General features: G+C 69.6%; 51 protein-coding genes and 1 tRNA gene (1 of these 52 running past the window's edge). 26 read left to right on the top strand and 26 right to left on the bottom strand.

Annotated elements, in window-relative coordinates:
• A protein-coding gene (locus C882_RS00410; protein WP_009538537.1) for a nuclear transport factor 2 family protein crosses the window boundary here: on the bottom strand, positions 1-155 show its 5' end (the start). 256 nt of this gene lie to the left of the window's left edge; the window shows 155 of its 411 coding nt (coding positions 1-155); its start codon is at positions 153-155; the stop codon falls past the left edge of the window.
• A 114-nt stretch (positions 156-269) separates the two neighbouring features.
• On the opposite strand from C882_RS00410, the gene C882_RS00405 reads away from it, so the two are divergent.
• On the top strand, positions 270-983 hold the full coding sequence (locus tag C882_RS00405) for an alpha/beta hydrolase (protein WP_009538536.1): 714 nt from the start codon (positions 270-272) through the stop codon (positions 981-983).
• Positions 984-1,135: 152 nt separating this feature from the next.
• Here C882_RS00405 and C882_RS00400 read toward each other — a convergent pair whose 3' ends face one another.
• Together C882_RS00400 and C882_RS00395 are read right to left on the bottom strand one after the other, a co-directional pair.
• Positions 1,136-1,804, bottom strand: coding sequence for a glutathione S-transferase family protein (locus C882_RS00400; protein ID WP_043642840.1), 669 nt, complete (start codon positions 1,802-1,804; stop codon positions 1,136-1,138).
• Positions 1,805-1,882: 78 nt separating this feature from the next.
• On the bottom strand, positions 1,883-3,433 hold the full coding sequence (locus C882_RS00395; RefSeq protein ID WP_009538534.1) for a hybrid sensor histidine kinase/response regulator: 1,551 nt from the start codon (positions 3,431-3,433) through the stop codon (positions 1,883-1,885).
• Positions 3,434-3,603: 170 nt separating this feature from the next.
• Here C882_RS00395 and C882_RS00390 point away from each other — a divergent pair, with 170 nt between their 5' ends.
• A complete protein-coding gene (locus C882_RS00390) occupies positions 3,604-4,038 on the top strand; it encodes an acyl-CoA thioesterase (RefSeq protein WP_009538533.1) in 435 nt (144 codons plus the stop codon).
• Positions 4,039-4,047: 9 nt separating this feature from the next.
• On the opposite strand, the gene C882_RS00385 is transcribed toward C882_RS00390, so the two are convergent.
• The 7 genes from C882_RS00385 to C882_RS00355 all read right to left on the bottom strand — a co-directional run bounded on the left by C882_RS00385 (position 4,048) and on the right by C882_RS00355 (position 10,528).
• Entirely contained in the window at positions 4,048-6,150 is a 2,103-nt protein-coding gene (locus tag C882_RS00385) for a 3-hydroxyacyl-CoA dehydrogenase NAD-binding domain-containing protein (protein WP_009538532.1), read from the bottom strand.
• Between the two features lie 141 nt (positions 6,151-6,291).
• On the bottom strand, positions 6,292-6,732 hold the full coding sequence (locus tag C882_RS00380) for an acyl-CoA thioesterase (RefSeq protein ID WP_009538531.1): 441 nt from the start codon (positions 6,730-6,732) through the stop codon (positions 6,292-6,294).
• 9 nt (positions 6,733-6,741) lie between these two features.
• Complete coding sequence (locus tag C882_RS00375; RefSeq protein ID WP_009538530.1) at positions 6,742-7,764, bottom strand: methyltransferase; 1,023 nt, start codon at positions 7,762-7,764, stop codon at positions 6,742-6,744.
• Positions 7,765-7,956: 192 nt separating this feature from the next.
• The gene (locus tag C882_RS00370) at positions 7,957-8,304 is read right to left on the bottom strand and encodes a hypothetical protein (protein WP_009538529.1); all 348 of its coding nucleotides are present in this window, start codon (positions 8,302-8,304) and stop codon (positions 7,957-7,959) included.
• Positions 8,305-8,397: 93 nt separating this feature from the next.
• Entirely contained in the window at positions 8,398-9,315 is a 918-nt protein-coding gene (locus C882_RS22725; protein WP_009538528.1) for a hypothetical protein, read from the bottom strand.
• A 38-nt stretch (positions 9,316-9,353) separates the two neighbouring features.
• Positions 9,354-9,986: a zf-HC2 domain-containing protein gene (locus C882_RS22720; RefSeq protein ID WP_009538527.1), complete on the bottom strand. Its 633-nt coding sequence runs from the start codon at positions 9,984-9,986 to the stop codon at positions 9,354-9,356.
• Positions 9,983-10,528 (bottom strand): RNA polymerase sigma factor, encoded by a 546-nt coding sequence (locus C882_RS00355; RefSeq protein WP_083875621.1) that lies wholly within the window; start codon positions 10,526-10,528, stop codon positions 9,983-9,985. Before C882_RS00355 ends, C882_RS22720 begins: the two co-directional genes overlap by 4 nt.
• 170 nt (positions 10,529-10,698) lie before the next feature.
• Here C882_RS00355 and C882_RS25720 point away from each other — a divergent pair, with 170 nt between their 5' ends.
• Entirely contained in the window at positions 10,699-11,763 is a 1,065-nt protein-coding gene (locus tag C882_RS25720) for a hypothetical protein (RefSeq protein WP_009538525.1), read from the top strand.
• 88 nt (positions 11,764-11,851) lie between these two features.
• On the opposite strand, the gene C882_RS00345 is transcribed toward C882_RS25720, so the two are convergent.
• The 5 genes from C882_RS00345 to C882_RS00325 form a co-directional block, all read right to left on the bottom strand.
• Entirely contained in the window at positions 11,852-13,237 is a 1,386-nt protein-coding gene (locus tag C882_RS00345) for an Lcl C-terminal domain-containing protein (protein ID WP_043642730.1), read from the bottom strand.
• A gap of 110 nt (positions 13,238-13,347) precedes the next feature.
• Positions 13,348-13,439, bottom strand: a tRNA-Ser gene (locus C882_RS00340).
• Between the two features lie 68 nt (positions 13,440-13,507).
• Positions 13,508-14,026: a YbaK/EbsC family protein gene (locus tag C882_RS00335; protein ID WP_009538522.1), complete on the bottom strand. Its 519-nt coding sequence runs from the start codon at positions 14,024-14,026 to the stop codon at positions 13,508-13,510.
• Positions 14,023-14,646 carry a glutathione S-transferase family protein gene (locus C882_RS00330; RefSeq protein WP_043642728.1) on the bottom strand — a complete coding sequence of 208 codons (624 nt, stop codon included), beginning with the start codon at positions 14,644-14,646 and terminating at the stop codon, positions 14,023-14,025. Before C882_RS00330 ends, C882_RS00335 begins: the two co-directional genes overlap by 4 nt.
• A 59-nt stretch (positions 14,647-14,705) precedes the next feature.
• Positions 14,706-15,638 carry a LysR substrate-binding domain-containing protein gene (locus tag C882_RS00325; protein WP_009538520.1) on the bottom strand — a complete coding sequence of 311 codons (933 nt, stop codon included), beginning with the start codon at positions 15,636-15,638 and terminating at the stop codon, positions 14,706-14,708.
• A 145-nt stretch (positions 15,639-15,783) separates the two neighbouring features.
• On the opposite strand from C882_RS00325, the gene C882_RS00320 reads away from it, so the two are divergent.
• The 4 genes from C882_RS00320 (at position 15,784) to C882_RS00305 (ending at position 18,238) form a co-directional block, all read left to right on the top strand.
• Positions 15,784-16,257, top strand: a complete 474-nt coding sequence (locus C882_RS00320) for a Dps family protein (protein ID WP_009538519.1) — start codon at positions 15,784-15,786, stop codon at positions 16,255-16,257.
• 120 nt (positions 16,258-16,377) lie between these two features.
• A complete protein-coding gene (locus C882_RS22705) occupies positions 16,378-16,989 on the top strand; it encodes a TetR/AcrR family transcriptional regulator (RefSeq protein ID WP_009538518.1) in 612 nt (203 codons plus the stop codon).
• A complete protein-coding gene (locus C882_RS00310; RefSeq protein WP_009538517.1) occupies positions 16,986-17,474 on the top strand; it encodes a PaaI family thioesterase in 489 nt (162 codons plus the stop codon). The genes C882_RS22705 and C882_RS00310 overlap by 4 nt, the downstream gene beginning before the upstream one ends.
• On the top strand, positions 17,471-18,238 hold the full coding sequence (locus C882_RS00305; RefSeq protein ID WP_009538516.1) for an SDR family oxidoreductase: 768 nt from the start codon (positions 17,471-17,473) through the stop codon (positions 18,236-18,238). The genes C882_RS00310 and C882_RS00305 overlap by 4 nt, the downstream gene beginning before the upstream one ends.
• A 74-nt stretch (positions 18,239-18,312) precedes the next feature.
• Here the strand turns inward: C882_RS00305 and C882_RS00300 are convergent, their stop codons facing one another.
• Positions 18,313-21,324, bottom strand: a complete 3,012-nt coding sequence (locus C882_RS00300; RefSeq protein WP_009538515.1) for a cytochrome P460 family protein — start codon at positions 21,322-21,324, stop codon at positions 18,313-18,315.
• Positions 21,325-21,513: 189 nt separating this feature from the next.
• Here C882_RS00300 and C882_RS00295 point away from each other — a divergent pair, with 189 nt between their 5' ends.
• Entirely contained in the window at positions 21,514-23,172 is a 1,659-nt protein-coding gene (locus C882_RS00295; RefSeq protein WP_043642725.1) for a 3-(methylthio)propionyl-CoA ligase, read from the top strand.
• Positions 23,173-23,221: 49 nt separating this feature from the next.
• On the opposite strand, the gene C882_RS00290 is transcribed toward C882_RS00295, so the two are convergent.
• Positions 23,222-23,905, bottom strand: a complete 684-nt coding sequence (locus tag C882_RS00290) for a glutathione S-transferase N-terminal domain-containing protein (RefSeq protein ID WP_009538512.1) — start codon at positions 23,903-23,905, stop codon at positions 23,222-23,224.
• 87 nt (positions 23,906-23,992) lie between these two features.
• On the bottom strand, positions 23,993-24,649 hold the full coding sequence (locus C882_RS00285) for a hypothetical protein (protein ID WP_009538511.1): 657 nt from the start codon (positions 24,647-24,649) through the stop codon (positions 23,993-23,995).
• Positions 24,650-24,815: 166 nt separating this feature from the next.
• Here C882_RS00285 and C882_RS00280 point away from each other — a divergent pair, with 166 nt between their 5' ends.
• The 5 genes from C882_RS00280 (at position 24,816) to C882_RS00265 (ending at position 27,893) form a co-directional block, all read left to right on the top strand.
• Positions 24,816-25,871 (top strand): ion channel, encoded by a 1,056-nt coding sequence (locus tag C882_RS00280; RefSeq protein ID WP_009538510.1) that lies wholly within the window; start codon positions 24,816-24,818, stop codon positions 25,869-25,871.
• A gap of 184 nt (positions 25,872-26,055) precedes the next feature.
• Positions 26,056-26,262, top strand: coding sequence for a hypothetical protein (locus C882_RS00275; protein WP_009538509.1), 207 nt, complete (start codon positions 26,056-26,058; stop codon positions 26,260-26,262).
• A gap of 83 nt (positions 26,263-26,345) precedes the next feature.
• The gene (locus tag C882_RS24830) at positions 26,346-26,483 is read left to right on the top strand and encodes a hypothetical protein (RefSeq protein WP_009538508.1); all 138 of its coding nucleotides are present in this window, start codon (positions 26,346-26,348) and stop codon (positions 26,481-26,483) included.
• A 110-nt stretch (positions 26,484-26,593) separates the two neighbouring features.
• Positions 26,594-26,794 carry a hypothetical protein gene (locus C882_RS00270; protein ID WP_009538507.1) on the top strand — a complete coding sequence of 67 codons (201 nt, stop codon included), beginning with the start codon at positions 26,594-26,596 and terminating at the stop codon, positions 26,792-26,794.
• 163 nt (positions 26,795-26,957) lie between these two features.
• Positions 26,958-27,893 (top strand): AEC family transporter, encoded by a 936-nt coding sequence (locus C882_RS00265; RefSeq protein ID WP_009538506.1) that lies wholly within the window; start codon positions 26,958-26,960, stop codon positions 27,891-27,893.
• A gap of 492 nt (positions 27,894-28,385) precedes the next feature.
• Here the strand turns inward: C882_RS00265 and gatB are convergent, their stop codons facing one another.
• From gatB to gatC, 3 genes are read right to left on the bottom strand one after another with little or no spacing between them, the layout of a single operon-like run.
• The gene (gene gatB, locus C882_RS00260) at positions 28,386-29,840 is read right to left on the bottom strand and encodes an Asp-tRNA(Asn)/Glu-tRNA(Gln) amidotransferase subunit GatB (protein ID WP_009538505.1); all 1,455 of its coding nucleotides are present in this window, start codon (positions 29,838-29,840) and stop codon (positions 28,386-28,388) included.
• 5 nt (positions 29,841-29,845) lie between these two features.
• Complete coding sequence (gene gatA / locus C882_RS00255; RefSeq protein WP_009538504.1) at positions 29,846-31,327, bottom strand: Asp-tRNA(Asn)/Glu-tRNA(Gln) amidotransferase subunit GatA; 1,482 nt, start codon at positions 31,325-31,327, stop codon at positions 29,846-29,848.
• A 3-nt stretch (positions 31,328-31,330) separates the two neighbouring features.
• Positions 31,331-31,618, bottom strand: coding sequence for an Asp-tRNA(Asn)/Glu-tRNA(Gln) amidotransferase subunit GatC (gene gatC / locus C882_RS00250; RefSeq protein WP_009538503.1), 288 nt, complete (start codon positions 31,616-31,618; stop codon positions 31,331-31,333).
• 100 nt (positions 31,619-31,718) lie between these two features.
• Between gatC and ruvX the strand changes: the two genes are divergently transcribed.
• Positions 31,719-32,183: a Holliday junction resolvase RuvX gene (ruvX, locus tag C882_RS00245; RefSeq protein ID WP_009538502.1), complete on the top strand. Its 465-nt coding sequence runs from the start codon at positions 31,719-31,721 to the stop codon at positions 32,181-32,183.
• A 122-nt stretch (positions 32,184-32,305) separates the two neighbouring features.
• Positions 32,306-32,524 (top strand): hypothetical protein, encoded by a 219-nt coding sequence (locus tag C882_RS00240; protein WP_043642722.1) that lies wholly within the window; start codon positions 32,306-32,308, stop codon positions 32,522-32,524.
• Positions 32,525-32,582: 58 nt separating this feature from the next.
• Here C882_RS00240 and C882_RS00235 read toward each other — a convergent pair whose 3' ends face one another.
• Positions 32,583-34,634, bottom strand: a complete 2,052-nt coding sequence (locus C882_RS00235) for a methyl-accepting chemotaxis protein (protein WP_009538501.1) — start codon at positions 34,632-34,634, stop codon at positions 32,583-32,585.
• Positions 34,635-34,825: 191 nt separating this feature from the next.
• Between C882_RS00235 and C882_RS00230 the strand changes: the two genes are divergently transcribed.
• The 9 genes from C882_RS00230 to C882_RS00190 all read left to right on the top strand — a co-directional run bounded on the left by C882_RS00230 (position 34,826) and on the right by C882_RS00190 (position 47,664).
• Positions 34,826-35,785 (top strand): AEC family transporter, encoded by a 960-nt coding sequence (locus C882_RS00230; RefSeq protein WP_009538500.1) that lies wholly within the window; start codon positions 34,826-34,828, stop codon positions 35,783-35,785.
• A gap of 84 nt (positions 35,786-35,869) precedes the next feature.
• The gene (locus C882_RS00225) at positions 35,870-36,376 is read left to right on the top strand and encodes an NUDIX hydrolase (RefSeq protein WP_009538499.1); all 507 of its coding nucleotides are present in this window, start codon (positions 35,870-35,872) and stop codon (positions 36,374-36,376) included.
• 76 nt (positions 36,377-36,452) lie between these two features.
• A complete protein-coding gene (locus C882_RS00220) occupies positions 36,453-37,412 on the top strand; it encodes an aspartate carbamoyltransferase catalytic subunit (RefSeq protein WP_085952408.1) in 960 nt (319 codons plus the stop codon).
• Position 37,413: 1 nt separating this feature from the next.
• Positions 37,414-38,718: a dihydroorotase gene (gene pyrC, locus C882_RS00215; RefSeq protein ID WP_009538497.1), complete on the top strand. Its 1,305-nt coding sequence runs from the start codon at positions 37,414-37,416 to the stop codon at positions 38,716-38,718.
• On the top strand, positions 38,711-39,349 hold the full coding sequence (gene plsY / locus C882_RS00210) for a glycerol-3-phosphate 1-O-acyltransferase PlsY (RefSeq protein ID WP_043642720.1): 639 nt from the start codon (positions 38,711-38,713) through the stop codon (positions 39,347-39,349). The genes pyrC and plsY overlap by 8 nt, the downstream gene beginning before the upstream one ends.
• 60 nt (positions 39,350-39,409) lie before the next feature.
• On the top strand, positions 39,410-40,531 hold the full coding sequence (dprA, locus tag C882_RS00205) for a DNA-processing protein DprA (protein ID WP_043642717.1): 1,122 nt from the start codon (positions 39,410-39,412) through the stop codon (positions 40,529-40,531).
• Between the two features lie 48 nt (positions 40,532-40,579).
• Entirely contained in the window at positions 40,580-43,306 is a 2,727-nt protein-coding gene (gene topA / locus C882_RS00200; RefSeq protein WP_009538494.1) for a type I DNA topoisomerase, read from the top strand.
• A gap of 62 nt (positions 43,307-43,368) precedes the next feature.
• On the top strand, positions 43,369-45,708 hold the full coding sequence (gene rnr / locus C882_RS00195; protein ID WP_009538493.1) for a ribonuclease R: 2,340 nt from the start codon (positions 43,369-43,371) through the stop codon (positions 45,706-45,708).
• 195 nt (positions 45,709-45,903) lie between these two features.
• Positions 45,904-47,664: a S41 family peptidase gene (locus tag C882_RS00190; protein WP_152415148.1), complete on the top strand. Its 1,761-nt coding sequence runs from the start codon at positions 45,904-45,906 to the stop codon at positions 47,662-47,664.
• A 543-nt stretch (positions 47,665-48,207) separates the two neighbouring features.
• Here the strand turns inward: C882_RS00190 and malQ are convergent.
• The 4 genes from malQ to C882_RS00170 all read right to left on the bottom strand — a co-directional run bounded on the left by malQ (position 48,208) and on the right by C882_RS00170 (position 53,943).
• Complete coding sequence (malQ, locus tag C882_RS00185) at positions 48,208-50,415, bottom strand: 4-alpha-glucanotransferase (protein ID WP_009538491.1); 2,208 nt, start codon at positions 50,413-50,415, stop codon at positions 48,208-48,210.
• Positions 50,416-50,501: 86 nt separating this feature from the next.
• Positions 50,502-52,670: a glycogen debranching protein GlgX gene (gene glgX, locus C882_RS00180; protein ID WP_009538490.1), complete on the bottom strand. Its 2,169-nt coding sequence runs from the start codon at positions 52,668-52,670 to the stop codon at positions 50,502-50,504.
• A 144-nt stretch (positions 52,671-52,814) separates the two neighbouring features.
• Complete coding sequence (locus C882_RS22700; protein WP_009538489.1) at positions 52,815-53,243, bottom strand: DUF2934 domain-containing protein; 429 nt, start codon at positions 53,241-53,243, stop codon at positions 52,815-52,817.
• 292 nt (positions 53,244-53,535) lie between these two features.
• Positions 53,536-53,943 carry a c-type cytochrome gene (locus C882_RS00170; protein ID WP_009538488.1) on the bottom strand — a complete coding sequence of 136 codons (408 nt, stop codon included), beginning with the start codon at positions 53,941-53,943 and terminating at the stop codon, positions 53,536-53,538.
• 539 nt (positions 53,944-54,482) lie between these two features.
• Between C882_RS00170 and rpoH the strand changes: the two genes are divergently transcribed.
• Positions 54,483-55,388: an RNA polymerase sigma factor RpoH gene (rpoH, locus tag C882_RS00165; RefSeq protein ID WP_009538487.1), complete on the top strand. Its 906-nt coding sequence runs from the start codon at positions 54,483-54,485 to the stop codon at positions 55,386-55,388.
• 344 nt (positions 55,389-55,732) lie between these two features.
• Positions 55,733-56,071 (top strand): P-II family nitrogen regulator, encoded by a 339-nt coding sequence (gene glnK, locus C882_RS00160; RefSeq protein ID WP_009538486.1) that lies wholly within the window; start codon positions 55,733-55,735, stop codon positions 56,069-56,071.
• Positions 56,072-56,246 lie beyond the last annotated feature (175 nt).

Here is a 56,246-nt window from a genome sequence, read left to right as displayed (position 1 = left end):
ACCTCGTCGCGCTCCGTCAGCGGCGGTGCGCCGGGATGGATGCAGGTGAGCGGCCCCTCGCTGGCCCACATGTCGCGCATGGCGGAAAAGTCGCGGGCGGCGAAGGCGCTGTAGAAAGCCTCCACGGCAAACAGGGCGGCTGTCGTCTCGGGCATGAAGCTCTTATATGGTGCGCGGGGCCAACGCGTTATCTCACGGCCGGGGGTTCACTGTGGCCCACTCCGCCGGCCGGAACAACCTGCGAATTGGAAGAAGGAGCTAAGCCCGTCATGACCGCCGCGACCCTGTCCGGTCCCTCGCACGCGCCCGCCAACGGCGCCCCCGCCCGCCGCGTCGTCGTGTTCCTGCACGGCTACGGCGCCGACGGCAACGACCTGATCGGACTGGCGCCGTTCTTCGGGCAGGCCATGCCGGACGCCGCCTTCCACAGCCCGCACGCGCCCGAGCCCTGCGAGATGGCGCCCATGGGCCGCCAGTGGTTCTCGCTGCGGGCCTATGATCCCGACATGCTGCGCCGCGACCCCAGCACGCTGGGGCCGGCGCTGGAGCAGATGTTCCTGGGCGCGGAAAAGGCCGCTCCGACGCTGGACGCCTATCTCGACGGCCTGCTGGAGCACTACGGCCTGACGCCAGACAAACTGGTGCTGGCCGGCTTCTCGCAGGGCACCATGATGGCCCTGCACGTCGGCCTGCGCCGCGCCACCGACCGGGCGCCGGCCGCCATCCTGGGCTATTCCGGCGCGCTGCTGGGGCCCGACCGGCTGGGCGACGAGATCAAGGCGCAGCCGCCGGTGATGCTGATCCACGGCACGGCGGACGAGGTGGTTCCGCCGCAGGCCATGGACGCCGCGCAGGAGGCTCTGCGCGTGGTCGGCGTGCCGGTGGAAACCCACCGCCGCCCCAACCTGCCCCACGGCATCGACGAGGACGGCGCCGCCATGGGCCGGGCCTTCCTCGACAGCCACACGAAGGCGGCGGGGTAGGAGACCTTTCGGTCAGCGATGATGGACAAGGGCGGCGCAGGGTCGGGAGCGCGACCCTGTGCCGCACAGGCGCGTGAGCCTGCGAGGCGCTTGAACGCAGTTCTGACGCGACCCCGTCAAAGGCGCAGACTGCTCTGGATGCCGAGGCGCCGTCAGGCGCGCTCGTCGGGCAGTTCGTCCTCGTTCACCACCCAGGGCTCGGCCTCGGCGGCGGCGTACCACTCCTTCATCTCCGGCATGGAGAGGATGGCGTCCATGTACTCCGCCCCGGCCGCGTCCAGGTCCACGCCATAGGTGCGGAAGCGGCTGGCGACCGGCGCGAACATGGCGTCGGCAGCCGTGAAGCCGCCGAACAGGAACGGGCCGCCGGCACCGTGCTCGGCCCGGGTGTCGCGCCAGATGGCGGCGATGCGGTCGATGTCGGCCTTCAGCGCGTCGGTCATCTTCACACGCCCGCGCAGGTCCTTGCGACAGTTCATGGGCATCGCCCCGCGCAGGGCGGTGAAGCCGGAATGCATCTCGGCGGCGATGCAGCGTGCCTGTGCGCGGGCCGCCGTTTCCGCCGGCCAGACGCGGGCGGCGTCGTGGCGGTCGTTCAGGTATTCGATGATCGCCAGGCTGTCCCAGACCGTGATGGCCCCGTCCAGCAGCACGGGCACGCGGCCGGCCGGCGTGATCTCTGCCAGGCGGGCGCGGAATTCGGGCGTGAACAGGGGCAGCAGTTCCTCGTCGAACGCCAGGCCCTTGGCCTTGAGCACCAGCCACGGCCGCAGGGACCACGAGGAATAGTTCTTGTTGCCGATCACCAGCGTCATGCTCATGGCGCGCCCCATCATCCTTTTCCGTGTCCAGGCTCTGAGCCCACAGCGTACACGGTGCGGCGGCGAACGCCAGCGCCGTTAGCCGCCGATGATCTGGGACAGGGCGGCGTGCAGGTCGGGCACCGAGACCGGCTTGTGCAGGATGGGAACCCCCTGGCCCGCCGCACCGCGCAGGCGGGTGGGATCGGTGTCGCCGGTGACGATAAGGGCGGGAACGCTTTCGCCCAGTTCGGCGCGGACGGCGGCGACGGCCTCCATGCCGTCCATGCCGCCCGGAAGCCGCAGGTCGGCGACGATGACGTCCGGCACCCCCCGTGCCTCGGCCAGGGCGCGGAGCAGGCTGTGCCCGTCGCCGGCAGCGGCCACCACCCGGCACCGCCATTCCTCCAGAAGGGTCACCAGCGCGCGGCGCACGGCCGGATCGTTCTCCACCACCGCCACCGCGGCGTTCAGTGGCGTCAGCAGCGCCTCGCCCGCCGGCTGTCCGTCCGCACCCGCCAACAGCGCGGCGCCGGGTGCGGCGGCCCGCACCGGCACGCCGGGCGCGGTGATGGCGAACATCGACCCCCGGCCGGGACGCGAGCGCGCGTCGACCGCATGGCCCAGCGCGCGCGCCGCCCGGTCGACGATCGCAAGCCCCAGGCCCAGTCCGCCGCCCTGATCGCCGGCCGCGCCGTCGATCTGGTAGAACTCGTGAAACACCCGGTCGAGATGATCGGGATCGATGCCAAGGCCCGTGTCCCAGACCTCGACCCGGACCGATGCCCCGCGCCGGCGGGCGCACAGAAGCACACCGCCGGTCTGCGTATAGGTGATGGCGTTGCTCACCAGATTGCCGACGACCCGCTGCAGAAGCCGCGCATCGCTGCGCACCGCCAGCCCCTCGGGCGGTGGACGCAGGCGCAGGCGCAGGCCCTTGCGCTCGGCCACCGGGGCGAAGTCGCGGGCGATGCCGCGGAACAACGGCGCCAGCGGCACGGCCTCAATGGTGGTGCGGGTCATGCCGGCGTCGAACCGGCTCATGTCCAGCAGGGAGTCCAGCAGCGACGACAGCGTGCCGACGCTGTCGCGGATGTCGCCGACGATCTCGCGCGCCGCCGGCTCCATGCCCCGCCGTTCCAGCCGGCTGACGAACAGCGACAGCGCCTGCAGCGGCTGCCGCAGGTCGTGGCTGGCCGTCGCCAGGAAGCGCGAGCGCGCCGCCGCGGCCTCCTCGGCGGCGCGGCGAGCCTTCTCGCGCAGGGCCTCGGCCTCGATACGGTCTGTCACGTCGTTGAGGATGGCGATGAATCCGGTCACCGTCCCGTCCGCGGCGGTCTTGTACGTCCAGTGGACCTCCACCATGATCTCGCCGCCGTCGCGGGTGAAGCTGCGGTTGAGGTAGGGCTCCGGCTTGGGCTTCTCGCGCCGCAGGAAGTCCAGGTCGCGGCGCAGGCGTGCGGCGTCGGCCTCGGGCACGAGGTCGAGAATGCTGCGCCCGACCAGGCTGCCGGGCTCATACCCCAGCAGGCGGTGGTGGGCCGGGTTGCTGAAGAGGATGGTGCCGCGGACGTCGATCTCGTAGATTCCGTTGGGCGCCATCTCCAGGATGGAGCGTGTCAGACCGTCGTCGATTGTCACCGAGGGCACCTAATCCTCCTTCAGTCGCCGGCCCGGCGCGGCCGGTCAGTCGGCGAGCGGCGAAGCAACAAGGGTCGGGTCCTGAGTCCTTCATCAAGCCAAAGGACCCGCCACTTTTTCTTTAACGACCTTACCAGGGAACGAAGGATTATCCGATGGGGACGGAAGACATAGGCCGCATGGCGGGGTATCGGCACCACCTGACCATTCCGACGCGCTGGATGGACAACGACGTGTACGGACACGTCAACAACGTCGTCTATTACAGCTATTTCGACACCGTCGTGAACCGCTACCTGATCGAGCAGGGCGTCCTGGACATTCAAGACAGCCCGGTTATCGGTCTGGTTGTTGAAACGCAATGCCGCTACTTCCGGCCCATTGCCTTCCCCGACACCGTGATCGCCGGCCTGCGGGTCGCGCGCATCGGCCGGTCGTCGGTGCGCTACGAGATCGGCCTGTTCGTCGAGGGCGACGAGGAGGCGCGCGCCGAGGGGCACTTCATCCACGTCTACGTCGACCGCGAAAGCAACCGCCCCATCGGCCTTCCCGAGCCCCTGCACGCCGCCCTGAAGCGCATCTCCGTCGAGTCGGAGCCTTCGGGCGGGCGGTGATCCCGCGCCTCATGCCATGCCCGCCGCGTCCGCCGGCGCCATGCCCTTGTCGGCCAGCCGCACCAGCAGGGGCGCCGGGTGAAAGCGCGGGCCGTTCGCCTGCTCCAGGGCCTGAAGGCGCTCGACCAGCGTCGGCAGCCCCTGCTCCTGCGCCCAGAAGAAGGGGCCACCCCAGACTTCGGGGAAGCCGGTGGCGTCCACCGCCACCACGTCCACGTCGCCGGGGCGAAAGGCGTGGCCCTTGTCGAGCACCACGAAGGCCTGGTTGACCAGCATGAGCAACAGCCGCTCCCGGGCCTCGGCCACCGGGACCTCGCGGCGGGAAACGCCGCGGGCGCGGGCGTCGTCGGCGGCATCGTGCAGCCAGCCGTCGTCCTCGAACGCCTCGGCATCGGGGCCGATGCCGCGCCAGCGGTACCAGCCGGCACCCCGGGCCAGCCCGGCGCGGCCATGGGCGGCCATGCGCTCGGGCAGGCGCGAGGCGCGCGGCAGGCGGTCGTCGTCCGAGCCCTCCGGATGGTCGCGCAGGCGCCAGCCGCCGTCGACGCCGATGCGGTCGTTCAGGCGGAACGGCCCCTCGGCGAACCCCTCGCGCTCGAGCGCGTCGTCGACGGCGGCCGGCGACACGCCTTCCTCCGCCAGCAGCCAGGCCTCGCGCAGGTAGGCCTCCAGGATGCGCGTGCCGACGAAACCCGGCCGGTTGGCGACAGGCACCGGCACCCGGCCCACCCGCTCGACGAAAGCGGCGGCGGTGCGCACGGCGGCGGGATCCGTCTCCCGTCCGGCGGCGATCTCCACCACCTGACGCTCCAGCACGGGACTGACGACGTGCATTCCCAGCACCTGCGGCGGGCAACTGGCGGCGGCGGCGAAGCGGTCCACGTCCAGCGCGGCGGTGTTGGTCGCCAGCACGGACCGCGGCCGGCAGCGTTCGCCCAGGTCACGGAAGACCGCCTCCTTGACCGATGCGTCTTCGGTCACCGCCTCGATCACCAACGAGGCCAGGGCGATCTCCCGCAGCTTGGTGGAGTGCTGGATCAGCGCGTTGCGGTGGATGGCGTCCGCCTCGTCCATGGCGCCGGCCTCGACGCGGCGGGTGAAGTGGTCGTTGGCACGTCCCAGCCCGCGTGAGACCGCCAGCGGGTCGCGGTCGAGCATAATGACCGGCACGTCGTGCTCGGCACAAAGGATGGCGATGTCCGCCCCCATGACGCCGGCCCCGACGACGGCGACGGAGCCCAGCGGCCAGCCTTCCGCCGCTGTCAGTTCCGGCGCGGTGCGGCAGTCGCGGCGGACGCGGGCCAGATAGCGGCGGGCGCGCACCGCCGGCTCGGCGCGGGCGGCGGCGGCAAGCTCTCCCTCCACCGCCATGCCATCGTCGAAGGACCGGGTCGCGGCGGCTTCCACCGCTTCGCCCAGGCGCTCGAGCACGGCGTCGGGGAGGCCCGTTTCAGACAGGCGCTCCACGTCACGGCGCACGGCATCGGCATCGCCGCCGGCCTGACGGTCGCGGACGCGCGGCGGCAGGCTGTCGACCAGGCGCCGGGCGGCGGAAACGGCCGATCCGATCAGCGGCTCCTTCTCCACGCCGTCGATGAGGCCCAGCGTCTCGGCCACCCTGGCCTCGATGACGGCGCCGCTGGCCATGAGGTCCAGCGCCGCCCCCGTGCCCACCAGCCGCGGCAGGCGCTGCGTGCCGCCGGCACCGGGCACGAGGCCCAGCCCCGCCTCGGGTAATCCCAGGCGCGAGCGGCGGGCGGCGAGCCGCACCCGCGCCGCCAGCAAAAGCTCCAGCCCCTCGTCCAGGGCGGCACCGTCGAGGGCGGCGACGACCGGCTTGTGGGCGGTTTCAACCCGGGCGGCGAGCGCGCGGGCGTCGGGCGCGTCGGACGGTTCGCCCTCTTCGGCCGCCGGCCCGCACCCGGGCTCGGCGGCGAGTGCCCCGCCCTCGGCCAGCAGGACGACGATGCGCACGCGGCCGTCGCTCTCGGCCTCCTCCAGCCGGCGCGCCAGGTCCGCCCGCAGCCGCGCGGTCAGACCCGTGCCGGCGGGTGCTGCCAGATGCACCACGCCCACGTCGCCGTGCCGCTCAAAGGACGCCGTCCCGCTCATGGATTGTTCCTCCCGCTCCGTTCCGTCGGTCTCCGTTCCACGTAAGACGCAGGGTCCCGGTTGCAAAGCGGGGGCAGGCCCATCAACGAAAAGGGGCGCCCCGCAGCCGGGACGCCCCCTCGCAACCGCATGGGCCGCCGCTCACCCCTCCGGGGCCGTCTTTTCGAAGGCGCGGATGCGGGCGATCAGGTCCTCGGGCAGGGCCGTGGACTTGTGAGCCGTCTGGTCGGTGTTGACCCACACCACTTCGCCTGTCGCCAGCAGTTCGTCGGCGCCGGCGGCGTGCAGTTCGCAGGTGAAGGTCAGGCTGGAGCGGCCGATGCGCCCCACCCGCACGCAGGCCTCGATGTCCTGGTCGAACTCCGCCGACTTTCGGAACTCCACCAGTGCCTTGACCGTGTGCAGGTCGTTGCCCGACGACTCCACATAGGCCGACAGGTCGAAGGGCAACGCCTTGACGTATTCCCAGATCGCCACGTCGAACCAGGTCAGGTAGTGGCTGTTGTAGGCCACGTTCTGGCGGTCGACCTCGGAGTAGCGCACCCGGAAGGGGTGGCAGAAGCGGTAATCCTCGCGCGCCATGCCGCCGCCTCAGGCCTGCGGCTTGACGGCGGAAACGACGCGGGTCAGCCCGGGAATGAGGGGCTTTTCCTCCATGTCGCCGAAGCCCTGCGCCTTCAGCAACTCCATCACCCGGCCCGGCGTCAGCGAGGCGGCGCGCGGCGTGAACACCATGTGCTGCAGCGCCCACATGGCAGCCAGCGGCGGGCCGGTGCGGTCGTCGTCCACCATGAAGTCGTGGATGATGACCCGGCCGCCGGGCTTCAGGGCGGCCCAGGTGTTCTTCACCAGCGTCTCCAGCCCGTCGGCCGGCACGCCCGAGAACAGGTAGGACATGAGCACCACGTCGCGCTCGGCGGGCCACTGGCTGGTCAGCCCGTTGCCGCCGATGACGTCGATGCGGTCGGACATGTCCGCCTCGGCGATGTATTCCTCGGCCAGCGCGACCACGTTGGGGAAGTCCAGCACGGTGGCCTTCAACTCCGGGTAGCGCTTGCACATCATGATCGAGAACGCACCGGTGCCGCCGCCCACGTCGAGCAGGGTGCGGGCGTCCGACAGGTCCCAGCTCTTGGCGACCACGGCACCCGGACCAAGCGACCCGCCGTGCTGGGAGCGCGAAAAGATTTCCGCCTGCTCCTTGTCGGCCATCCAGGTTTCGTAGGTGTCGAACTCGATCTTGTCGGTGTCGCCCTTGATGGCGTGCCCCAGGTTGTCCATGAACGGGTACATCTGCTGATCGATCTGGTAGCGCAGATAGTCACCGTAGTAGTGGCGCGAGGTCGACACCAGGAAGGTGTTGGTGTCCTCGGCGTTCTTGTATGCCTTGCCGTCGCTGGTGGGCTGGACAAGCTCCAGCGACACAAGCCCGGTCAGCAGGGTCTCCAGCGCATGCTCGGTGGCGCCGGTGGCCTCTGCCAGTTCGCCGACCGTCTTCGGTCCCTCGGCAAGCTGGTCGAAGACACCGATGTGCAGCGCCGAGAACAGCGCCTTGGATGCCATGAATCCGAATGCGATGCCCGAAATGCGTTCGACATTGCCCAAAGGTTTCATCGTGATCTGCCTCCATGTTGGTTCTTGTTCCATAAGAACCGACAGGAGCGGCATTTCATACCTTGAAACTTCAGCGATTAGCGGTAAAACCTGGGAACTTTCATCGTACCCGCTCCGCCACATGCAAAAGGCGCCGGCGCGACCCTGCGGCCATGCCGGCGCCTTGCGGCTCGGTTGACGGGCCGGACGGCCTCAGTCCTCGACGATGAGGTTCCCGTCGCCGTCCTGGTCGACGTTTTCGGAGACGGAGCCGTCATAGCCGCCCTCGGGCTCGTCCTCGCCGGTGGCGATGAGGTCGCCGTCGTCGTTCTGGTCGACGTTCTTCGACAGGGCCGGGTCCGCGGGGCTGGCGCCGTTCTCGTCGGCGGCGCGGTGGGCCAGGGCGTCCTTTTCCTCGTCGGTGGCGGCGCTCTGTTCGGGCACCTTGATCTCGGCGTCGGCGGACTGCTTGTCCATGTCGCCGGTGGCCATCGCGGGTGCGGCGGCCAGCATGGCGGCGGCGGACGCGGCAAGGGCGGCGGTCTTGAAGCGGGTGCGCATGGCGTTTCCTCCGTGTCAGGGGTGGCCGGTTGCTTCAATGTTGAAGCAATTGCGCCGGCCGTTACCCCGACAACGGTTTGCGCCCCCGGGCGTTCAGGTCCCCGGCGAGGTCCAGACCCCGTCGCCCGTGCGGCAGGCCATGCCCTGCTGAGTGCTGGTGCGCCCGCGCGCGGTCAGCGTCTGCTCGTAGCGCCGGCAGAAGACGCCGGCATCGGTCTTCCACGTTGCCGTCGGCGTCACCTGGATTCGCAACGGCCCGGCTTCCATGGCCAGAGGATCCCCGCTGCGACTGGATTCCAGCGCCGCCTGCACCGCCTCCGCCAGACGGGCCCGCTGGTCGGCGGGCAGGAAGGACGGCGCCGGCCCGGCGGCTGTCAACTCCAGGGTGCGCCAGTTGGTGCCCAACCACTGCCGCACCTCGTGGCGCACCACATGGCCGACGGCCGGCGCGTAATGCCAGGTTTCCGTCTGCCAGTGGCGCTGGCGCCAGTACTGGTCGCAGACGACGCGATAGCTGTCGTAGGCGCCCTCCGGCACCTCGACCCGCGCGGTGTTCGGAACCCGGCAGGTGTAGCGGATGAGGTAGGGATCGCCGACGGTGCCCGCCGTCTCGTTGCGCGAGACGAAGCGGTAGACGTAGTCGGCGCTGTTGCCCACCCGCAGCGGCCACAGGCTGCCGGTCTGCGACACCAGCTCGGCATCGCCGCTGGTGGTCGTGTTCTTGTCTTCCTGCACCCAACGCCACGACAGCCGGGGCCGGGTGAAGTCGGGATCGGCGAGATAGTCGTAGCTGTCGCCGATGCCCCACGCCACGAGGCCGTCGCGTTGGCCGTCCACATGGTGGGTGACGCCGTTGTCGAACTGGAAGGCATCGCCCTCTGCATACGGCGGCAACTCGGCGGGCGGCAGCGGCGGACCGGGATCGGCCGGCGCGCCGCCGCCCAGAAGGCCAGTGCCCGCGCAGCCGGTCAACACTATGGCAATCACGGCCGACACAAGGCCGTGGCGCATGCGAACTCTCATTGCTCCCCCTGCTCGTCGTTCAACGCTTACGTCTCGCTGCCCATCTTCAATTCATACCGCACGCGCCAGGCACCATCCTGGCGGCACGCGAGGCCGATGGTGGTGCGCGGTCCCTGGGTGGTGGACACGGTCTCGCGGTACTCGCGGCAGTACCCGCCCTCGGCCCGGTAGGTCTTGAGCGGCGTGATCCGACCGCCGCCCCCGGCCGCCGTCCAGTGGAGCGGATCGCCGCTCAGATGGGTCTCCAGGGCCTGCTGACGCTTTTCCTCCAGCACTGCCGCCAGGGCGCCGCCGCCGGGTGCCACGGTGCCCGGACCGGCCGCGTCCGGCATCTGCCAGAGGACCGCAAGCCCCGCACCAAGGGCGACCAGCGCCGGCACGGCGGCAGCGACGGCCGCACGGCGGGCGCCGCGCCAGCCAGGCGCCGGCCCCGTGCGGGCCGCAGCGGCCACCCGCTGCGCCGTCGCCTGGTGAACCGGCTCGCGCAGGGCATCGGCGTAGGCGGCGGACAGCATTCCGTTCAACTGCGTCAGCGAGCGCACCGTCTCCCGCGCCTGCGCGTCGGAGGCAAGCAGGCGCTCGACGCGGGCGGCCTCGTCGGCGTCGAGTTCGCCGTCCACGTAAGCCATCAGCAGGGTATCGTCCAAACGGCTTGTCATCCCACCGTCTCCTTGCTTCGGCGAAGAGCCTCCGCCGTACCCGTGTCGTCACCCGGCGCCTCGCCTTCGATCAGGCGGCGCAGGGTCGCGCGGCCGCGCGAAAGGCGGCTCATGACCGTGCCGATGGGCAGGTCCAGAACCTCTGCCGCCTGCCGATAGGTCTGGCCCTCGACGCACACCAGCATGACCAGAACGCGCTGATCTTCTGGCAGGGCGGCAACGGCGCGCCGCACCGCGCCCAGGGTCAGCGCCGCCGGGGCATCCGGTGCGGCGGTAGCCATATGCTCGGCCGGCAGGCTGTCCAGGTGGGCGGCGCGGCGGCGGGCACCGCGCGCCATGTCGATCCACGTGGTCTGGACGATGCGGTAGAGCCAGCTGTCCAGCCGCGTGCCTTCCGTATACTGGTCCGAGGCACGCAACGCCCGCTCGCAGGCGGCCTGGACCAGGTCGTCCGCATCAGTGGCGCTGCCCGTCAGCCCGCGCGCGAACCGCCGCAACCGAGGAAGCAGTTCGGTCAGTCCTTGCGCTACGTGCGCGCTCACGCGATCGTCCTCTCCATCCTTCAACACCGTGCACAGCCATTCGACAACGCGGGCACCAGGAACACTATTCCGCCGGAAGGTAGAAATTTTTTCTAAAGAGACGTGGGAATATCCGTCCGGCCGCCGCCGTTGTCCCCGCGAACGATACGATAACGCATGGAGGGATGACCATGTCGATGGAGAGCAGAGCCCGCCGCCGTCCCCGCCGCCTCGCGCTTCTGGGCGCGACGGCGCTGGCGCTGGTGATGACGCCCGTGGCTCTGGACCTGAGCGACGACGGCCTGGCGGCCGGACCCAACACGGCGTCCGCCCAGGGCAACAGCGGCGGCGCCGGCGGCGGCAATGGTGGCGGTAACGGCGGTGGTCCCGGTGGCGGCGGCGGCCCCGGTGGCGGCGGCCCCGGTGGCGGTGGCCCCGGCGGCGGCGGCCCCGGCGGCGGTGGTCCCGGTGGCGGCGGCCCCGGTGGGGGAGGTCCCGGCGGGGGCGGCGGTCCCGGTGGCGGTGGTCCCGGCGGAGGCAGCCCCGGTGGCGGCGGCCCGGCCGCCGACAGCCCGGGCAACAGCGGCAATGCTCCCGGACGCGGCGGTGACGCGCCCGGTCAGGGTGGCGGGCTCGGCCGCGATAACGCGCCCGGCCAGGCGGGTGCGGCCGGTCCGGGCAATGCTCCCGGCTTCGCGGCCGGTGCCGCACAAGGCCAGGCGCCCGAAGGCACGCCCGACGACGCGACCCGCGGCGGCGGCGAGCGGGGGCGCGGCGGTCCGAATGGTCCCGCCCAGGGACCCGGCTCCCTCGACGCGGCCATCGGCAATCTGGGCCCCGCCCTGTCACCGGCCGAAGAGGAAGAGGCGCTTGAAGGCGGCTGGGCCGGCGGTCCGTCCGAGCAGGGCATCGCCGGCGCCGCCAACGCGTCCGCCGTCGCCAAGGAACGCGCGGCGGCCAATTCGGCCGTGGGCATCGCCGCCGCCCGCGAAGCGGCAGAAGACGACGCCGACGATGGCGTCGATGATGGTGTCGATGACGGGATCGATGACGGGGTCGACGATGGCGTCGACGACGGGGTCGACGACGGGGTCGATGATGGCATCGATGACGGGGTCGACGATGGCGTCGATGACGGCGTCAATGATGGCGTCGACGACGGGGTCGACGATGGCGTCGATGACGGGGCCGACGACGGGATCGACGATGGCGTCGATGACGAAACCGACGGCGAAGCGGAGGCGACCACGCAGTAACGCGGGTCGCCGGGGGTCACACCGCCGCACGTCGGACCAAGGAAGCCGGCCCGGGACCATCCCGGGCCGGCTTCTGCTTTGCCCGACTTCAGCCGCGCACGCAGCGGACGTGGTTGCGACCGCGCATTTCGTCGTTCTGACCGCCGCGCCCGCCCTGCCCCGGCCGGGCCCCGGCCTTGGGATCGGATCGCTGGGCACCGGCGCCGTGCACGTCCACGCCCTCGGCCGAGGTGCAGGGGCCGAAGCAGACGTAAAGCGCCTCTGCCGGATCATCGCCGAAGGTGGTCGACGACCAGAACCACGCCCGCGGATCGGCCTGCCGGAAGACCGGATCGACGGCGGGCGCCGGGCGGCTGTAGTCCACGATGCTCTGCAGTTCCTTCACGTTGGGCAGGCGCCAGTCGTCGAACCCGCCGTGTGTCAGTCCGTCGCAATGGCGCAGGGCCTCGCCCCAGGTCCGAGGGCGGCCGTCGTCGACCTGCTGCCAGGTCAGACCCGTCAGGCCGTCGTGCACGCTGCCGTCGCCCCGGTCGGTAAAGGCGTTGACACCCCACGCGGGTCCGGCCACGCAGCGCCAGAACAGGCCGTTGCGGCCGTCGCGCGGGGCCTGCTTGATGCGCCCGTCGAGGAAATTGAAGAAGAACACGCCCTTTATCCCGGGGCGGCCATAGTGGTCGCCGGCATAGACCGTGGCCGACCAGGTCTGCCCCATCATCTCCGGCGCATGCGTGGCGGCGAACCGGTCCCCCTCCAGCACCGTGGCATCGGGCGCGGCGATGGCGAACGCCGGCGCCACGAACGGCCTCTGCCCCGTCACGCCCTGCCAGTGGGTGATGCTGTAAAGCTCGCGTATCGACGGCAGTCGCCAGTCCGCGCGCCCGCCCAGCCGCAGGGCCGCGCAGGCGGCGGTGGCATCGCCGAAGCTCAGGCGCCGGGCGTTGTGCCCCTGCTGCCAGAGAAGACCGGTGGCAGGATCGAAAACCGTTCCGTCTCCGCGATCCTCGAACGTCTGGGTCCGGGAGGCGTACCAACCGTCCTGGCCGGGGAACCCGGCGGCGGCGGCGCGGGTGCAGTCCGTGGCGGCGGTGTCGGTGAAACAGGTGTGCTGGCCGGTGTCCGTCAGCCGGTTGGACAGGGCGACGGCCTCCGCAAAAGGCGCTGCGGCGGGCGTGTATCCGCGCTTCGGCGGCATCGCCCCGCCTTGCGCCCCGGCGCCCGGCGACACGCCCCTCTGCCCGGCGGGCCGGCAGGCGAGCGGCCGCCCGTGTCCGGCATGGCAGGTGCCGGACACGTGCCCGCGCGGCGCCTGAAAGCCGCACGCCGCACCGGACGCCAGCCCTGAACAGGCGCTCACCGCCTGGGGCGGCGGTCCGTTCCGCGCCGAGCCGGGGCCCTGAGCGAACGCGCCGCCGGACGCGCACAGAAGGGCCACCGCCAGGGCGGCCAGGGCCCGGCGCACATACGTTTCCTGCATCGCGTTCTCCCTCCCCACGGCAAGACCGACAAAGAGTAGGGGGATTCGCGGCACCGCACCACGCCTGACGGCGGGGCGACGCAATGATGGGATAATGAGGGGGAAGGAAGTGGCGGACAGGGGGGGATTCGAACCCCCGGTCGGAGTTTCCTCCGACGACGGTTTAGCAAACCGCTGGTTTAAGCCACTCACCCACCTGTCCGCGTGTGAGGCCGCTCTTATAATGAACCGCCTCATGCATTGTCAACCAACGACTTCAGCGCCTCACCCTCAGGCTGAAATTGCTTCGCTGACCACGCCCGGCGTCATGCGTCTCAGTTCGTCCAGCGAGGTGCGGAAGACGCAGTAGGGATGCCCTGCCGCCGCGTAGACCGCCTCGAAGCGCCCCAGGCTCGCGTCGATGGCGATGGGCAGCACCGTCGCATGGGCCACCGGCGCCACGCCGCCGATGGTGAACCCCGTTGCCGCGCGCACGGCCTCGGCATCGGCCTTTTCCACCGGGCCGGCCATGCCCAAAACCTCGGGCAGGGCCTCGGGCACGCAGCGGCGGTCGCCGGCCACCAGGGCCATGACCGGCTCTCCGCCCGCCAGGAACACCAGCGACTTGACGATGGCCCCCAGCGGGACACCCAGGGACTCCGCCGCTTCCGCCGCCGTGCGGGCCGAGGCCGACAGCGCCACCACCTCGTGCGGGGCACCCAGGTCCGCCAGCGCCGCCCGCACCCGGCGCACCGCCGGGCTGTCGATACCCGAGTCCGATGCCCCGCCGGCGGTGCCCGCGGGGCTCATACCGGCACCTGCATGCCGCGCTTGACCGCCGGACGCTCGCTGATCTCGTCGAACCAGCGGGCCACGTTGGGCCACTCGTCCAGGTCCAGGCCGAGGCGCTCGTGCGGGGCGATCCAGGGATAGGTGGCGATGTCGGCAATGGTGTAGTCGCCGCCCGCCAGGTAATCGGTGTCGGCCAGCCGCGTGTCCATGACCGACAGCAGCCGCCGCGCCTCGGCGTCGTAGCGCTTCTGCGCATAGGGCACGGGCTCCGGCGCGGCGTGGCGGAAGTGGAACGCCTGGCCGAGCATGGGGCCGACGCCGCCCATCTGGAACATCAGCCATTGCAGCGTCGTGGAGCGCTCCACCGGATCGGACGGCCACAAGGGGCTGCCGGCTTTCTCGGCCAGGTAGATCAGGATGGCGCCCGATTCGAACACGCTGTGCGGCCGGCCGTTGGGGCCCTCGGTGTCGACGATGGCGGGGATCTTGCCGTTGGGGCTGATGGCGCGGAAGGCGGCCTGGTGCTGGGCGCCGGCGGAGATGTCCACCGGGTGCACGGTGTAGCGCAGGTCCAGTTCCTCCAGCAGGACGGAAACCTTGCGGCCGTTGGGTGTCTTCCAGGTGTAGAGGTCGATCATGGTGCGCTGCCCCGGCAATGAACGGTTGCCGTCGAGCGTGCCCAAGGACCCGCCCGCGGTCAACGCCGCTGGTGGAGCACCGCCCCGTCCGGCGCATGGTCCTGCAGAAGCCGGCCGAGCAGCGCCACGTCGCGTTGCCGCGCCGCCGCCGGGCGCCAGACCAGCGCCACCGTCCGCGCAGGGCGCGAGACGGTCAGGTCGCGCACGATCACGCCGCGCGCCGCTCCGGCTTCCACGGGCACGGCGGAGCGCGGCAGCAGCGTCACCCCCAGGCCGTTTGCGACCATCTGCACCAGGGTGTTGAGGCTGGTCGCCTGGAAGCTCTCGTTGCCGGCCGGGCGGCGGGTGAGCGCGCACGCCTGCAGGCTGTGCTCCCGCAGGCAGTGGCCGTCCTCCAGCATCAATACTTCCTCGGCCGCCAGCGCGTCCTCGGGCACGCGGTCCAGCGCCGCGAAGGCGTGGCCGGCCGGCGCGGCGACCACCACGTCCTCGTCCCACAGCGCCAGGGTGCGCATTTCACCCACGTCGTAGGGCAACGCCAGCAGCGCAACATCCAGCCGCCCCTCGGCCAGCAGGTCCAGAAGCCGCGCCGTCTGGTCCTCGCGCAGGAACAGCTTGAGATCGGGATAGGCCTCGCGTACCGCCGGCAGGGCCTGGGGCAGCACATAGGGGCCGATGGTGGGGATGACGCCCAGGCGCAGCGGCCCGCTCAGCGGCTCGGCCGCGGCGGCGGCGCTGTCCATCAGCGCCTCGGCATCGGCCAGCAGGCGGCGGGCGCGGGCGACGATCTCCTCGCCCAGCGGCGTGACCACAACCTGGCGCTTGGTGCGGCGCTCCAGCAGCTGCACGCGCAAGAGGGCCTCAAGCTCCTGGATGCCGGCCGACAGGGTGGACTGGGTGACGGCGCAGCTCTCCGCCGCCCGGCCGAAGTGGAGATGGTCGGCGACGGACACCAGGTAGCGGAGCTGGCGCAGGGTGGGGAGGGTCTTCATGTGGGCCTTCTTCGGGAAAATCGATCAATTATACCTTTTGTATCAATTGGCGCGATGGAGCGCCAGTGCCTATCATCCTCTCATTGAACACCGCGGGGCGGGACGCGCCGCCGCGGCACGGGACCAAAGAGAGGGGATTTCAGACATGAGCATGGACATCGACATCGGCATTTCCAAGGACCAGCGCCAAGTCATTGCCGACGGCCTGTCGCGCCTGCTGGCCGACACCTACACGCTGTACCTGAAGACGCACAACTACCACTGGAACGTCACCGGCCCGCAGTTCAACACGCTGCACACCATGTTCGAGCAGCAGTACACCGAACTGGCGACCGCCGTGGACGAGATCGCCGAGCGCATCCGCGCCCTGGGTTTCCCGGCGCCGGGCAGCTACAAGCAGTTCGCCGGCCTGACGCGCATCGAGGAAGAGGACGGCGTTCCTTCGGCGACCGACATGATCAAGGCGCTGGCCAAGGACCAGGAAGCCGTCGTGCGCACGGCGCGCGAGGTCTTCCCCGCCGCCGACGAGGCCAACGACGAGCCGACGGCCGACCTGCTGACCCAGCGCATGCAGATCCACGAGAAAACCGCCTGGATGCTGCGCGCCATGCTGGGCTGAGCACCGCCCTTCACCTGTTCAGAGACCCTCGCGCCGGATGCCGGCGCGGGGGTTTTTCGTTGACAGGCCGGGTGGGCCTCCACAAACTTATATGACAATCATCATACGAGTAGCCGTGCAATGGCCCAAAGGGACCGACAGAAGCAGGAAACGCGGGCGCGGATCGTCGCCGTCGCCGCCCGGCTGCTGCGCGAGCGCGGCGCGGCGGGGATGAGCGTCGGCGACGTCATGGCCCAGGCCGGACTGACGCACGGCGGCTTCTACGCCCACTTCCGCACCAAGGACGATCTTGTCGCCGCCGCCCTGGCCGAGGCGACGGAGCACCGCGAGGCGTGGCTCGCCCCCCGCGCCGGCGAGACGGAAGCCCAATGGGTGACGGGCATCGCCCGGCGCTACCTCAACCGCGGCCACCGCGCCGAGCCCGCCGCCGGATGCCCCTTCCCCGCCGTGCTGGCCGAACTGGCGCGCGGCGACGGCCCGATGCGCCCCGCCCTGCGCGCCGAGCTTGAGGCAACGCTGGGCCGCATGGCCGAAAACCTCGACCGGCCGTCGTCCGACGCCGGCGCCACGAGGGCGCTGTCTCCCGACGACAAGGCGCGCGGCCTGCTGGCGCTGTTCGTCGGCGGGCTCATGATTTCCCGTGCGATGGACGAGGACGACGGCGCCGCCATGCTGGCCGCCGCCCGCCGATTCGCCATCGCCGCTTCCCAGGACGAGGACCACCCCGCATGAGCACCCTTCCGCCCCCCGCCCCCCTCCAGTACGGCACCGTCTCCGTGGAGCAGGCGCTGTCCGAGGACGGCCTGTCGTTCATTCGGGGCATTGCCGAGGGCCGCACGCCGCAGCCGCCCATCTGCCGCACCATGGGCTTTGCGCTGGTGGAGGCGGACAGGGGCACCGTGACGTTCGAGGGCACGCCCACCTACGATCATTACAACCCGTTGGGCACGGTGCATGCGGGCTTCGCGTCGACCCTGCTGGACAGTTGTGTCGGCTGCGCCGTGCACACCATGCTGCCGGCGGGCGTCGGCTACACGACCATGGAGTTGAAAGTGAACCTGGTGCGCGCCATCACCCGCGACACCGGCCCCGTGCGGGCGACGGGCACGGTCCTGCACATGGGCCGGCGCGTCGGCACGGCCGAGGGCAAGCTGACGGACGGCAACGGCAAGCTGCTCGCGCATTGCACCACCACCTGCATGGTGCTGACGCCATGAGCCCCGCCGCCCCGGCCGGTACGGCGCTCGTCACCAACGCCACGGGCTTCGCCGGGCCGCCGGCCGTGACGGCGCTGCTGGAGGCCGGCTTCCGCGTGCTGGCGCACGATCCCGCGTTCGGGGACTCCGCGGATTGGGAGCGGTTCCGTGATGGCCGCGACGACCTCTTGCCCATCGCCGAGGCGGAGCCGGAGGCGGTGGTCGCGCGGGCCTTCGAGCACGCGGGGGCACTCCACACCATCGTCAGCAACGACCACTTTCCGGCGCCCGCCCAGGACCCCGACACGGCCCCGGCGGCGGCGCTACGGGACAATCACGAGGCCTTGGTGGTGTTCCCCTTCCGCCTCATCCAGGCCGCCCTGCCGCGCCTGCGGAGGCAGGAGGCGGCGAACATCGTGATGATAACCTCCAACCGCACGCGCCTGCCCCTGTCCGGCGGAGCCTTCCCCGATGCCGCGCGGGCGGGGGTGAACGCGCTGGTGCGGTCGCTCGCCATCGACTGCGCGCGCGACGGCATCACCGTCAACGCCATCGCCCCCAACTACCTCTACAGCGAGGCCTACTACCCGCGCGCCTTCTTCAAGGACACCGAGGAAGGCCGCGCCTACGTGCGCCGAACCGTACCCATCGGCCGGCTGGCGGAACCGGAGGAGATCGGCGAGGTGATCGCCTTCCTGGCGACCGCGAAAACCCGCTTCCTGACCGGGGCCGTCATCGACTTTTCCGGCGGCTGGCCCTTCGGCGAGGCGCGGCCCCCCGGCTGATCCAGGACGAGACACGAAAAACCCCCGCGCCGGGCGTCCGTCGCGGGGGTCTTCATGTCGGGCGGTGTGCGCCCTTACTTCGCGATCATCATCGGCCCGCTGTCGGCGATGGCGAGCTTCCAGCCCTCCGCTTCCGTGCCGTCCAGGTTCAGGTGGCCGGACAGGAAGTACAGGCGGTCGCGGTCCGCCCCCTTGGCGGTGCAGAAGCGGTCCTGCAGGTAGAAGGGCGGGGTTGCCTGGTAGTACAGACGCGCTCGCACCGAGTCCGGCGTGCCCTTCACCTGGCTCAGGTCCACCCTGTAGACGAGGCTGTCGCCGCCGCCCGAGACGTAGTCCGGGTCATCGCCGACGGCCGTCGCGCCGGTGTCGTGGGCCATGTCCTCCTGCGCACCCAGGGCCTTGGCGATCTCGATGCGCTGGTCCAGCGGCAGGGTGCCGTGGGGCATCAGGCGGTTGTCCTTGACCTCGGCGCAGATGGACAGGAACGAGGTGGTCAGCTGGCCCTCGGGCGTGGCCCCCTCCCCGCAGGTGAAGTCGGTGGAGCCGTCGGTGGGCGGGGTGCTCACCAGCTCCTGGTAGACCTGCACCTGGTTCTGGGCGGTGATGGTCTGGTAGTGCGGCTGGTGGATGCGCTTGTCCGGCTCGATGCGGGCCCTGCAGCTGTCATCCCACCACATCTCGCCGGGCAGCACGGAGCCGTCGGCGTCCAGCAGGCGGCCGGCGGCGTCGGTGCGGCCCGAGGCCCAGATCACATCCCCCAGCGGGTCCAGCACCTCGAAGGTCAGGAAGGCGCGGCGGAAGCCGACGCCGGACGGGAACTTGTGGCCCACCTTGTTGACCACCGAGACCGAGGCCGTCAGCGTATCGCCGTCGATCTCGGCGGCGCCCACGGTCACCTCGGCCACGCCGTTGGCGGCCTGGTCGAGCATCTGCTGCTCGGTATACAGCAGCGGGTCGACGCCCTTGGAGCCCAGCATGGGGTCCTGGGTGCGGATGCCCAGCACGTCGGGGAACTGCTGCGCCATCTTCACCAGGAAGATGTTCAGCCCCACCAGCGTGTGCCGCGCGAAACCCTCGCGCTCCGGCAGGTCCAGTTCCTCCGGCCCCTTGGTGAACTCGGCCTGCGGGAAGTTGGTGTATTCCTGGATGCTGGCGATCTTGCTGACGGTGGGCGTGCCGTCGGGTTCGGTGCTCGGCATGTGGCAGTCCTGGCAGCTTTCCGCCCGGTCGCCGGCGCCGTGGGGCAGCGGGCCGTCCACGCCGGTGCCGGTGCGATAGGCGCTGAAGGCCCACTCGGGATAGGTGAGCTGTTCGTAGATGTAGCCGACCGGCTTGCCCTCGTGCAGGACCGGCAGGTGGACGGTGTGACAGGTGCCGCAGGTCTCGGACTCGCCCAGGGTGTGGGAATACTTGGGCGTGATGCCGAGCGCCGCCTCCATGGGCGCGGTCTTCGGGTCCTTGAAGGGACCGTAGACTTCGGTCGGGGCGCCGACCATGTAGGAGCCCGTGAAGGTCTTGGCGAAGCCGGTCTCGTTGGGGTTCAGGAACTCCTGGCGAGCCTCGACGCAGTTGTTCTGCGGCTGGTCCTTGACGGCGGCCTCGGCCTCCTCGCCCAGCACCATGTGGTGGCAGGCCATGCAGGAAATGCCGTCGCGCGCCAGACCGCCGTAGTTGGCCGTCAGGGCCTCGGGCGTGCCGGGCGTGGTGCCCAGCGGAATGGCGTTGGCCATGTCGCGGGTGAAGGTGCCGCAGTCGCCGTCGGCGTTGGACAGGCTCTGGTCGATGCCGTACTGCCGCTGGCCCATGAAGCCGTGGCAGCCCAGGCAGGTGTTCTCCACCACGCCGGCGGTGTCGGGGTGGAAGGTCTGGGATTCACTGGCGAGCTGGCTGAAGAAGATGGGGTCACGCCCCGCCAGGCCCATGGGACTGGTGCGCCAGGTGGCGTAGGGGGAATGGTTCCACAGCTTGTTGGTGGCCGGGTCGATCTTCGTCATGTCGAACTGAAGCCCGGTGCTGCCGGCGTCGTGGCAGCCGGCGCACTGGTCGGACGTCAGGTATTCGCCGTGCACGGTCGGCTCGCCGGCGCCCATCCAGACGTTGTCATAGGTTTCCGACGGCATCTGGATGCCGGCCAGGGTGTCCCAGGTCGGCTTGCCGCCGCCCATGCCGTCGGGGAAAGCCGCGTTGAAGGCCGCCGTGTAGGCGACATGCGGCTGGCCCAGGCGCGGCGCGTCGTCTCCCGGCAGAACCACCTGCGCATGGTGAGCCTTGTCCGCGGCCTTGGGCGCGTCGTCCTGGGTGAGGAAGACCAGCGGCCGCCCCGGCTCGCCCTGCATGTTCTTGGTCGACGTGAACGTCATGTTGTCCCGCGCCGAGGCGTGGCAGTTCACGCAGTACTGGCCGAAGCCCATGTAGGGGGAACGGTTGCTGTCGTTGCTGGCCGGGTAGTCGTTGTCCCAGCCGGTCCAGCCGAACCAGCCCCAGAACCAGCCATCCTGCGAGGCCTGGGCATCGCGGACCATGATGGCGGCGCCGTTGGGGTTGGGCAGCAGGTATTCCGGGTCGACGTCGGCGCAGCGCGACGCCGGGGCCGGATACATTTCCTTGACCATGATTGCGCCGTCGGGGACGGGCGTCTTGTCGGTCGCGCGGTCTTCCTCGGCCGGGGTGCGGTTCTCGCGCGCCCACGCGGCCATCTCGGGGGAATACCAGATCACGACGGGGCTGTGCGTGCCGTAGTCCTGGCCCGTCCAGGTGCCGTCGTCGTGGCGGCTGATGTAGGGGCCGGTGTCGCGCACGGACTTGTCGCGCACCCAGCCGTTGGCGGTGTCGCGGTGGCAGAACGCGCGGAAGAAGCGGTTCAGCGTGTTCTCGTACTCTTCCAGCGGCAGCCCGGACGGGTTCTGCACCGTGGGCAGCAGCGAGGCGCAGAGCGCCGGGTCGGTGGGCACCAGCTTCACCGTCTGCTTGGCGTCGCACCGGCCGACGGTGTCGGCGGCGGCGAGCGCGGCCTCTCCCGACGATGCCAGCACAGCGGCAAGGGTTAGCACGCCGGCAACTCCGGCGCGCAGTTTTTGCGCGATCATGACGTCTCCCCCTAGAAAATCTCCCCTATAACGCGAGAAGGGTAGGGGATTCTCGGCTCGGAAGTCCACCTCTCATCCTGTTGTTCTTGCGGAGGTTGACGCGAAGCCCTTGGGCGCGCTCAATTATACGCCAGTGACCGGCCCGCAGAGGACGGCGCCGGAACAGGTAACCCCAAGGGAGGCGTGTCCATGTACGGACTCATGCAGAGTCGTCCGCTGATGATTTCCTCGCTGCTGACGCACGCAGCAAGGCACCATGCGTCGGCCGGCGTGGTGACGAACACCGTGGAAGGCGGCCTGCATCGCTACACCTACGCCGACTGCGAACGCCGCGCCCGCCGCCTCGCCAAGGCGCTGACGGCGCGCGGCGTCGGCGAGGGGGAGCGCATCGGCACGCTGGCCTGGAACACCTACCGCCACCTGGAACTGTACTACGGCGTCTCGGGCATGGGCGCGGTGTGCCACACCATCAATCCGCGCCTGTTCGCGGGCCAGATCACCTACATCGTCCAGCACGCCGCCGACACGCATCTGTTCGTGGACCTGACCTTCGTTCCGCTGGTGGAGAAATTGGCGCCGGAGTTCGCCGAGACGGTCAAGGCGGTGATCGTCATGACCGACCGCGCCCACATGCCCGAGGTTTCGCTGCCCGAGGGCATGGAGCTTCTGTGCTACGAGGAACTGCTGGAGGGTGCGGACGAAGACTTCACCTGGCCGGAGTTCGACGAGAACACGGCGTCGTCGCTCTGCTACACCTCGGGCACCACGGGCAACCCCAAGGGCGTGCTCTACAGCCACCGCTCCACCGTCATCCATGCGCTGGGGGTGAACGCGCCCGACGTGCTGGGCCTGCGGTCGGCGGACACGGTGATGCCCGTCGTGCCCATGTTCCACGTCAACGCCTGGGGCACGCCCTATGCGGCCCCGGCGGCGGGCGCGACGCTCGCCATGCCCGGCCCGCACATGGACGGCGAGAGCCTGCAGGCGTTCATGGAGGAAGCCGGCGTGACGGCGGCTCTGGGCGTGCCGACGGTGTGGCTGGGGCTGCTCAACCACCTGCGGGCCTCGGGCAAGCGCATCGATGCCTGCAAGCGCCTCATCATCGGCGGGTCGGCCTGCCCCCGGATGCTGATGGAGGCCTTCGGCGACGAGTACGGCGTGCGCGTCGACCACGCCTGGGGCATGACGGAAATGAGCCCGCTCGGCACCTACAACAGCCTCAAGGCCAGCCAGACGCACCTGGAGGGCGAGGACCTGATGCAGGTTCGCGCCAGCCAGGGCCGCGTCATCTACGGCGTCGACATGAAGATCGTCGGGGAAGACGGCGAGGAACTGCCCTGGGACGGCAAGGCCTTCGGCGCCCTGATGGTGCGCGGCCCCTGGGTCTGCCGCGCCTATTACAAGCGCGAGGACGAAGCCGGAGAGACCCACGACGCCGACGGCTGGTTCCGCACCGGCGACGTGGCGACCATCGACCCCGAAGGGTTCATGCGCATCACCGACCGCACCAAGGACGTCATCAAGTCCGGCGGCGAGTGGATCAGCTCCATCGAGCTGGAGAACATCGCCGTCGCCCACCCCGACGTCGCCGAGGCCGCCGTCATCGCCGCCCGCCACCCCAAGTGGGACGAACGCCCGCTGCTGATCGTCGTGCCGAAGGACGGCCGCGACCTCGACCCCGACGCCCTGCTCGCCTTCTACGAGGGCAAGGTGGCGAAGTGGTGTGCCCCCGACGCCGTGCTGGTGGTCGACGAACTGCCGCACACCGCGACCGGCAAGCTGCTCAAGACCGCCCTGCGCGACAAGTACGCCGACCACCTGCTGCAGCAGGGCGCGTCGGTGGAGTAATGCCCGCCACGGGCCGGGCGACCTGTCGCCCGGCCCGCCGCACCCGGCCTTACTTCTGGCCGAACAGGATCTTGCGGCTTTCCTCGCTGGTGATGGGGTTCTGCTCGCGCAGTTCCTCGCCCAGCGCCTTGCCCTTCTGCACGGCGGGGCGGGCGCCGACGCGCTCGAACCAGGCCTTCAGGTTGGGGAAGTCGTTCAGGTCCTGGCCCTGGTTCTTGTGCGGCAGCACCCACGGCCAGGCGGCCATGTCGGCGATGGAGTACTCGTCGGCCAGGTACTCGCGCCCCTCAAGCCGCCGATTCATGACGCCGTAGAGACGCGCCACCTCGTTGGTGTAGCGGTCGATGCCGTACTGCACCGTTTCCGGGGCATAGTTGCGGAAATGGTGCGCCTGCCCCGCCATGGGTCCCAGGCCGCCGATCTGCCAGAACAGCCACTCGTTCACCGCCACGCGGCGGCGGACGTCGCTGGGAAGGAATTTGCCCTCGCGCTCGGCCAGGTACTGCATGATGGCCCCGGACTCGAACACGCTGATGGGCGCGCCGCCGTCCTTGGGCTGGGTGTCGACGATAGCCGGCATGCGGTTGTTGGGGCTGATCTTCAGGAACTCCGGCGCGAACTGCTCACCCTTGGTGATGTTCACCGGATGCACCGTGTAGGGCAGCCCCAACTCCTCCAGCAGGATGGAGATCTTCCAGCCGTTGGGCGTCGGCCAGTAGTACAGCTCGATCATGACTCGCTCCCCGTGAATTCCGGACCAGTTGGTCCGCCCCATGTGGGGGATGGGGCCGGGAGCGTCCAGGGCCATTGCGGGGGCGCGTCAGCCGGACGCCGCCGCCCCTTCCAGCGGACCGGACAGGGTGAACAGGTCGCGCACCCGGGCGCACAGGTCGCGTTCCGCCTCCAGCCGCCGGGCCCGTTCCCGGGACCACAGCCCCAGCAGCGGAAGGCCGCCGCAGAAGCGTTCCGCTTCCGCGCGCCGGCCGTCGAGCACCGTCCCGTAGGCCGCCGCCAGAGCGTCGGCACGGGCGGCGCGGTCTTCGGGCGGCAGGCGGTCGAGCAGGCACAGGCGCAGCGACAGCACCACCCGCGTCACCGGATCGACCGGCGCCGGCGCGGGCGCCGTCAGCAGGCAGTCCAGGGCATCGCGGCCGGCGCGGGTGGCGAACAGGCGTCCCTCCGGCGCGGCCTCCACCAGATCGGCTTCGGCCAGAGCCTCGGCCGAGCGCTCCAGAAGACCGTCGGGCGCGCGCCACTCCCCAGCGGCCACGTGGGCGAGCACCGCCGCCGCTTCCGCCATCGTCGCCCCGCCCGGCCCCGCCGCCAGGCCGAGCAGCGCCAGACAGGCGGCCTCCCGCGCCCGGCTGGCACTGACCGGCGTGGCGACCGTTGCCGGAGCCCGCATCATGGTGCCGCCGCCGAATGCCTCCGGACCCGTCTCGCGGCCGGTGCGGATGTCGTGAACCGTTCCCGTCATCGATTGTCTCCCGTCAATCAACCAATCAATCATCATCCCGCTCTGACGGTATTGCAAATCGTTCTCATTTTCAACACCGTGATGCATGACGGCAACGGGTGCGGGAAGACATCCGTTTTCGTGGTACTTCCGGTTCCGCCTGCTCCACCCGCGCCGAGGCCCGCCCGTGCCGTCCTGGTTCCACATCGCCGCGCCGATCATCGGGACCCTGGTGCTGGCGTTGACCTATTTCGACCTGTTCGTCACCGCCCTGACCGTCAGCGGCGCCGGCCCCATCACCCGGCGCCTGCCGCCGGCAATCTGGACCCTCGCGCGCCTTGTCGACCGCGGCGCGCGGCGGGCGCGCATCCTGCCCTACATCGGCATGCTGACGCTGCTGAGCATCGCCATGACGTGGATCGTGCTGTTGTGGCTGGGGTGGACGCTGGTGTACCTGGCCGACGCCTGGTCGGTGGTCATCGCGCGGACCGGCGCGCCGGTGGACGTGGGAGGCGTCGTCTACTACGTCGGCTACAGCCTGTTCACCCTCGGCCTCGGCGACTATCGGCCGCAGGGGCTGACGTGGCAGCTTCTCAGCGTTCTGGTGTCGGGAACAGGGCTGACGGTGGTGACGCTCATCATCACCTACATCGTGCCGGTGATCTCGGCGGCCGCTCAGCGCCGGGCGCTGGCCGCGCGCATCACCACCATCGGGCGCACGCCCGAAGGCATCCTGCGCCGCGCCTGGAACGGCGAGGATTTCAACGCCCTGGGCACCCATCTTCACAACCTGGCGCAGTCGCTGGTGGAGCAGGCGCAGCAGCACCACGTCTACCCCATCCTGTCCAATTTCCACCCCCTGGACCCGGATCAGGCCCTGACGGTGCGCCTCGCCGCCCTGGACGAGGCGGTGCTGCTGCTGCGGATCGCGGTGCCGCCCCAGGCGCGCCCGACCGATGGTGAACTGGACAGCTTCCGCGACAGCATGCGCATGCTGCTGGACGTGCTGCCGGGCGCCGACCCGGTGCGCGACGGCCACGAGCCGCCGCCGCCGGACTTCGGCCTGCTGGCGGAGTTCGGACTGCCCCAGCCGGCCCGCGCCGTCACCGATCCGGCGCTGGAAAGCGAAAGGGCCCACCGGCGCCGTCTCTGCTCCATCGTGTTCGAGGAGGGCTGGACCTGGGAGGCGGTCTCCCGCGATGTGCATCCGCCGGCGCAGCACCCGCGCGGAAAACCCGACTGATTGATTTTTTCAGGGACCTCGAAGGGCCGTTTGAGACTTTCGTATCCAACGCCGAGCCGAAAGGCGTCCGAGTACCGGTCCGGTCCGTTCCCGGCATGCCTCTGCCCGTTTGCCTGGCAGTGCCCGGCGGGCCTATGACGGAAGGGCGGACAGGGCATCAGAAATCGCAGGGAGGAAAGCGGCCATGAAGAACAGCGCCTGCTACGTCATCAGCCGCAACGACGGCTTCTGGTATGCCGTCGTCGGCGGCCGCGACCTGGGTCGCTTCCATCGCCGCGGCGATGCCGAGGCCCGCGCTCAGGAACGCGCCGAGGCCATGGGGCTGCCCGGCGTGACCGTCGTCGTTCCGCCCGAGCCCGCAAACCTGGCCGGGGCCGGCGCCCGAAGCTGACCCGGACCGGAAACCGATCCACGGACCCGCCTGCCTCCGTAGGGACGTCACCATTGTCGACAGTCCACAATACGGAGAGCGTCATGCGACAGCTTGCTCCAGATGAAGCCCGTCAGGCGCGCAAGGGCCGCGCCGTGTTCTACGTGCTGGCGTCCAGTCTTGCCCTGGCGCTGGTCGCGCTAGCCGCCGTGGCGCTGATGGTGCCGGTCTCCGGCCCCTGATCACGGCGGCTCGGCTCGCGCTGGGGTTTGAGCAACGGGATACATTTGCAACCGTCCCGAAGGATCACGGGTTACTCCCCTATGACCAAAGCACCAAACGGGGAGGACCCATGGTCGAGGAAACACCGGAACAGGCCCGCCAGGGCCGCAAGGGCAAGCCCGTCGCCGTCATCCTCATGGTCAGCCTGGCGCTGGGCCTGCTGGCCCTCATCGCCCTGATCCTCTGGGCGCTGTCGGGCGACGAACCCGGACCTGAGCCCGCGCAGCTTGAAGAGGGGCGCGTGATCGAAGGCCCGGTGCGCCTGGGCTGACCCACCATCGTTTCCAAAGGGCCGCCGCCCGCCGGGCCGCGGCCCTTTGCCGTGTCCGCCCGGACAGGTTGAGAATGGCCGTGGTGCGCGTTCCGCCGCGGCAGTATGCTCCGCCGCTTTCCGGCCCGATGGTCCGGCCGGAGACCGGAACCATGGGGCCTTCATGCCGCTTGCCACACTGCTCAACGCGTTCGTGCCCGTGCTGGGACTGCTCGCCATCGGCTTCTTCAGCCGGCGAAGGGGCCTGGTGCAGGACGGGTTCTGGACGCAGGCGGAGCGACTGACCTACTACCTGCTCATGCCCGCCCTTCTGGTCGGCAAGCTGGCGGGGCTGGAAGCCGGTACGCTGCCGGCCGGCCGCATCGCTCTCGCCGTCGTCGGAGCACTGCTGATCGCGGCCGCCGCGCTGGCGCTCCTTCGGCTGGTGTGGCACCCGGCGGGCGCGGTGTTCACATCCGTCGTCCAAGGCGGCCTGCGGTTCAACACCTACATCGGCCTCGCCCTGGTGGCGCCGCTCTACGGGCCTGCGGGGCTGGAGGTGGCCGCACTGGTGGTGGGCATCATGGTGGCGACCATCAACGTGCTGTGCGTCAGCGCCTTTGCGCTCTGCCTGCACGACGGCGGCCCCAAAGTGGCAGCCGTTTTCCGCCAGCTCATCCGCAACCCTCTGCTGATCGCCGCCGGCCTGGGCCTGGCCATGCAGGGGCTGGGGCTCGGCTTGCCGGTGGGGCTGGACGGCCTCGCCGACGCACTCGGCGCCGCCGCCCTGCCGCTGGGCGTGATGGCGGTCGGCGCGGCGCTTGCCCGTCTGGAAACCGCCCATCTGCCGCCGGCCGCGCCGTTCACGGCGACGGCGCTGGTGAAGTTCGCCCTGCTGCCGGGGGTGTCCCTGGCGCTGTGTGCCGTTCTTGGCCTCGACCCGCTGACGACGGCGGTGATCGTGTTGCTGCAGGCCATGCCGACGGCGCCCTCGGCCTACGTGCTGGCACGGCAACTGGGCGGCGACCATGGCCTGATGGCAAGCCTCATCGCCAGCCAGACGGTCGCCGCCTGCGTCCTGCTGCCGCTGGCCCTGGCGGCGGGGGTGATCGCCGTGTGAGGACCGGCGCGGCATCCGCGGCACGCCGGCGACGAAAGCGTGTGCCGGCGCCTCACCTGTTGCGGATTATCGCGCAGGCGACTCCGGCGCCGCGTTGAAAGGTGGCGCGGGCGGGCGTATATTGGGTTTCGGAGTGGACGGACCGGCTTCCGCCGGCCCGCCCTTTTGTCTAGGTGTCGATGTGGGCCCGAAGGCGGATTAGCAGGCCATCGTTCGGGTCCCATCGCACTTCCAGACTGACGCGGAATTTTGGCATTCCAGCATCCTCCGAAAACTGACAGAGGCGATCTGCCGTCGGCCGGGGCGCCCATCGTCCCGGCCATCCGCGGGCCTGCTTCGCGGCATCTGCTTCCTGCCAGCCGCCGCAGAGCTTAGCCGAGGCACGCGCCTCAGTCACGCGCTCCAGTTGTATAGCGGATACAGAAACGGCCGCCCCGTCGCCAGGGCGGCCGTTTTCCCCTCACCAGGGCGTGATACGCAGAAAGCCCCGCGTCAGCCCAGGATCTTCTTCTTCAGCACGTCGTTCACGGCCTGCGGGTTGGCCTTGCCCTGGGTCGCCTTCATCACCTGACCCGTGAACCAGCCCAGCAGCTTTTCCTTGCCGCCCTGAACCTCAGCCACCTTGTCCGGGTTGGCGGCGATGACCTCGTCCACGGCCTTTTCAATCGCACCCGTGTCGGTCACCTGCTTCATGCCGCGCTCGTCCACGATCTTGGCGGGGTCGTCGCCCGTCTCGATCATGATCTCGAACACTTCCTTCGCGAGGCGGCCGGACAGCGTGCCGTCGGAGATCAGGTCGATGAGCTGGCCCAGCTGCTTGGCCGAGACCGGGCTCTCGCCGATGTCCTTGCCCAGCTTGTTCAGCGCGCCGAACAGGTTGGTGGTGACCCAGTTGGCCGCCGCCTTGCCGTCGCGGCCCTCGGCCACCTGCTCGAAGTAGGCGGCACTTTCCTTGTCGAACACCAGGACGGTGGCGTCATAGGGCGACAGGCCGTAGTCGGAGATGAAGCGCTGCTTCTTCTCGTCCGGCAGTTCCGGCAGGGTGGCGCGGATGCCGTCCACGAAGGCGTCGTCGAACTCCAGCGGCAGCAGGTCGGGGTCCGGGAAGTAGCGGTAGTCGTGCGCGTTTTCCTTGGTGCGCAGGGACCGCGTCTCGCCCTTGGACGGGTCGAACAGGCGGGTTTCCTGCTCGATCTTGCCGCCGCTTTCATAGACCTCGACGTGGCGCTTGGCCTCGTACTCGATGGCCTGCATGACGAAGCGCACCGAGTTGACGTTCTTGATCTCGCAGCGGGTGCGGAAGCCCTCGTCCGGACGGCGCACGCTGACGTTCACGTCGCAGCGCATGGAGCCTTCCTCCATGTTGCCGTCACACGTGCCAAGGTACCGCAGGATGGCGCGCAGTTTGCGCAGGTAGGCACCGGCCTCTTCCGGGGTCCGCATGTCGGGCTTGGAGACGATCTCCATCAGCGCGACGCCCGAGCGGTTCAGGTCCACGAAGGTCTTCGCCGGGTGCTGGTCGTGCATGGACTTGCCGGCGTCCTGCTCCAGGTGCAGACGCTCGATGCCGACCTCGCGGGTGGAGCCGTCGGGCATGTCCAGGATGATGGTGCCGTGGCCGACGATGGGCAGCTCGTACTGGCTGATCTGGTAGCCCTGCGGCAGGTCGGCGTAGAAGTAGTTCTTGCGCGCGAACACGCTGCGGTGGTTGATCTGGGCCTTGAGGCCGAGACCCGTGCGCACGGCCTGCTCCACGGCCTTTTCGTTGATGACCGGCAGCATGCCGGGGAAGCCCGCGTCGACGAAGCTCACCTGGTCGTTGGGCTCGGCGCCGAACTTGGTGGAGGCGCCGGAGAACAGCTTGGCCTCGGAGATGACCTGGGCGTGGACCTCCAGCCCGATCACGACTTCCCAGTCGCCCGTTTCGCCCTGAATGACGTAGCTCATATCTCTCACGCCCCCACGCTGGCCGGCTTGTGGGTGAAGCCGGCGGCCTTTTCCATCACGTCGCCCACCTGGAGCACGGTTTCTTCGTCGAACGGACGCCCGATGAGTTGCAGGCCCATGGGCAGGCCGTCCTTGTCCAGGTCCACCGGCACCGACAGGCCCGGCAGGCCGGCCAGCGAGGTGGGGACGGTGAAGACGTCGTTCAGGTACATGGTGATGGGATCGTCGACCTCCGCTCCCACGGGGAAGGCGGCGGACGGCGCGGTCGGCGTCAGGATGACGTCGCAGGTCTCGAAGGCCTTCTTGAAGTCCTGGGCGATCAGGGTCCGGACCTTCTGGGCCTTCAGGTAATAGGCGTCGTAGTAGCCGGCCGACAGCGCGTAGGTGCCGATCAGCACGCGGCGGCGCACTTCCTTGCCGAAGCCCTCGCCGCGGGTCTTCATGTACATGTCGTCCAGCGACCGCACGCCGTCCGTCACCCGCAGGCCGAAGCGCACGCCGTCATAGCGCGCGAGGTTGGACGAGGCTTCCGCCGGCGCGACGATGTAGTAGGTCGGCAGCGCGTACTTGGTGTGCGGCAGGCTGATGTCGACGACGGTGGCGCCGGCGTCCTTGAGCATCTGCACGCCCTTGTCCCACACCGCCTGGACTTCCGCGTTCAGGCCGTCGGGGCGGTACTCGGCGGGGATGCCGACCGTCTTGCCGCGAATGTCGCCGGTCAGCGCGGCCTCGAAGTCCGGCACCGGCACGTTGGCCGAGGTCGAGTCCTTGGGGTCGAAGCCGGCCATGGCGCCCAGCATGATGGCGGCGTCGCGCACCGTGCGGGTCATGGGCCCGGCCTGGTCCAGCGAGGAGGCAAACGCCACGATGCCGTAGCGCGAGCAGCGGCCGTAGGTGGGCTTCAGGCCGACGATGCCGGTGAACGCCGCCGGCTGACGGATGGAGCCGCCGGTGTCGGTGCCCGTCGCGGCGATGGCGAGGCGGCCGGCAACGGCCGCCGCCGAACCGCCGGAGGAGCCGCCCGGCACCATGTCGGCGTCGTCGCCCTGCTTCTTCCAGGGGTTCTTGACCGGGCCGTAATAGCTGGTCTCGTTGGACGAGCCCATGGCGAACTCGTCCAGGTTCGTCTTGCCCAGCGTCACCGCGCCCGCCTTCTTCAGGTTGGCGGACACCGTGCTTTCATAGGGCGGCGTGAAGCCGTCCAGGATGTGCGAGGCGGCGGTGGTCAGCACGCCCTCGGTGCAGAACAGGTCCTTCATGCCGATGGGCACGCCGGCCATGGCGCCCGCGTCGCCGGACTTGATGGCGACGTCGGCGGCATCGGCCTGCTCCAGCGCGCGGTCCGGCGTCTCGGTGATGAAGGCGTTGAGGCCGCGATGGGCCTCCATGGCGTCGATGTGGGCCTGGGTCAGCTCGCGGGCGGTGAAGTCGCCCTTGGTCAGCCCCTCGCGCGCCTGGGTGATGGTCAGGTCGGTCAGCTTGCTCATGGCTTATTCCACCACCTTGGGAACCGTGAAGTAGCCCTCGACCGCGTCCGGCGCGTTGGCGAGAACCTTGTCCTGCTGGCCGCCATCGGTGATGGCGTCCTCGCGCCAGCGCAGCGCCATTTCGGTGACGCTTGTCATGGGCTCCACGCCCTTGGTGTCCACCTCGCCCAGTTGCTCGACGAAGCCCAGGATGGCCGACAATTCATCGGCGAGCCCCGGCAGTTCCGCCTCGGGGACGTCGATGCGGGCGAGGAACGCGATGTTCCTGACGGTGGTGTTGTCCAGCGACATGCGGTAAGTGTCTCCGGCTTGTACGGAAAAAGCGGATCAAGGGCGCGAAAGCCCGGAATTCCGCCGGTTTTGGAAGATTGCGCGGAAGGTAGCACCCACCATGGCGATCCGCAACCCTGCCGACCTGCGGCACGACCTCAAGACGGGTCAGCGCATCCTGGGCCTGGACCTGGGCACCAAGACCATCGGCCTGGCGATCTCCGACGCCCTGCTGATGGGCGCGACGCCGCTGAAGACCATCAAGCGGACCAAGTTCACCAAGGACGTGGAGGAACTGTTCCGTATCATGGACGAGCGCGAGGTCGGCGCGCTGGTGCTGGGCCTGCCCGTGGAGATGAGCGGCGAGGAAGGCAAGCGCTGCCAGGCCACCCGCCAATTCGCCGCCAACGTGCTGGAACGCCGCGACGTGCCGCTCGCCTTCTGGGACGAGCGCCTGTCGACGGCGGCGGTGGAGCGGGTGATGATCGACGACTTCGACTTGAGCCGCAAGAAGCGCGCGGAGAAAGTGGACGCGGCGGCGGCGGCGTTCATCCTGCAAGGGGTGCTGGACGTGCTGGCGCGGTAGCGCGTCAGTGGCTGGCGTGGTGCGGGGATAGCGACGACAGGTGACTATTGACGATTATCTTCAGTTATTATAAAGGTTGCGCGCAACCCTAGCGGGCAACCTTTTTAGAGAAGGAAGATATCGTGGCTCACTCTATCCAACTCACCTTGCCGAGCGTTGAACTTCTTAACAGCGACGCCGCGATCAAAATCTACGTCGACGACTCGCTCCAAGGAACCCTTCTTGCAAGCAAGGGCAACGTGCAGTTCTGGCCCCCTGGCCACAGCGTGAACTACTACGAGATGTCATGGAGCGACTTCTGCGCTTTCTTCCGGGATTACGGCCGTCCCTGCTCGGTCTGATGTCAGGGATGCTTGGTGGCCTCGCCAAACCGCTGCCGGCCACCAAGCCCACGCCCCGTCAAGCCGCCTGCACCCCCGTCAGGAAGTCGCGCACCAGGCTCCGCAGGCGGTCGGCCTCGCTGCCCAGCGAATCCGTCCCGCCGCGCACCGTCTCGGCCGCCTCGCCCACCTGTTCGGCGGCGCGGCTGACGGCGTGGATGTCGCTGTTGACGGACTGGGTGCCCGTCGCCGCCTGATGGATGTTGCCCGAGATTTCCGAGGTCGCGGCGTTCTGCTCCTCCACCGCTCCGGCGATGGCGGAGGCCACCTCGTTCACGCGCTGGATGATGCCGACGATGTCCTGGATCGCGGCTTCGGCCTTGCGGGTTTCGGTCTGGACGCCGCCGATCTGGGTGCGGATGTCTTCCGTCGCCTTGGCGGTCTGGGAGGCCAGGGTCTTCACCTCGTTGGCGACCACCGCGAAGCCCTTGCCGGCATCGCCCGCGCGGGCGGCCTCGATGGTGGCGTTCAGCGCCAGCAGGTTGGTCTGGTCGGCGATGTCGGTGATCAGGTCGACGATCTCGCCGATGCGGTCGGCGGCCTTGGCGAGCCCGGCCACCGTCTCGTCGGCGATCTGCGCCTTTTCGGCGGCCTCGCGGGCGACGTCGGCCGACGTCTGGGCCTGGCTGCCGATCTCGCGGATGGCCGCCGACAGTTCCTCGGCCGCCGCCGCCACGGCGTCGACGTTGCTCGCCGCTTCCTCCGACGCGCTGGCGACGGAGGTGGAGCGCTGCGTGGTGTCGCCGGCCAGGCGGCTCATGTCGCCGGCGGTGGTGTTCAGCGACTGGCAGGCGGCGCCGACGGTTTCCAGCAGGCCGGTGACGTCGCGGTCGAAGCCTTCGGTCAGCGCCTTCAGCTTTTCGGCACGGGCCAGACGCGCGGCGTTTTCCTTCTCGCGCTCCTCCTGCATGGCGGCGTTGTCGTTCATGTGCTGGCGGAAGACCTCCAGCGTGCGCGACATCTCGCCGATCTCGTCGCCGCGCTCGGTGCCCGCGACGTGGACCGACAGGTCGCCCTCGGCCAGTTCGCCCATGGTGCCGGTCAGCGATGCGACGGGGCGCGTGATGCTGCGCGCGATGGCCAGCCCCAGCACCACCGCCGCCGCCACCAGGGCCAGGGCGACCAGGGCGGTGACGATCAGGCCGTTGCGGGCGCCGTCGCGCAGGGCGGTCAGTTCAGCGGTGATTTCGGCCGCCGTGCCGTCCTCGACCTGCTTCAGGCCGTCGATCTTCCGCGTGATCGTCTCGAACCACTGCGGGCCCGTCGTGGCGGCCGCGGCACCGTCATAGACCATGGCGTTGGCCTCGGCGCGCATGGCGGACACGGCCTTGGAGGCCTCGCCCTGCAGCACGTCCTCCAGCGCCGAAACGTCGTCGGCTTCCGCGAAGGTGCGGAAGGTGGAGAAGAACGCATCCTCCTGGCCGATCAGGTCCAGCAGCTTCTGGTGGATGGCCGGCTTGAAGGCGCCGGCGCCGAAACCGTTGGCGCCCATGGCACGCTCCAGGCCCGCGCGCTCCTTGGCCTGGATCAGCGCCACATAGGCCGTCAGGTCGTGGGTCAGGCCGACATCGCCCGTGTCGCTGGCGGCCATGGCCTCCACGCTGTCGATGAAGGTGCGGATGGCGCCGGTGTAGAAGCCGGCCATGTCGCCGACGGCGAGGGTCAGGTCGGACACGCCCCGCCGGGTCCTGGCCAGCGACTCCAGCCCGTCCAGCGCCGAGCGGATGCCGGCCGTGGAGGCGTCGTCACCATAGCCCGAAGCCGCCAGCCGCTGGCGCAGGGTCGCGATGGCGACGTCGGTGTCCTTGCGGCGGTCGGGCAGCTGGTCGGCGAAGGCCTCGCCCTTTGAACCGATGTACCCTGCCGACGCGCCGCGCTCCTTCTGCAACTCGTGGATCACCTGCGAGACGTCGGGCGCCAGCATGACCACCTGGGCCATGCTTTCCATGCGGCGCCAGTCGCCGGCGCGCTCCACGATGGACAGGCCGGCGAAAATCATCAGGCCGATGACGGGTGCGGCGATCACGGCCGCGATGCGCGCGCGGATGGGGGCGTTGGACAGGAACGACATGGACGCAGTACTCCCTCGGAGGCAATGGCCTCGCCTTTTGATTAAGGCCAATTCCAGCACAAAGTTTGGGGGCTGAAAAGAACCAATACCAGCGGCCCGATACCGTCGGCCATGCCCTCCGTGCATACCTGGACGAAAGACGAAACGGTGACCCTGGACGGCGCGGCGCCGGCGGGGTAGAGGCATTGTTCATGCTCGACACCGCCCTCGCCCTGCTTCCCATCTTCCTGCTGATCGTGCTCGGCTTCTGGATGAAGCGGTCGGGCTTCGTGCCAGATGCCTTCTGGGCGCCGGCCGAGAAGACGACGTACTTCATCACCTTTCCGGCCCTGCTGGTGTTCAGCACCGCCCGCGCGCCGCTGGAGGGCGTGGCCTGGGGCCCGCTGGCACTGGCGAGCACCGGCGCGGTGCTGGCGGTGTTTCTGGTGGCGAGCCTGTCGCGGCCGCTGCTGGGCGTGCCGGCGGCCACCTTCACCAGCGTCGTGCAGGGCAGCATCCGTCCCAACACGTATGTCGGGCTGGCCGCCGCCGCCGCGCTGTTCGGCGATGCCGGTGTGGCGCTGACGGCGCTGTGCGTGGCGGGCGTGGTGCCGCTGGTCAATGTGCTGGCGGTGGCGACGCTGGTGCGCCATGTGGGCGACGGATCGGCAGAGGCGGCGGGACGCGCGGCGACGGGGCCGGCCGCGACGCTCAAGGGCATCGTCACCAACCCGCTGATCCTGGCCTGCGCGCTGGGAATCACGCTGAACGTCTCGGGCCTGGGCCTGCCGCCGGTGGTCTCGCCGTTCCTGGAGATCCTGGGCCGCGCCGCCCTGCCCGTCGGCCTGCTGGCGGTCGGCGCGGGGCTGGCGCTCGACACCCTGCGGACCAGCGGCGGCCCCGTGCTGGCGGCAAGCGTGCTCAAGCTGGCCGGCGTGCCGCTGGCGGCCGGCGTGCTGGCCTGGACGCTGGGGCTGACGGGCGTGCCGGCGGTGGTGGCGGTGGCCTATGCCGCCCTGCCCTGCTCGGCGTCGTCCTATGTTCTGGCGCGGCGCATGGGCGGCGATGCGCCCTGCATGGCGGGCATCATCACCTTCCAGACGCTGGCCGCCGCCGCAACCCTGCCGCTGGTGATCGCCGCCGCCGGGCGCGTCTTCGGCGTTGTGCCTTGAAGCCCGGCACCCGCCTCGGCTACATGAGCGCCAATCCATCCATACAGGCGGCCAGCGCGGCGGCCGAAGGTGTATAAGAGTCCCATGACCGACACAGACATCCAGACGTCCACCCCCTCCACAGGCGGCCACGGCCAGGTGCCCATGCGCTGCACGGCGGTCGCCGCCGCCGTCATCAACGGCCGGCAGGTGCTGCTGCTCAAGCGGTCCAAGGGCGCCTTCCGCGGCCACTGGACCCTGGTTTCGGGGCGCATCGAGGGCGAGGAGAAGGCGTGGCAGGCCGCCGTGCGCGAGGTGCGCGAGGAGACCGGCCTCAAGCCCATCACCGTCTACACCTCGGGCAACACCGACGTGTTCTACAACCCCGTCGACGAGGTGATGGAGGTGGTGCCCATCTTCGTCGTCCGAGTCGCGGGACAGGAGCCCGTGGAACTGGACGAAGCCCACGAGGACCACTCCTGGCTGCCCCTGCCGCGCGCCATCGACTCCGTGGCTTTCCCCGGCCAGCGGCGGGCGCTGGAGAGCATCGCGCACTTCTTTATGGAGAAGTCGCCCGCCGACTTTTATCGTATCGACGACTTCCGGCCCTGACGCCCGCCCCTCAACCGGCGCCGCCGGGCCGCCCCGCCGCTTGCCGCCCGTCCCGCCCCTGCCTATGATCCGCGCCATGACCGACGACTACGGATATCCGCACCGCCACCTCCTTGGCATCCAGGGTCTTTATCCCTGGCAGATCAAGGACCTGCTCGACCGCGCCGACGCCTATGTCGACCAGTGCCGGTCGGCCGAGAAAAAGTCCGACGTGCTGCGCGGCCGGAGCATGGTCAACCTGTTCTACGAAAGCTCGACGCGCACCCGCACCAGCTTCGAGTTGGCGGGCAAGCGGCTGGGGCTCGACGTCATCAACATGGGCGTCTCGTCGTCCAGCGTGAACAAGGGCGAGACGCTGATCGACACCGCCGTCACGCTCAACGCCATGCACCTGGACGTGCTGGTGGTGCGCCACGGCGACTCCGGCGCGGTGCAGCTGCTGTCGGAAAAGGTCAACTGCGCGGTGGTCAACGCCGGCGACGGCAGCCACGAGCACCCCACCCAGGCGCTTTTGGACGCCCTGACCATCCGCCGCCGCAAGGGCCACCTGGACAACCTGCACGTCGCCATCTGCGGGGACGTGCTGCATTCCCGCGTCGCACGGTCGAACATCTATCTGCTGACGGCCATGGGCGCGCGGGTGCGCGTCATCGCCCCGCGCACCCTGCTGCCCAGCGGCATCGAGGAGTTGGGCGTGGAGGTCTTCACCGACATGCGCGCAGGCCTGAAGGACGTGGACATCGTGATGATGCTGCGCGTCCAAAACGAGCGCATGGCCGGCAGCTACATCCCGTCGATCCGCGAATTCTTCCACTTCTTCGGACTGGACCGCGAAAAGCTGGCGCTGGCCAAGCCCGACGCGCTGATCATGCACCCCGGCCCCATGAACCGGGGCGTGGAGATCGACAGCGACGTGGCCGACGACATCGAACGCTCCGTCATCCGCGAACAGGTGGAGATGGGCGTGGCCGTGCGCATGGCCGTCATCGACAAGCTGGTCCTGAACGCCCCCAACTTCGCCAACGGAGCCGCCTGAGATGCCGCAGAAGGCAACCGGCCGCGTCGCCTATGTGAACGCCCGCCTGATCGACCCCGCCACCAACACCGACACCATCGGCGGCGTGCTGACGGTGCGCGAGACCATCGCCGCCATGGGGCCGGACGTGGTGCGCGGCGGCGTGCCCGCCGACGCCAAGATCATCGACTGCCAGGGCGCCTGCCTGGCCCCCGGCCTGGTGGACATGCGCGTGTCCCTGGGCGAGCCCGGCGAGGACCACAAGGAAAGCCTGCGGTCGGCCGGCGAGGCCGCCGTGGCGGGCGGCGTGACCAGCATGGTCTGCCTGCCCAACACCAGCCCGCCCATCGACAGCGAGGCGACCGTGGAGTTCGTCGCCCGCCGCGCGCGGCTGATCGGGCTGGCGAAGGTCTACCCCTACGGCGCCGCCACCCAGGGCTGCGAGGGCAAGGTGATCTCGGAGATGGGGCTCTTGAGCAACGCCGGGGCCGTCGCCTTCACCGACGGCATCCTGCCCATCGCCGACCCCCAGGTCATGCGCCGGGCGCTCGCCTACGGCGCCACCTTCGGGCTGCTGGTCTGCCAGCACGCCGAGGAGCGCGCGCTGTCCGGCGGCGTCATGAACGGCGGCGACCATGCCACGCGGCTCGGCCTGTCCGGCATCCCGCGCGAGGCCGAAGTGATCATGCTGGAGCGCGACATGCGCCTGGTGAAGATGACCGGCGGGCGCTACCACGCCGCCCACCTGACCTGCGCTGAAAGCCTGGACGTCATCCGCCGCGCCAAGGACGCCGGGCTGGACGTCACCTGCGACACCGCGCCGTTCTACTTCGCCCTGAACGAGATGGCGGTGTCGGACTACCGCACCTTCGCCAAGCTCAACCCGCCGCTGCGGGGCGAGGACGACCGGCGCGCGGTGATCCAGGCGCTGAAGGATGGCGTGATCGACTGCATCGCCTCCGATCACCTGCCGCAGGACCAGGACACCAAGCGCCTGCCCTTCAACCAGGCCAGCTTCGGCGCCATCGGGCTGGAGACGCTGCTGCCGATCTCGCTGGAGCTGTACCACAACGGCCACCTGACCCTGCTGGAGGTGCTGCGCGCCCTGACCGTCGCCCCGGCGAAGCGCCTGGGCCTGCCGGGCGGCACGCTGGCGCCGGGGGCGCCGGCGGACTTCTTCCTGTTCGATCCGGACCGCGCCTGGAAGGTGACGGCGGACCGCCTGAAGTCCAAGTCCAAGAACACGCCGTTCGACGGCCGCCCCGTCCAGGGCCGCGTGCTTGCCACGGTCATCGACGGACGGACGGTGTTCGAGCATCATGGGTAGCATGACCCCGGAACTCCTGCTCATCGCCGCCGGCGTCGCCGGCTACCTGCTCGGCTCCATCCCCTTCGGCCTGGTCATCACCAGGATGCTGGGCCTGGGGGACATCCGCGCCATCGGCTCGGGCAATATCGGCGCCACCAACGTTCTGCGCACCGGAAACAAGGGCGCGGCGCTGGCGACGCTGATCCTGGATTCGGGCAAGGGCGCCATCGCGGCGCTGATCGCGCGCTACGTCCTGGCCGCCACCATGAGCCACGACCTGGGGGTGGAGGCCGGCATCATCGCCGGTGCCTGCGCTGTGCTGGGCCACAACTTCCCCGTCTGGCTGGGGTTCAAGGGCGGCAAGGGCGTGGCGACGACGCTCGGCACCCTGCTCGCCACCGCGCCTTACGTGGGGCTGGCGGCCTGCGGCATCTGGCTGCTGACGGCGGTGGTGACGCGCTATTCGTCGCTGGCCGCCCTGGTATCGCTGACGGCCGCCCCCGTGCTGGCGTGGTTCCTGGCGACTCCGGCCCACGCGGCGGCCTTCGCCCTGCTGGCGGCACTGGCGTGGATTCGCCACCGCGAAAACCTGCGCCGCCTGCTCAACGGCAGCGAGAGCCGCATCGGCGACAAGAAGAAGAAGGCGTGAGCCACCGACTCGCGCGTGGCGATTGACGACGCTTCCATTCCCGCGCAACCTTTGCGCGCCATGACGCATCATCGCCGCTCGCTGAGCCCCGCCGAACGCCTGGACTGGCTGCGCCTGATTCGCAGCGAGAACGTGGGCCCCGTCACCTTCCGCCGCCTGCTCGACCGTTTCGGCAGCGCCGGCGAGGCCCTGCGCGCCTTGCCCGACCTGGCCCGGCGCGGCGGGCGCACCAAGGGCGTGCGCATCTGCCCCAAGGCCGACGCCGCCCGCGAGCTGGAGGCCGTCGACCGATTCGGCGCTCGCATCCTGGGAACCGGCGAGCCCGGCTATCCCGCCCTGCTGGCGGAGGTGGAGGACGCGCCGCCGCTTCTGCTCATGCTCGGCAGCCCGCACCTGTTCGAGCGCCCGACCGTCGCCATCGTCGGCGCCCGCAACGCCAGCCTCAACGGCTGCAACTTCGCCCGCCGGCTGGCGGTGGACCTGGCGGAGACGCACGGCTTCCTGGTGGTGTCGGGTCTGGCACGCGGCATCGACACCGCCGCCCACCAGGGCGCCCTGAAAGGCGGCACCTGTGCGGTCATGGCGGGCGGGGTGGACGTGATCTACCCGCCGGAGAACGACCGCCTGCATGCCGCCGTCGCCGCGCAGGGGGTGGTGGTGTCCGAACAGCCGCTGGGCACCGAGCCGCAGGCCCGCCACTTCCCCCGCCGCAACCGCATCATCAGCGGCATCGCCCGCGGAGTCGTGGTGGTGGAGGCCAACCAGCGCTCGGGCTCGCTGATCACCGCACGGCTGGCCGCCGACCAGGGGCGCGAGGTGTTCGCCGTGCCGGGATCGCCCCTGGACCCGCGCTGCGCCGGCACCAACGGGCTGCTGAAGGACGGCGCCCATCTCGTGCAGCACGCAGGCGATGTTGCGGCCGTTCTGGAAGGCCTCGCAGCCTATGAACCGGCGGGCGGAGAACCGCCGTCCGCACCGCCCGGACCACCGCCCGATCCCAGCGATTCACAGCGCGGGAAGGTGCTCACCTGCCTGGGTGCCAACCCCGTGAGTGTTGACGAAGTGATCCGGCAGTGCCAATTGTCACCCCCTGTGGTCGCCATGATTCTGCTGGAGCTGGAGCTGGCGGGCCGCCTGGAACGGCATCCTGGGAACCGTGTGTCCCTGCTGTACTTCGGATAAACGCGGGCGTTCGCGCGTCCCCTTCGGCACAAGGACTGTCCCCGTCTCATGCATCTCGTCATCGTCGAGAGCCCGGCGAAAGCCAAGACCATCAACAAGTACCTGGGATCGGATTTCCAGGTGCTGGCGTCCTATGGGCACATCCGCGACCTGCCTGCCAAGGACGGCTCGGTGCGGCCCGACGAGGACTTTGCCATGGACTGGACGGTCGACGGCAAGTCCGAGCGCCACATCAAGGAGATCGTCTCCGCGGCGCGCACGGCCGACACCGTCTTCCTCGCAACCGACCCCGATCGCGAGGGCGAGGCCATTTCCTGGCACGTGCTGGAGGAGCTGCGCCGCCGCCGGGTGCTGAAGGACACCGACGTCAAGCGCGTGACCTTCAACGCCATCACCAAGTCGGCGGTGATGGACGCCATCGCCAACCCGCGCGACCTGGACCAGGAGCTGATCGAGGCCTACCTGGCCCGCCGCGCCCTGGACTACCTGGTGGGCTTCACCCTGTCGCCGGTGCTGTGGCGCAAGCTGCCGGGCTCGCGCTCGGCGGGCCGCGTTCAGTCCGTCGCCCTGCGGCTGGTGTGCGAGCGCGAGGCCGAGATCGAGCGCTTCGTCCCGCAGGAGTACTGGACGGTCGACGTCGCGCTCAAGAACAAGGACGGCCAGCCGTTCTCGGGCCGCCTGACCCACCTGGACGGCCAGAAGCTGGACAAGTTCGGCCTGAAGGACGAAGCCTCGGCCAGTGCCGCCAAGGCCGCCATCGAGGCCGGCGCCTTCAAGGTCGCCCAGGTCGAACGCAAGCAGAGCCGCCGCAACCCGGCGCCGCCGTTCACCACGTCGACCCTTCAGCAGGAAGCCAGCCGCAAGCTGCACTTCTCGGCCAAGCAGACCATGCAGACCGCCCAGCGCCTGTACGAGGGCGTGGACATCGGCGGCGAGACGGTGGGCCTGATCACCTACATGCGAACCGACGGCGTGCAGATGGCGCCCGAAGCGATCGAGAGCGCGCGCGGCTACATCGGCCGCGAGTTCGGCAAGGACTACCTGCCCGGCAAGGCGCGCGAGTACAAGACCAAGGCCAAGAACGCCCAGGAAGCGCACGAGGCAATCCGCCCCACCGAGATCATGCGCCATCCCTCCACCGTCGCCCGCTCGCTGGACCGCGACCAGTTCCGGCTTTACGAGTTGATCTGGAAGCGGACCGTCGCCAGCCAGATGGAAAGCGCGGTGATGGACCAGGTGGCCGTCGACATGACCGACGGGTCCGGCAAGACCACCCTGCGCGCCAACGGCTCGGTCATCCGCTTCGACGGGTTCCTCAAGCTCTACCGCGAGGACCGCGACGACGACGCCGAGGACGAAAGCAGCCGCATCCTGCCGCCGCTCAACGAGAACGACCCGGTGGAGCGCGGCAAGGTCACGCCCGAGCAGCACTTCACCCAGCCGCCGCCGCGCTACACGGAAGCGTCGCTGGTCAAGAAGATGGAAGAGTTGGGCATCGGCCGCCCGTCCACCTACGCCAGCGTGCTCGCCGTGCTGCAGGACCGCAATTACGTGAAGCTGGAACAGCGGCGCTTCGTGCCCGAGGACCGGGGCCGCGTGGTGACGGCGTTCCTGGAAAGCTTCTTCAACCGCTACGTCCAGTACAACTTCACCGCCGACCTGGAAAACCAGCTGGACGACATTTCCGGCGGCCGGGCGGACTGGAAGGAAGTGCTGCGCCTGTTCTGGCAGGACTTCAAGGCGGCCGTCGAGGACATCCAGGGCCTGCGCGTCTCCGACGTGCTGGACGCCCTGGACAAGGACCTGGGCCCGCATCTGTTCCCGAGCCGCGAAGACGGCACCGACCCGCGCGTCTGCCCGTCGTGCTCCGACGGACGGCTGTCGCTGAAGCTGGGCAAGTTCGGCGCCTTCATCGGCTGCTCCAACTACCCGGAATGCCGCTACACCCGGCCACTGGCCGAAAGCGCCGGCGACCCCAAGGAGGAACAGGCGGGCCTGGCGGAAGGGCCCAAGCTGCTGGGCCAGGACCCGGAGACGGGCAAGGACGTCACGCTGCGCAAGGGGCCCTACGGCGTCTACGTGCAACTGGGCGAGCCCGAGGGCGAAGGCAAGCAGAAGACCAAGCCCAAGCGCGCCAGCCTGCCGCGCGGCATGGACCCCGCCGACGTGGACCTGGAAAAGGCGCTGAAGCTGCTGGCCCTGCCCCGCAAGGTCGGCCCGCACCCGGAAACCGGCGAGCCCATCCTGGCCGGCATCGGGCGCTTCGGGCCGTACCTCAAGCATGGCGACGCCTACAAGTCGATCGGCAAGGACGACGACGTGCTGGAGATCGGACTGAACCGCGCCGTCGTGCTGCTGGCCGAGGCCAAGACGCGCAAGACCGCCAAGCCGCTCAAGACGCTGGGCAAGCACCCCGACGACTCCGTCGAGATCACGCTGCACGAAGGGCGCTACGGCCCCTACGTCCAGCACAACAAGACCCGCGCCACCCTGCCCAAGGACAAGGACCCGGAAACGGTGACGCTGGACGAGGCGGTGGAGCTGATCAACGCCAAGGCGGCCAAGGGCGGCAAGAAACCCGCTGCCAGGAAGGCTCCCGCCAAGAAGACGGCGGCGAAGAAGGCCGACGCCGAGGGTTCGGCCACCACCGCCAAGAAGGCCCCGGCGAAGAAGCCCGCCGCCAAGAAGGCCACGGCCGCCAAGAAGACCACCGCCGCCGCCAAGAAAGCCCCTGCCAAGGCTCCGGCGCGCAGGAAGACGGGCACGGACGAATAGGCCGCGTCGGGCGTTGCCCCTTCACAGCCGCGCCCACGTCATGACCAGATAAAGGACCCGGATTGACAAAGCCGAAACAGCCCGCCCCGCTGCCCACCAAGGACCAGGTGCTGGAGTTCATCAACGAGAGCCCCGGCAAGGTGGGCAAGCGCGAGATCGCGCGGGCCTTCCACATCGGCAGCCAGGACCGGGTGTGGCTCAAGAAGATCCTCAAGGATCTGGCCGAGGAAGGCGCCATCGAACGTGGCCACAAGCGCCAGTTCCACCGCCCCGGCGCCCTGCCCGACGTGCTGGTGGTCGAAGTCATCGCCATCGACCCGGAAGGCGGACTGGTCGCCAAGCCCGTGACGTGGACGCAGGAGGACACGCCGCCCCGCATCCTGCTCACCGACCGCAAGAGCCAGGCCATGGGCCGGGGCGACCGCGCCCTGGTGCGTGTGCGCCGCATCCGCGACGACCTGTACGAGGGCAAGCTGATCAAGCGCCTGGCCGGCGCGCCGAACCAGGTGCTGGGCGTCTATGAGACCGGCGCCGAGGGCGGTCGCCTGGTCCCCACCAGCAAGCGCGAGAAGACCGAATACCTGGTTCCCGCCGGCGACACCATGGGCGCCGACCCGGGCGAGATCGTGCTGGCCGAGGTCCTGCCCGGCCGCCGGCTGGGCCTGCGCCTGGCCAAGGTGGTGGAGCGCCTGGGCCACACCGGCGAGGCCAAGTCCGTCAGCCTGATCTGCATCCACGAGAACGACATCCCCGTCGAGTTCCCGCCCGAGGCCCTGAAGCAGGCCGAGGACGCCGAGGCCGCGACTCTCGGAAAGCGCGAAGACCTGCGCGCCATCCCCTTCGTCACCATCGACGGCGAGGATGCGCGCGACTTCGACGACGCCGTCTTCGCCGAGGCCGACGACGCCGAGGACAACCCCGGCGGCTTCCGCATGATGGTCGCCATCGCCGACGTCGCCCACTACGTCCGCCCCGGCGACCCGCTGGACCGCGCGGCGTTCGAGCGCGGCAACAGCGTCTACTTCCCCGACCGCGTCGTGCCCATGCTGCCCGAGGCCCTGTCCAACGGCTGGTGTTCGCTGCGGCCCAACGAGGACCGGCCGGTCATGGCGGTGCGCATGCGCATCGACCGCCACGGCAACAAGCTGGACCACGCCTTCACGCGCGGCATGATCCGCTCCAGTGCACGGCTCACCTACACCCAGGTGCAGAACGCCATGGACGGCATGGCCGACGAGCTGACCGGCCCGCTGGTGGAACCGGTCCTCAAGCCCCTCTACGGCGCCTTACACGCGCTGGCCGAGGCCCGCGACCGTCGCGGCACGCTGGACCTGGACATCCCCGAGCGCCGCATCCTGGTCAATGACGAGGGCGAGGTGACGGGTGTCGTCATCCGCCCGCGCTTCGACAGCCACCGCCTGATCGAGGAGTTCATGATCCTCGCCAACGTCTGCGCGGCGGAGGAACTGGAGAAGCACGACACGCCCTGCATGTACCGCGTCCACGACGAACCCGCGCCCGAACGCCTCCAGGCCCTGCGCGAGTTCCTCGACAGCATGGACCTGACGCTGACCACCGGCACCATCAAGCCCCACCACTTCAACAAGATCCTGGAGTCGGTGAAGGGCAGCCCCGACGAGATCATCGTGAATGAGGTCGTGCTGCGCAGCCAGGCGCAGGCCGTCTACAGCCCCGAGAACCTGGGCCACTTCGGCCTGGGCCTGCGGCGCTATGCCCACTTCACCTCGCCCATCCGCCGCTATTCCGACCTGGTCGTCCACCGCGGCCTGATCCGGGCGCTGGGGCTCGGCAAGGACGGGCTGACGGACGAGGAGATGGAGCGGATGGAGCCCATCGGCGAGCACATCTCCATCACCGAGCGCCGCGCCGCCACCGCCGAACGCGACGCGGTGGACCGCTTCGCCGCCGCCTGGCTCGCCAACCACGTCGGCTCGCTGTTCTCGGGCCGCATCCGGGGCGTCAACCGCTTCGGCCTGTTCGTGGAACTGTCGGAAACCGGCGCGAGCGGGCTTGTGCCCATCTCCACCCTGCCCGACGACTACTACCTGCACGACGAGGCCCAGCACGCACTGATCGGCCGCAAGTTGCGACGCACCTACCGGCTGGGCGACCTGGTGACGGCGCAGCTCATGGAGGCCAGCCCGCTGACCGGCGGCATGCTGTTCCACATCGTCGAGGAAAAGGGCCACGCCGGCGTGCGCAAGCCGGGCGAAACGGTGGACCCCTCCACGGGCGCCCGCAAACCCGCCGGCAGCGTCGGCCGCCAGCGTCGGGTGAAGGCGGCCAAGGACACGCGCCGCGTCAAGGTGGCCGGCCGCGTCACCGCGAAGGGAAAGAAACCGGGCAAGGGTGGTAAAGTAAGCCGGAAGACCAAGCGCTGACGCGGCGCTTGCCAACTCACGCGGGCCAAATCGCCGGCCGCCTTCACGGTTTCTCAACTTTGCCGCGGGCATGATGGGGAAGTGAACGGGGGATCCGGCGCATTCCCTTCTTGTAAGGCTGCCCCACCGCATGTTTCTATGACAGCGGTGCGAGGGAAAGGGTATGGCTTAGGCCGCATGAGCATCCGCAAGAAAATGTCCCGCCCGGCTTACGGTCTTCATCGCGCGGTCCTTCTGGTGGCCGCCCTGACGGCCGCCGCCTGCGCACCCAGCGAGGGCCCGCGCCCCGCCGGTGCCGCCGGACCTGTTTCGGCTGCCATTCCCGCCGCCTCCGTGCGGCCCGCCATAGCCTTCCCCAACCACGACGCCGAGCGCGTGTTCGCCTACGGCTTCAGCGCCATCACCGGCCGCTACATCAATGACGTCAGCGCCCGCGATCTGGCGCTGGAGGGGCTTCGCGGCCTGGGCGGAATCGACCCTGCGCTGATCGCCGACACCACCGCCGACGGTCGGGTGGAGTTGCGGACCACCGGTGGCGTCGTCGCGTCCCTTCCCGCCCCCGCCAACGACGACGCCCGCGCCTGGGCCCGCGCCGTGGCCGACATGGTGGCCGACGCCCGCCGCGTTTCGCCGCCGCTGGCCGCCGCCGACACCGAAGCGGTCTACGAGGCCGTCTTCGATGCCGCCCTCGGCTCTCTCGACATGTTCTCGCGCTATGCCGGTGCGGAAGAGGCGCGCGACCACCGCGCCAACCGCAACGGCTTCGGCGGCATCGGCATCCGCTATGTGCGCGGCAAGACAGGGCTGGAGGTGCGCGACGTGTTCGACGAGGCACCGTCCAGCGGCCTGCTGTTCATCGACGATGTCATCACCGCCGTCAACGGCATCGACCTGGGCGGGCTGGAGACCACGCAGGTCAAGAAGATGCTGCGCGGTCCCATCGACAGCACGCTGACCCTCACCGTTTCCCGCCCCGGCATCGCCCAGCCGGTACGCGTGCCCATCCGCCGCGACCTGGTGGTCCCCCGGACCGTGACCCTGGCGACCGAGGGCGACAGCGCCATCATCCGCATTTCCAGCTTCAACCAGCGCACGGCCGAAAGCGTGCAGAAGGCCGTCGCCCAGGCCCGCGCGGAACTGGGGCCGAACCTGCGCGGGCTGGTGCTCGACCTGCGCGGCAACCCCGGCGGCCTTCTTGACCAGGCGGTGGAGGTTTCCGACCTGTTCATCGACCACGGCCCCATCCTCTCCACCCGCGGCCGCCATCCCGAAAGCCGCCAGTACTACAATGCCCGGCACGGCGACATCGCAGCCGGCCTGCCCATGGTGGTGCTGGTGGACGGGCGATCGGCCTCCTCGGCGGAAATCGTCTCGGCGGCCCTCCAGGACCAGGGCCGCGCCGTGGTCGTCGGCACCACGTCCTACGGCAAGGGCACCGTGCAGACGGTGGTGCGCCTGCCCAACGACGGCGAGATGACGCTGACGTGGTCGCGATTCCACAGCCCGTCGGGATACGCCCTGCACGGACTGGGCGTCATGCCCTCGCTCTGCACCGCCTACGGCAACACCGGCGACGGCAGCGACACCGTGGCACTGGCCGACGCCTCGGCCGCGCTGATGGCAGAGGAAGGCGAGACCGACGCGTCCGAAGGGGGCTTCATCAACGCCACGCATACCGACGCCGCCACCGACGGCAACGACCTGGGCCGGCGCGTCGAGCAGCTTCTGCGCGCCCAGGCCGACGTCGATGCCATGGTGCCAACCCAGTACGCGCAATGGCGCTCCACCCCCCTGGAAGACACCGAGGGACGCCGCAAGCTGCGCACGAACTGCCCACCCAAGAGCCACGCCGGCAACGAGGTCGACCTGGCCCTTGGCGAACGCCTGGTGCGCGAGCCCGCGCTGTACCGCTGGGCGCTGGGCCTGACGGCGGATCACGTCACCGCGCGGCGGTAAAGCACTGACGCGCTTGGGCTGCCGCCCAGACCCGCTCGGGGGCGGAAGCCCCGATCCCCCACTTCTTCTCAAAGTAAGGCCGGAGCACGCCGCCGCCGTCCCGCCTCGGCCAAAGGAATCGGGAGCGCGAGGAGCCGTACTCCTCGCAAAACCCACCGCGCGCCAGCGCGGACCGGTACCGGGCGCTGTCGCGCTTGGGCTGCCGCCCAAACCCGCTCGGGGGCGGAAGCCCCCGCCCCCCCACTTCTTCTCAAAATAAGGGCCGGAGCGCGCCGCCGCCGCCCTGCCGCAGCCAAAGACAACGGGAGCGCGAGGAGCCGTGCTCCTCGCAAAACCCCATCGCGCGCCAGCGCGAGCCGGTACCGGGCGCTGACGCGCCTGGGCTGCCGTCCAGACCCGCTCGGGGGCGGAAGCCCCGATCCCTCACTTCTTCTCAAAGTAAGGCCGGAGCACGCCGCCGCCGTCCCGCCTCGGCCAAAGGAATCGGGAGCGCGAGGAGCCGTGCTCCTCGCAAAACCCACCGCGCGCCACCGCTAAGCCCCCTTACCCGCCGCCAGGCTTGACTGCGCGATGGCGTTCGGCGCGCACGGCCTCGGCGGTGCGGGCGAAGTCGGGGCTGTGGACCAGGCGCTCCAGCGACACGGTCAGGCGGCGCTGCCAGTTGGGGTATTCGTCGACGGTGCCCGGGACGTTCACCTGACTTTCCTCCATGGCGAGGTCGTCCAGGTTGACCAGCATCAGCCGCGACGGCGCCCGCGCCAGGAAGCGGTGGACGCCGAGGATCAGTTCGCGCAGATCGTCGCCGGGAAGGTGTTCGTCCTCGGGAAAGTCCTCGCGCACCAGGCCCTGGTCCTTCAGCGCCGCCACCAGCAGCGCGCGATCGTCCGCGCGGGCCTTCATTTCCTCCTCGCGCGAGGTCCCGGGGCCGACCAGGTTGCGGTCGTGGCGCAGCGCGATGTCCCAGCAGCGCCAGTGGCCGACGATGGTGAACAGGTCGTGCGAGGTGGGCGTGGCGACGGCCAGTTCAGGATAGGCTTCGGGGCGCTTGAACAGGCCGCCCTCGTACCGCTCGAAATAGAACAGGCGGTAGGACAGCACGTCCTCGCGCGCCATGCGCTCGCGGAAGCCGTCCGGGACGGTGCCCAGGTCCTCGCCGATGACCATGCAGCAGTTGCGGTGGCTTTCCAGCGCCAGGATGCCCAGCAGGTCCTCCATGGGATAGCTGACGTAGGTGCCCTGCTTGGCGCTCACCCCCGGCGGAATCCAGTACAGGTGCTGCAGCGCCATGGCGTGGTCCATGCGCAGCGCCCCGGCGTGGCGCATGTTGGCGCGCACCATCTCGATGAACGGGCCGTAGCCCATCTCCCGCAGTTTCAGCGGATTGAGCGGCGGCATGCCCCAGTCCTGGCCGCCGTGGGCCAATTCGTCGGGCGGGGCGCCGACGCGGGCGCCGACGGCATAGACGCCGGGGTCCATCCAGGTGTCGGCGCCTTCGGTGTCCACGCCTACCGCCAGATCGCGGTAGAGGCCGATCGTGGGACCGCCGGCGGCGTCCTTCAGCGTCCCGGCCGCCTCGGCCAGTTGCCGGTCGGCCTCGAACTGGAGCCACAGGTGATAGTTGACCCGCTCCATGTGCTCGGACGCGAAGGCCAGGACCGGCTTACCGGCCGGGTTCCGGTACTCCTCGGGCCACTGGTGCCAGGGGGCGCCGTCGAAGTGCTCGTGCAGCGCCATGAAGACGGCGAAACGGTGCAGCCGGTAGCCGCCCTCGTCCAGGAAGGCCTGATAGGCCGCCACGCGCGGATGGTCGGCCGGCAGCGCGCGGAAATGCTTGTGCAGGACGCGCAGGATCTCGTGCTTGAGGCCCGAGACGGCGGCATAGTCCACGTCGCCGGCCTTGCGCGCGGCATCCAGGCGGTCGCAAAAGGCGGTGTCGGCCATCAGCGCCTTGGCGTCGGCGCTCTCCTCGGCCTCCGGCACGGCCTGCACGTCGATGTAGAGCGGATTGAGAAACAGCCGGCTCGACGGGCTGTAGGGGCTGATGTGCAGCGGATTGGCCGGGAACAGGCTGTGCAGCGGGTTCAGGCCCACCACATGGCCGCCGTTCTGCGCGACCCCCTGGGCCAGCGTGCGCAGGCTGGAGAAATCGCCCATGCCCCAGTCGATGTCGCTGCGCACGGAATACAACTGGCAGGCCACGCCCCAGGCGCGGTTGCCGTTCACGGCGGCGGGCGGCGTGTAGCAGGCGGTGGGGCAGACGATCACCTTGCCCTCCGCCGCCACCGCGCCGTCGGCGTCGATCAGGCGCAGGGTGTGGTAGCCGTGCGCCATGTGCGAGGGCAGCGGCAGGCTGCGGCGCTCATAGGCAATGCCCCCGATCTCGGCCTCGTCGATGGTCGCCAGGTCGCCGGGATCGGCGGTGCCTGTCATCTCCAGGCCGTCTTCCTGGATCAGGGTCCAGTTGTAGACGACGTCGCGCCGGTCGCGGCGGTGGGTGAGCGTGGTGGCGAGTTGCGCCCCGGTGGTGCGCAGGACGGTGGCCGGCGGCAACAGGCGGCCCCAGTCGCGGCGCTCCAGGTCTTCGAGGCTGCGCGCGGTCTCGTCGGCGTCGGAAGCCGGCACGCCCAGGGCGGCCAGCAGCGCCTTCACGTCCGCCTCGTCGGCCTCGTGCCGGTTGCCGAAGATGTCGTGATAGGCCGGCTCGATCCCCGCCTTCTCGGCCAGGCGTGCCAGCGTGTCGACGTACTCCATATCGGTCCCCTCGCCTGTCGTTCCGAAGGTGTCTCCTCCGGGACGGTAATGCCGTTTTCTTCAGTCTCAACGCCCTGGGAGGCGCATCACGCTCGCCGATCGCTCGTCCGGCGCCCTGATCGTCCGCGCAGGCCCCGGCGCTCCTGCGTGAACACCGCCATGGCGTGCGGTCCCAGCGGGTAGACCTCGCCGGGGTCCACCACCTTGCGCGGCCCTTCCACGCCCGCGCGCATGGTGTCGAACAGGCGCACCCAGGGCCCGCCGTAGGCCTCGGGCGGCAGGCGGAAGGCGATGGGGTCGATGCCGGCGTTCATCAGCACCACCACCTGGTCCTTGTGGTCGGCGTGCGCCGCGCCGTCGCCGATGTCGCCCAGGTGGAAGCCAAAGCAGCGCAGCATGGGGGCGTTCCAGTCCGCGGGCGTCATCTCCTGCCCCGCCGGGGACAGCCAGGTGATGTCCTTGACCGGTCCGTCCTCGCCCAGCAGCGCACCCCTGAAGAAGTGCTTGCGGCGGAAGGCCGGGTTGGCGCGGCGCAGGTGCACCAGCATCCGCGCGAACGCCAGGAAATCCATGTCCTCGTCCCGGCCCAGCGACCAGTCGATCCAACCGATCTCGTTGTCCTGGCAATAGGCGTTGTTGTTGCCGCGCTGGCTGTTGCCCAACTCGTCGCCGCCCAGGATCATGGGCACGCCCTGGCTGAGCAGCAGGGTGGCGAGCAGGTTGCGCTTCTGCCGGTAGCGCAGGTCCAGCACGTCGGGGTCGTTGGTCGCCCCCTCGACGCCGCAGTTCCACGAGATGTTGTTGTCGGTGCCGTCGCGGTTGTTCTCGCCGTTGGCCTCGTTGTGCTTGGCGTTGTAGCTGACCAGGTCGGCCAGCGTGAACCCGTCGTGGGCCGTGATGAAGTTGATGGACGCCGTCGGGCCGCGCCGGCTGTAGATGTCGCTCGACCCCGCCACGCGCGTCGCCACCGACGGACCCTGGCCGGGATCGGAGCGCCAGAAGGAGCGGATGTTGTTGCGGAAGCCGTCATTCCACTCGCGCCAGCCGGGCGGAAAGCTGCCGACGCGATAGCCGGCGGGGCCGATGTCCCACGGCTCGGCGATCAGCTTGACACCGTTGAGCACCGGGTCCTGGCGCACGGCGGCCATGAACGGGTGGTTGGCGTCGAAGCCGTGGATGTCGCGCCCCAGCGCCGGCGCCAGGTCGAAGCGGAAGCCGTCGACGCGCATCACCTCCGCCCAGTGGCGCAAGGAGTCCATGACCATCTGCAGCACGCGCGGGTGCGTCAGGTTCATGGTGTTGCCGCAGCCCGAGTGGTTCTCGTAGTACCGCGGATTCTCCGGCACCAGATGGTAGTAGCTGGCGTTGTCGAAGCCGCGGAGGCTGATGGTCGGGCCCAGTTCGTTGCCCTCGCAGGTGTGGTTGTAGACCACGTCCAGGATGACCTCGAGCCCCGCCTCGTGGAAGCGGGACACCATGGTCTTGACCTCGTCCAGGCTGCCGGACGACAGCAGGCGCGGCGCCGGCGCGAAGAAGTTGTAGGGGTTGTAGCCCCAGTAGTTGGTCTTCCCCAACTCCACCAGGTGCGGTTCGTCGGCGTAGGCGTAGATGGGCAGAAGCTCGACCGACGTCACGCCCAGGTCCACCAGGTGGCCGATCATCGGCTCCGACGCCAGGCCCGACAGGGTGCCGCGGATGGGGGCCGGCACGTCGGGGTGCAGCATGGTGGCGCCGCGCGGGTGCAGTTCATAGACGATGGTTTCCGTCCAAGGCGTGCGCGGGCGGCGGATGCGCTCGTTCCAGGGGAAGGCGTCGTTGACCACCACGCCCTTGGGAATGGAGCGCGCGCTGTCGCGCCGGTCGAAGGACAGGTCCCCGCGCGAGCTGCCCAGGCGGTAGGCATAGCACGACGGCGTCCACTTCACCTCGCCCGACAGCGCCCGCGCGTACGGATCAACCAGCAGCTTGTTGGGGTTGAACCGCATGCCGCGCGGCGGATCGTAGGGCCCGTGCACGCGATAGCCGTACAGTTGGCCGGGCATCAGGTCGGGGATGTAGCCATGCCACACCGCGTCGGTGCGTTCCGGCAGGCGGATGCGTTCCTGCTCGCGGCGGCCGGTGGTGTCGAAGAGGCACAGTTCCACGGCCTCGGCGTTTTCCGAGAAGACGGCGAAGTTCACGCCGTGGCCGTCCCACGTCGCACCCAGCGGATAGGGCGCGCCGGGCTGCAGGGATCGGCGGTGCGGGTGGCTCATGGTCCGTCCTTGACAGGCGGCGCGGCGGCGACGGCGGCGGCAATGCCCGCGGATCGCGCGGGCCCGAAGCGGCAAAAGGCGGCGGGACGGCCGGACGCCGTCACAGCGCCCACCGCCCCTGATGCCGGCGCAGGTGGCGGCGCGTCAGGTTTCGCCGGTGGTGGTGGGCTTCTTGGCGGGGCCGGCCTTGCCGGCGGATTTCGGCGTCGGGGCCTTGCGCTGCTTCGGCCCGGCGGTTCCGGCCGCGGCCGTCTTCTTCGCGGCGGTGGTGCCGGTCTTGGCGCGCGTCTTGGTGGCGCTGGCGGCGGTGGCCTTGCCGCCGGCCTTGGCGGCCTTGGCGGGGCTTTTCTTCGGCGCCGGAGTGCCGGCGGCGGGCGACTCTGCGACGGCGTCGGCGGCGCGGGTGGCGCGCTTGCGGGCGGTGGGCTGGGCCTGGTCGGCGGCGGGCGCCTCGGTGGCCATCACCTCCTTCTCGGCCATGTACCAGAACTCGTCGTTGCGGTCCTCGGGGCAGCCATGAGCCTCCCACAGCTCATAGGCCCGGCGCCGAATCGCATCTTCCAGAGAGGGCATGTGCGTCACCTTTCCTGTGTTCCGCCTGGGCATTCCCGGTAATCCACGGCTCACGCGGCCGCGGGGTTCACTCTACACGCAACGGTGGGGCCGGAAAACAAGCGACGACGCACCGGGTTGCGCGGCGGCCGCGGGATAACGGCTTGAAAATGCTCAAGCTTCTCGAAGAACATCGAACCGAAACGGAAATTTCATTGAAGATCATAGGGTTATCCGCGCCGCCCCAAACGAAAACCGCCGCCCCGGTAGCCGGGGCGGCGGTGTCCATGTCAGCCCGTGAAGGCCCGAAGGATCACTTCAGGGTCTTCATGTAGGCGATCACGTTCTGGCGGTCGTCTTCCGGCTTCAGCTTGAAGGTCATCTTCGAGCGGGCCGAAGAATCGCCGGAGACCTCACGCAGGTGGGCGGTGGGGTCTTCCAGATAAGCCATCAGGTTGGCGTCGTCCCAGGTCAGGCCGGCATCGACGGCGGCCTGGAAGCCCTTGGAGTACTTGAAGCCTTCCGCGGTGCCGGGACCACGCTCGATGACGCCGAACAGGTTGGGGCCGACCTTGTTGGGGCCGCCTTCCTCGAAGGTGTGGCAGGCGATGCAGCGCTTGGCGACCTTTTCGCCGGCGGCGGCATCCTGGGCGGCGGCGCCGGTGGCGGAAACGCCGAGGGCGGCCAGGGCCATGCCGGCCATCACGATGGTCTTCTTCATTCCCGAACTCCTTCCGAATGCTTTAATGCATTAACACGTTCGTCTGCGGGACGCCCCCGGCGCGACGCCGCGGACTCCGTGATGAATGGATGATGAACGGCGCAAACCGTACCGGGAAACCGCAAAAGACACAAGGTTGCCGCCTCCTCCATCCGATCGGTACTGCGCCGAGTCGGCCTCATCCGATCGTTACGGTCGCCGACGAATGTGGCGCCTTCGTGGTCGGGCACCGCCGTAAAATCTTCGTGATTGCGTGATCCCATGCCTTTCGCGGGGCGTAGACCTGCAGGAAGATCAGCCGTCGAGGCGCGCCGCAGCGGGGCCCGGACCTGCACGCAGGGCGCGAGGAAGTCGGCGACGGATAAACTTGACAAATTCAATCGGGTTTTTATAGCCTGGAAGCGTTAAAAACAAGAATACGAGAGTTGGGACCGCCCGTGCGCAGGGCAAAGAAGGCCGGACCCGGAGACGGGCGACGAACGGTCGGCGGCGGCGGTGGATAGGACCGGGATCTGTTAGTCTGGCGAAGAGGTGGAGCCATGGCGTCCAATCTTTCCTTACCGGTCATCGCGTCGGAGGACGGCCTCGCGCGGTACATGGAGATGATCAAGCGGTACCCGCTGCTGGATGCCGAGCAGGAAGTCATGCTCGCCAAGCGGTATCGCGATCACGACGACGAAGAGGCCGCGCACCTGATGGTGACCAGCCACCTGCGACTGGTGGCCAAGATCGCCATGGGCTACCGGTACTACGGCCTGCCGGTGTCCGACCTGATCGCCGAAGGCAACCTGGGCCTCATGCGCGCGGTCAAGAAGTTCGAGCCGGACAAGGGCTTCCGGCTGGCGACCTATGCCATGTGGTGGATCAAGGCCAGCATCAACGAATACGTCCTGAACTCGTGGTCGCTCGTGAAGGTCGGCACCGTCGCGGCCCAGAAGAAGCTGTTCTTCAACCTCCGCCGCCTCAAGGCCAAGCTGGGCGTCTACGAGGAAGGCGACATGAGCCTGGAGAACGCCCGCGCCATCGCCGAGGAGCTGCGCGTCAACGAGTCCGACGTGGTCGACATGAACCGTCGCCTGTCGCGCCAGGACTCCAGCCTCAACACGCCGGTCGGCGAGGACGGCGACCTGCAGCGCCAGGACCTGCTGGTGGACGAGGTGCCCAACCAGGAAACCATGCTGGCAGAGGCCGAGGAACGCCGCCTGGGCCGCCGCCTGCTCAAGGATGCGCTGGAGCACCTGAACGACCGCGAGCGCCACATCATCATGCAGCGCCGCCTCAAGAGCCAGCCGACGACGCTGGAGGAGCTGGGCAAGCACTACGGGATCTCGCGCGAGCGCGTACGCCAGATCGAGAACCGCGCCTTCACCAAACTCCAGACGGCCGTGAAGACCGCCGCCGAGGCGCTGGAAAGCCGGGGAGCTGCCGTCAGCATTCCGATCTGACCGGCCGCAGCATCATCATGCAAGGGGCGTCCCGCACGGGGCGCCCCTTTTTCGTGCCGCTTTCCCAAGCACTCCGCCTGCACCCCCGCGCATCGGACACGGCACTGCCTGATTCCTGTGCGGTGCAGCAAGCCTCGTCTGCACAGATTTTGTGCACATCATGAGGTATCGATGAACCTGCACAATTTCCGCCCAACCTAAGCTGCTGGTTTTCCTCCCGTTTCCCGCCCTCCTCCTGATTGGCACGGCCCTTGAAGAGACAAGGGCCTGAGCGTCCCGTGCCACACGGCGACTGGGGGCGAATGGGCGCGGCCTTGGCCGCGCGATCCATGGAGGGAAAACCGATGAAGCTAGTGATGGCGATCATCAAGCCGTTCAAGCTCGACGAAGTCCGGGAGGCGCTGACGCCGCTGGGCATCCAGGGCCTGACGGTCAGCGAGGTCAAGGGCTTCGGCCGTCAGAAGGGCCAGACCGAGATCTACCGCGGCGCCGAATACGTCGTGAACTTCCTGCCCAAGGTGAAGCTGGAGGTCGCGGTCAACGACGACATGGTCGACCGCGTCGTCGAGGCGATCCAGACCGCCGCGAATACCGGCAAGATCGGCGACGGCAAGATCTTCGTGCTCGACCTGCAGAAGGCCGTGCGCATCCGCACCGGCGAAGCCGACCTCGAAGCGCTCTGACCGACACAGGGGGATGCATCACATGAACCGCAAGTCCACCATGCTCATGGCCGGCGCGCTCGCGGCGGTCGCCATGACCGCCGCCGCCCCGGCGCACGCGGAGGTGTCGGCCGAGACGGCGTTCACCTTCAACACGTTCTCGTTCCTCATTCACGGCGCCATGGTGTTCTTCATG

The sequence above is a fragment of the Caenispirillum salinarum AK4 genome, assembly GCF_000315795.1.
Classification (GTDB): Bacteria; Pseudomonadota; Alphaproteobacteria; order Rhodospirillales; family Rhodospirillaceae; genus Caenispirillum; species Caenispirillum salinarum.
Note: the sequence above shows the minus strand (reverse complement) of the source record. Positions and strands in the feature narration are given on the sequence as shown.

Coding starts and splice junctions, on each gene's coding strand:
- C882_RS00405 (WP_009538536.1), top strand. CDS start 270: ATGACCGCCGCGACCCTGTCCGGTCCCTCGCACGCGCCCGCCAACGGC.
- C882_RS00400 (WP_043642840.1), bottom strand. CDS start 1,804: ATGAGCATGACGCTGGTGATCGGCAACAAGAACTATTCCTCGTGGTCC.
- C882_RS00390 (WP_009538533.1), top strand. CDS start 3,604: ATGGCGGGGTATCGGCACCACCTGACCATTCCGACGCGCTGGATGGAC.
- C882_RS00385 (WP_009538532.1), bottom strand. CDS start 6,150: ATGAGCGGGACGGCGTCCTTTGAGCGGCACGGCGACGTGGGCGTGGTG.
- C882_RS00380 (WP_009538531.1), bottom strand. CDS start 6,732: ATGGCGCGCGAGGATTACCGCTTCTGCCACCCCTTCCGGGTGCGCTAC.
- C882_RS00375 (WP_009538530.1), bottom strand. CDS start 7,764: ATGAAACCTTTGGGCAATGTCGAACGCATTTCGGGCATCGCATTCGGA.
- C882_RS00370 (WP_009538529.1), bottom strand. CDS start 8,304: ATGCGCACCCGCTTCAAGACCGCCGCCCTTGCCGCGTCCGCCGCCGCC.
- C882_RS22725 (WP_009538528.1), bottom strand. CDS start 9,315: ATGCGCCACGGCCTTGTGTCGGCCGTGATTGCCATAGTGTTGACCGGC.
- C882_RS22720 (WP_009538527.1), bottom strand. CDS start 9,986: ATGACAAGCCGTTTGGACGATACCCTGCTGATGGCTTACGTGGACGGC.
- C882_RS25720 (WP_009538525.1), top strand. CDS start 10,699: ATGTCGATGGAGAGCAGAGCCCGCCGCCGTCCCCGCCGCCTCGCGCTT.
- C882_RS00345 (WP_043642730.1), bottom strand. CDS start 13,237: ATGCAGGAAACGTATGTGCGCCGGGCCCTGGCCGCCCTGGCGGTGGCC.
- C882_RS00335 (WP_009538522.1), bottom strand. CDS start 14,026: ATGAGCCCCGCGGGCACCGCCGGCGGGGCATCGGACTCGGGTATCGAC.
- C882_RS00330 (WP_043642728.1), bottom strand. CDS start 14,646: ATGATCGACCTCTACACCTGGAAGACACCCAACGGCCGCAAGGTTTCC.
- C882_RS00325 (WP_009538520.1), bottom strand. CDS start 15,638: ATGAAGACCCTCCCCACCCTGCGCCAGCTCCGCTACCTGGTGTCCGTC.
- C882_RS00320 (WP_009538519.1), top strand. CDS start 15,784: ATGAGCATGGACATCGACATCGGCATTTCCAAGGACCAGCGCCAAGTC.
- C882_RS22705 (WP_009538518.1), top strand. CDS start 16,378: ATGGCCCAAAGGGACCGACAGAAGCAGGAAACGCGGGCGCGGATCGTC.
- C882_RS00310 (WP_009538517.1), top strand. CDS start 16,986: ATGAGCACCCTTCCGCCCCCCGCCCCCCTCCAGTACGGCACCGTCTCC.
- C882_RS00305 (WP_009538516.1), top strand. CDS start 17,471: ATGAGCCCCGCCGCCCCGGCCGGTACGGCGCTCGTCACCAACGCCACG.
- C882_RS00300 (WP_009538515.1), bottom strand. CDS start 21,324: ATGATCGCGCAAAAACTGCGCGCCGGAGTTGCCGGCGTGCTAACCCTT.
- C882_RS00295 (WP_043642725.1), top strand. CDS start 21,514: ATGTACGGACTCATGCAGAGTCGTCCGCTGATGATTTCCTCGCTGCTG.
- C882_RS00290 (WP_009538512.1), bottom strand. CDS start 23,905: ATGATCGAGCTGTACTACTGGCCGACGCCCAACGGCTGGAAGATCTCC.
- C882_RS00285 (WP_009538511.1), bottom strand. CDS start 24,649: ATGACGGGAACGGTTCACGACATCCGCACCGGCCGCGAGACGGGTCCG.
- C882_RS00275 (WP_009538509.1), top strand. CDS start 26,056: ATGAAGAACAGCGCCTGCTACGTCATCAGCCGCAACGACGGCTTCTGG.
- C882_RS24830 (WP_009538508.1), top strand. CDS start 26,346: ATGCGACAGCTTGCTCCAGATGAAGCCCGTCAGGCGCGCAAGGGCCGC.
- C882_RS00270 (WP_009538507.1), top strand. CDS start 26,594: ATGGTCGAGGAAACACCGGAACAGGCCCGCCAGGGCCGCAAGGGCAAG.
- C882_RS00265 (WP_009538506.1), top strand. CDS start 26,958: ATGCCGCTTGCCACACTGCTCAACGCGTTCGTGCCCGTGCTGGGACTG.
- gatB (WP_009538505.1), bottom strand. CDS start 29,840: ATGAGCTACGTCATTCAGGGCGAAACGGGCGACTGGGAAGTCGTGATC.
- gatA (WP_009538504.1), bottom strand. CDS start 31,327: ATGAGCAAGCTGACCGACCTGACCATCACCCAGGCGCGCGAGGGGCTG.
- gatC (WP_009538503.1), bottom strand. CDS start 31,618: ATGTCGCTGGACAACACCACCGTCAGGAACATCGCGTTCCTCGCCCGC.
- ruvX (WP_009538502.1), top strand. CDS start 31,719: ATGGCGATCCGCAACCCTGCCGACCTGCGGCACGACCTCAAGACGGGT.
- C882_RS00235 (WP_009538501.1), bottom strand. CDS start 34,634: ATGTCGTTCCTGTCCAACGCCCCCATCCGCGCGCGCATCGCGGCCGTG.
- C882_RS00230 (WP_009538500.1), top strand. CDS start 34,826: ATGCTCGACACCGCCCTCGCCCTGCTTCCCATCTTCCTGCTGATCGTG.
- C882_RS00225 (WP_009538499.1), top strand. CDS start 35,870: ATGACCGACACAGACATCCAGACGTCCACCCCCTCCACAGGCGGCCAC.
- C882_RS00220 (WP_085952408.1), top strand. CDS start 36,453: ATGACCGACGACTACGGATATCCGCACCGCCACCTCCTTGGCATCCAG.
- pyrC (WP_009538497.1), top strand. CDS start 37,414: ATGCCGCAGAAGGCAACCGGCCGCGTCGCCTATGTGAACGCCCGCCTG.
- plsY (WP_043642720.1), top strand. CDS start 38,711: ATGGGTAGCATGACCCCGGAACTCCTGCTCATCGCCGCCGGCGTCGCC.
- dprA (WP_043642717.1), top strand. CDS start 39,410: ATGACGCATCATCGCCGCTCGCTGAGCCCCGCCGAACGCCTGGACTGG.
- topA (WP_009538494.1), top strand. CDS start 40,580: ATGCATCTCGTCATCGTCGAGAGCCCGGCGAAAGCCAAGACCATCAAC.
- C882_RS00190 (WP_152415148.1), top strand. CDS start 45,904: ATGTCCCGCCCGGCTTACGGTCTTCATCGCGCGGTCCTTCTGGTGGCC.
- malQ (WP_009538491.1), bottom strand. CDS start 50,415: ATGGAGTACGTCGACACGCTGGCACGCCTGGCCGAGAAGGCGGGGATC.
- glgX (WP_009538490.1), bottom strand. CDS start 52,670: ATGAGCCACCCGCACCGCCGATCCCTGCAGCCCGGCGCGCCCTATCCG.
- C882_RS22700 (WP_009538489.1), bottom strand. CDS start 53,243: ATGCCCTCTCTGGAAGATGCGATTCGGCGCCGGGCCTATGAGCTGTGG.
- C882_RS00170 (WP_009538488.1), bottom strand. CDS start 53,943: ATGAAGAAGACCATCGTGATGGCCGGCATGGCCCTGGCCGCCCTCGGC.
- rpoH (WP_009538487.1), top strand. CDS start 54,483: ATGGCGTCCAATCTTTCCTTACCGGTCATCGCGTCGGAGGACGGCCTC.
- glnK (WP_009538486.1), top strand. CDS start 55,733: ATGAAGCTAGTGATGGCGATCATCAAGCCGTTCAAGCTCGACGAAGTC.